The 57,244-nt window shown below is 62.9% G+C and carries 48 protein-coding genes (1 of these 48 cut by a window edge); 21 read left to right on the top strand and 27 right to left on the bottom strand.

What is annotated here, in order from left to right; translation table 11 throughout:
* From KUV86_RS16850 to KUV86_RS16835, 4 genes are all read right to left on the bottom strand, one after another.
* Positions 1 to 259 carry the 5' portion of a head completion/stabilization protein gene (locus KUV86_RS16850; RefSeq protein ID WP_222485781.1) on the bottom strand. It extends 212 nt beyond the left edge of the window, so the window shows 259 of its 471 coding nt (coding positions 1-259); the start codon lies at positions 257 to 259; the stop codon falls past the left edge of the window.
* A gap of 104 nt (positions 260 to 363) precedes the next feature.
* Positions 364 to 1,059, bottom strand: a complete 696-nt coding sequence (gene gpM, locus KUV86_RS16845; RefSeq protein WP_222485780.1) for a phage terminase small subunit — start codon at positions 1,057 to 1,059, stop codon at positions 364 to 366.
* A 12-nt stretch (positions 1,060 to 1,071) separates the two neighbouring features.
* Positions 1,072 to 2,088: a phage major capsid protein, P2 family gene (locus KUV86_RS16840; RefSeq protein ID WP_222485779.1), complete on the bottom strand. Its 1,017-nt coding sequence runs from the start codon at positions 2,086 to 2,088 to the stop codon at positions 1,072 to 1,074.
* A 15-nt stretch (positions 2,089 to 2,103) separates the two neighbouring features.
* Positions 2,104 to 2,943: a GPO family capsid scaffolding protein gene (locus tag KUV86_RS16835; protein WP_261397696.1), complete on the bottom strand. Its 840-nt coding sequence runs from the start codon at positions 2,941 to 2,943 to the stop codon at positions 2,104 to 2,106.
* A gap of 127 nt (positions 2,944 to 3,070) precedes the next feature.
* Here KUV86_RS16835 and KUV86_RS16830 point away from each other — a divergent pair, with 127 nt between their 5' ends.
* The 3 genes from KUV86_RS16830 to KUV86_RS16820 all read left to right on the top strand — a co-directional run bounded on the left by KUV86_RS16830 (position 3,071) and on the right by KUV86_RS16820 (position 6,828).
* A complete protein-coding gene (locus KUV86_RS16830) occupies positions 3,071 to 4,858 on the top strand; it encodes a terminase large subunit domain-containing protein (protein WP_222485777.1) in 1,788 nt (595 codons plus the stop codon).
* Entirely contained in the window at positions 4,855 to 5,934 is a 1,080-nt protein-coding gene (locus KUV86_RS16825) for a phage portal protein (RefSeq protein ID WP_222485775.1), read from the top strand. Before KUV86_RS16830 ends, KUV86_RS16825 begins: the two co-directional genes overlap by 4 nt.
* Before the next feature lie 138 nt (positions 5,935 to 6,072).
* Positions 6,073 to 6,828: a DNA adenine methylase gene (locus KUV86_RS16820; RefSeq protein ID WP_261397695.1), complete on the top strand. Its 756-nt coding sequence runs from the start codon at positions 6,073 to 6,075 to the stop codon at positions 6,826 to 6,828.
* A gap of 1,047 nt (positions 6,829 to 7,875) precedes the next feature.
* Here KUV86_RS16820 and ampC read toward each other — a convergent pair.
* From ampC to KUV86_RS16805, 3 genes are all read right to left on the bottom strand, one after another.
* Positions 7,876 to 9,042, bottom strand: coding sequence for a class C beta-lactamase (ampC, locus tag KUV86_RS16815; RefSeq protein WP_222485771.1), 1,167 nt, complete (start codon positions 9,040 to 9,042; stop codon positions 7,876 to 7,878).
* A 349-nt stretch (positions 9,043 to 9,391) separates the two neighbouring features.
* The gene (locus KUV86_RS16810; protein ID WP_206944323.1) at positions 9,392 to 10,090 is read right to left on the bottom strand and encodes a glutathione S-transferase C-terminal domain-containing protein; all 699 of its coding nucleotides are present in this window, start codon (positions 10,088 to 10,090) and stop codon (positions 9,392 to 9,394) included.
* A gap of 359 nt (positions 10,091 to 10,449) precedes the next feature.
* A complete protein-coding gene (locus KUV86_RS16805) occupies positions 10,450 to 11,358 on the bottom strand; it encodes a LysR family transcriptional regulator (RefSeq protein ID WP_222164354.1) in 909 nt (302 codons plus the stop codon).
* A 178-nt stretch (positions 11,359 to 11,536) separates the two neighbouring features.
* On the opposite strand from KUV86_RS16805, the gene KUV86_RS16800 reads away from it, so the two are divergent.
* Genes KUV86_RS16800 through KUV86_RS16785 form a run of 4 tightly spaced genes read left to right on the top strand, consistent with a single transcriptional unit; the run spans position 11,537 to position 18,939 of the window.
* Complete coding sequence (locus KUV86_RS16800) at positions 11,537 to 13,045, top strand: CoA-acylating methylmalonate-semialdehyde dehydrogenase (protein ID WP_222483676.1); 1,509 nt, start codon at positions 11,537 to 11,539, stop codon at positions 13,043 to 13,045.
* A 23-nt stretch (positions 13,046 to 13,068) separates the two neighbouring features.
* On the top strand, positions 13,069 to 14,739 hold the full coding sequence (locus KUV86_RS16795) for a GMC family oxidoreductase (protein WP_222485769.1): 1,671 nt from the start codon (positions 13,069 to 13,071) through the stop codon (positions 14,737 to 14,739).
* A 54-nt stretch (positions 14,740 to 14,793) separates the two neighbouring features.
* A complete protein-coding gene (locus KUV86_RS16790) occupies positions 14,794 to 16,368 on the top strand; it encodes a BCCT family transporter (RefSeq protein ID WP_222485767.1) in 1,575 nt (524 codons plus the stop codon).
* A 60-nt stretch (positions 16,369 to 16,428) separates the two neighbouring features.
* Positions 16,429 to 18,939: a CoA transferase gene (locus KUV86_RS16785; RefSeq protein WP_222485765.1), complete on the top strand. Its 2,511-nt coding sequence runs from the start codon at positions 16,429 to 16,431 to the stop codon at positions 18,937 to 18,939.
* 135 nt (positions 18,940 to 19,074) lie between these two features.
* Here the strand turns inward: KUV86_RS16785 and uxuA are convergent, their stop codons facing one another.
* The 6 genes from uxuA to KUV86_RS16755 form a co-directional block, all read right to left on the bottom strand.
* Positions 19,075 to 20,250 carry a mannonate dehydratase gene (gene uxuA, locus KUV86_RS16780; protein WP_222485763.1) on the bottom strand — a complete coding sequence of 392 codons (1,176 nt, stop codon included), beginning with the start codon at positions 20,248 to 20,250 and terminating at the stop codon, positions 19,075 to 19,077.
* Between the two features lie 25 nt (positions 20,251 to 20,275).
* Positions 20,276 to 21,733, bottom strand: coding sequence for a mannitol dehydrogenase family protein (locus tag KUV86_RS16775; protein ID WP_222485761.1), 1,458 nt, complete (start codon positions 21,731 to 21,733; stop codon positions 20,276 to 20,278).
* A 112-nt stretch (positions 21,734 to 21,845) separates the two neighbouring features.
* Entirely contained in the window at positions 21,846 to 23,135 is a 1,290-nt protein-coding gene (locus tag KUV86_RS16770; RefSeq protein ID WP_222485759.1) for a TRAP transporter large permease, read from the bottom strand.
* Positions 23,132 to 23,623: a TRAP transporter small permease gene (locus KUV86_RS16765; RefSeq protein WP_206944307.1), complete on the bottom strand. Its 492-nt coding sequence runs from the start codon at positions 23,621 to 23,623 to the stop codon at positions 23,132 to 23,134. The genes KUV86_RS16770 and KUV86_RS16765 overlap by 4 nt, the downstream gene beginning before the upstream one ends.
* Before the next feature lie 59 nt (positions 23,624 to 23,682).
* A complete protein-coding gene (locus KUV86_RS16760) occupies positions 23,683 to 24,651 on the bottom strand; it encodes a C4-dicarboxylate TRAP transporter substrate-binding protein (protein WP_222485757.1) in 969 nt (322 codons plus the stop codon).
* A gap of 135 nt (positions 24,652 to 24,786) precedes the next feature.
* Complete coding sequence (locus KUV86_RS16755) at positions 24,787 to 25,503, bottom strand: GntR family transcriptional regulator (protein ID WP_206944305.1); 717 nt, start codon at positions 25,501 to 25,503, stop codon at positions 24,787 to 24,789.
* 189 nt (positions 25,504 to 25,692) lie between these two features.
* Here KUV86_RS16755 and KUV86_RS16750 point away from each other — a divergent pair, with 189 nt between their 5' ends.
* Positions 25,693 to 26,967 (top strand): AGE family epimerase/isomerase, encoded by a 1,275-nt coding sequence (locus KUV86_RS16750; protein ID WP_222485755.1) that lies wholly within the window; start codon positions 25,693 to 25,695, stop codon positions 26,965 to 26,967.
* A gap of 170 nt (positions 26,968 to 27,137) precedes the next feature.
* Here KUV86_RS16750 and KUV86_RS16745 read toward each other — a convergent pair whose 3' ends face one another.
* From KUV86_RS16745 to KUV86_RS16730, 4 genes are all read right to left on the bottom strand, one after another.
* Complete coding sequence (locus KUV86_RS16745) at positions 27,138 to 28,511, bottom strand: hypothetical protein (protein WP_222485753.1); 1,374 nt, start codon at positions 28,509 to 28,511, stop codon at positions 27,138 to 27,140.
* A 765-nt stretch (positions 28,512 to 29,276) separates the two neighbouring features.
* Entirely contained in the window at positions 29,277 to 29,858 is a 582-nt protein-coding gene (locus KUV86_RS16740) for a manganese efflux pump MntP family protein (protein WP_206944302.1), read from the bottom strand.
* Positions 29,859 to 30,510: 652 nt separating this feature from the next.
* A complete protein-coding gene (locus KUV86_RS16735) occupies positions 30,511 to 30,738 on the bottom strand; it encodes a hypothetical protein (protein WP_222485751.1) in 228 nt (75 codons plus the stop codon).
* A gap of 227 nt (positions 30,739 to 30,965) precedes the next feature.
* A complete protein-coding gene (locus KUV86_RS16730) occupies positions 30,966 to 31,850 on the bottom strand; it encodes a LysR family transcriptional regulator (protein ID WP_222483697.1) in 885 nt (294 codons plus the stop codon).
* Positions 31,851 to 31,955: 105 nt separating this feature from the next.
* On the opposite strand from KUV86_RS16730, the gene KUV86_RS16725 reads away from it, so the two are divergent.
* The 3 genes from KUV86_RS16725 (at position 31,956) to KUV86_RS16715 (ending at position 35,842) form a co-directional block, all read left to right on the top strand.
* Positions 31,956 to 32,834 (top strand): hypothetical protein, encoded by an 879-nt coding sequence (locus tag KUV86_RS16725; protein ID WP_206944297.1) that lies wholly within the window; start codon positions 31,956 to 31,958, stop codon positions 32,832 to 32,834.
* A gap of 140 nt (positions 32,835 to 32,974) precedes the next feature.
* Positions 32,975 to 34,258, top strand: coding sequence for a M24 family metallopeptidase (locus KUV86_RS16720; RefSeq protein WP_206944295.1), 1,284 nt, complete (start codon positions 32,975 to 32,977; stop codon positions 34,256 to 34,258).
* 93 nt (positions 34,259 to 34,351) lie between these two features.
* On the top strand, positions 34,352 to 35,842 hold the full coding sequence (locus KUV86_RS16715) for a CoA-acylating methylmalonate-semialdehyde dehydrogenase (protein WP_222485749.1): 1,491 nt from the start codon (positions 34,352 to 34,354) through the stop codon (positions 35,840 to 35,842).
* 103 nt (positions 35,843 to 35,945) lie between these two features.
* On the opposite strand, the gene KUV86_RS16710 is transcribed toward KUV86_RS16715, so the two are convergent.
* Entirely contained in the window at positions 35,946 to 36,995 is a 1,050-nt protein-coding gene (locus KUV86_RS16710) for a DUF2235 domain-containing protein (protein ID WP_222485747.1), read from the bottom strand.
* Between the two features lie 305 nt (positions 36,996 to 37,300).
* Positions 37,301 to 38,545 (bottom strand): amino acid deaminase, encoded by a 1,245-nt coding sequence (locus KUV86_RS16705; protein WP_222485745.1) that lies wholly within the window; start codon positions 38,543 to 38,545, stop codon positions 37,301 to 37,303.
* 213 nt (positions 38,546 to 38,758) lie between these two features.
* Here KUV86_RS16705 and KUV86_RS16700 point away from each other — a divergent pair, with 213 nt between their 5' ends.
* The 4 genes from KUV86_RS16700 to KUV86_RS16685 all read left to right on the top strand — a co-directional run bounded on the left by KUV86_RS16700 (position 38,759) and on the right by KUV86_RS16685 (position 43,214).
* Positions 38,759 to 39,622 carry a MurR/RpiR family transcriptional regulator gene (locus KUV86_RS16700; RefSeq protein ID WP_222485743.1) on the top strand — a complete coding sequence of 288 codons (864 nt, stop codon included), beginning with the start codon at positions 38,759 to 38,761 and terminating at the stop codon, positions 39,620 to 39,622.
* A gap of 1 nt (position 39,623) precedes the next feature.
* Positions 39,624 to 41,084, top strand: a complete 1,461-nt coding sequence (locus KUV86_RS16695) for an N-acyl-D-amino-acid deacylase family protein (RefSeq protein WP_222485740.1) — start codon at positions 39,624 to 39,626, stop codon at positions 41,082 to 41,084.
* A gap of 68 nt (positions 41,085 to 41,152) precedes the next feature.
* On the top strand, positions 41,153 to 41,545 hold the full coding sequence (locus KUV86_RS16690) for a RidA family protein (protein ID WP_206944283.1): 393 nt from the start codon (positions 41,153 to 41,155) through the stop codon (positions 41,543 to 41,545).
* A 181-nt stretch (positions 41,546 to 41,726) separates the two neighbouring features.
* Positions 41,727 to 43,214: a sodium:solute symporter gene (locus tag KUV86_RS16685; protein ID WP_206944281.1), complete on the top strand. Its 1,488-nt coding sequence runs from the start codon at positions 41,727 to 41,729 to the stop codon at positions 43,212 to 43,214.
* Between the two features lie 100 nt (positions 43,215 to 43,314).
* Here KUV86_RS16685 and KUV86_RS16680 read toward each other — a convergent pair whose 3' ends face one another.
* Positions 43,315 to 43,923: a cytochrome b/b6 domain-containing protein gene (locus KUV86_RS16680; RefSeq protein ID WP_222485738.1), complete on the bottom strand. Its 609-nt coding sequence runs from the start codon at positions 43,921 to 43,923 to the stop codon at positions 43,315 to 43,317.
* Positions 43,924 to 44,047: 124 nt separating this feature from the next.
* Here KUV86_RS16680 and KUV86_RS16675 point away from each other — a divergent pair, with 124 nt between their 5' ends.
* Positions 44,048 to 44,437, top strand: coding sequence for an MAPEG family protein (locus tag KUV86_RS16675; protein WP_222485736.1), 390 nt, complete (start codon positions 44,048 to 44,050; stop codon positions 44,435 to 44,437).
* Positions 44,438 to 44,498: 61 nt separating this feature from the next.
* Here KUV86_RS16675 and KUV86_RS16670 read toward each other — a convergent pair whose 3' ends face one another.
* Positions 44,499 to 45,071, bottom strand: coding sequence for an NADPH-dependent FMN reductase (locus KUV86_RS16670; protein WP_261397694.1), 573 nt, complete (start codon positions 45,069 to 45,071; stop codon positions 44,499 to 44,501).
* 135 nt (positions 45,072 to 45,206) lie between these two features.
* Between KUV86_RS16670 and KUV86_RS16665 the strand changes: the two genes are divergently transcribed.
* Positions 45,207 to 45,524, top strand: coding sequence for a hypothetical protein (locus KUV86_RS16665; RefSeq protein WP_224852162.1), 318 nt, complete (start codon positions 45,207 to 45,209; stop codon positions 45,522 to 45,524).
* Positions 45,525 to 46,170: 646 nt separating this feature from the next.
* Here the strand turns inward: KUV86_RS16665 and KUV86_RS16660 are convergent.
* Both KUV86_RS16660 and KUV86_RS16655 read right to left on the bottom strand, forming a co-directional pair.
* Entirely contained in the window at positions 46,171 to 47,109 is a 939-nt protein-coding gene (locus tag KUV86_RS16660; RefSeq protein WP_206944272.1) for a pirin family protein, read from the bottom strand.
* Between the two features lie 393 nt (positions 47,110 to 47,502).
* Positions 47,503 to 48,987 carry an alanine/glycine:cation symporter family protein gene (locus tag KUV86_RS16655; protein ID WP_206944270.1) on the bottom strand — a complete coding sequence of 495 codons (1,485 nt, stop codon included), beginning with the start codon at positions 48,985 to 48,987 and terminating at the stop codon, positions 47,503 to 47,505.
* A gap of 369 nt (positions 48,988 to 49,356) precedes the next feature.
* Between KUV86_RS16655 and gloA the strand changes: the two genes are divergently transcribed.
* A complete protein-coding gene (gloA, locus tag KUV86_RS16650) occupies positions 49,357 to 49,899 on the top strand; it encodes a lactoylglutathione lyase (protein WP_222164368.1) in 543 nt (180 codons plus the stop codon).
* A gap of 217 nt (positions 49,900 to 50,116) precedes the next feature.
* On the opposite strand, the gene KUV86_RS16645 is transcribed toward gloA, so the two are convergent.
* The 3 genes from KUV86_RS16645 to KUV86_RS16635 form a co-directional block, all read right to left on the bottom strand.
* A complete protein-coding gene (locus KUV86_RS16645) occupies positions 50,117 to 51,022 on the bottom strand; it encodes a complex I NDUFA9 subunit family protein (RefSeq protein ID WP_222485732.1) in 906 nt (301 codons plus the stop codon).
* The gene (locus tag KUV86_RS16640; RefSeq protein ID WP_206944266.1) at positions 51,015 to 51,686 is read right to left on the bottom strand and encodes a DsbA family protein; all 672 of its coding nucleotides are present in this window, start codon (positions 51,684 to 51,686) and stop codon (positions 51,015 to 51,017) included. The genes KUV86_RS16645 and KUV86_RS16640 overlap by 8 nt, the downstream gene beginning before the upstream one ends.
* A gap of 231 nt (positions 51,687 to 51,917) precedes the next feature.
* Positions 51,918 to 52,403: an Lrp/AsnC family transcriptional regulator gene (locus KUV86_RS16635; RefSeq protein ID WP_224852161.1), complete on the bottom strand. Its 486-nt coding sequence runs from the start codon at positions 52,401 to 52,403 to the stop codon at positions 51,918 to 51,920.
* 163 nt (positions 52,404 to 52,566) lie between these two features.
* On the opposite strand from KUV86_RS16635, the gene KUV86_RS16630 reads away from it, so the two are divergent.
* Positions 52,567 to 53,490: a DMT family transporter gene (locus tag KUV86_RS16630; protein WP_222485730.1), complete on the top strand. Its 924-nt coding sequence runs from the start codon at positions 52,567 to 52,569 to the stop codon at positions 53,488 to 53,490.
* Between the two features lie 83 nt (positions 53,491 to 53,573).
* Here KUV86_RS16630 and KUV86_RS16625 read toward each other — a convergent pair whose 3' ends face one another.
* Positions 53,574 to 54,575, bottom strand: coding sequence for an NADP-dependent oxidoreductase (locus KUV86_RS16625; RefSeq protein WP_222485728.1), 1,002 nt, complete (start codon positions 54,573 to 54,575; stop codon positions 53,574 to 53,576).
* A 543-nt stretch (positions 54,576 to 55,118) separates the two neighbouring features.
* Between KUV86_RS16625 and KUV86_RS16620 the strand changes: the two genes are divergently transcribed.
* Both KUV86_RS16620 and KUV86_RS16615 read left to right on the top strand, forming a co-directional pair.
* Positions 55,119 to 55,919, top strand: a complete 801-nt coding sequence (locus KUV86_RS16620) for a FadR/GntR family transcriptional regulator (RefSeq protein WP_222485726.1) — start codon at positions 55,119 to 55,121, stop codon at positions 55,917 to 55,919.
* A gap of 7 nt (positions 55,920 to 55,926) precedes the next feature.
* Positions 55,927 to 56,967, top strand: a complete 1,041-nt coding sequence (locus KUV86_RS16615; RefSeq protein WP_206944258.1) for a TRAP transporter substrate-binding protein — start codon at positions 55,927 to 55,929, stop codon at positions 56,965 to 56,967.
* The last annotated feature ends 277 nt before the right edge of the window (positions 56,968 to 57,244 follow it).

Raw genomic sequence — 57,244 nt, 5'->3', positions numbered from 1 at the left:
CTTGCCAGATGGGGATCGGCACCTCGTCGATGCTGGCGTGGCCGGCGTCGACCTGGCGGGCCTGCCATTCGCGCAGGGTGCGGTTGACGGTGGCGATGGCCGCGAGTAGGGCACCCTCGATCCTTGCCGCGGTAATGGCGCCGTCCAGCCGATGGCGATCGCGGAAGTCGGCGGGCGCGATGTCGGGCCAGAATCCGTTGTTCTGCACCGGCTCCGCGGCGGGGGCGCTGGTGGTAGCGGTCGAAACGAAGCTGTTCATCCGGACTCCTGGTTGAAGGGGGTGGGCCGGGTTACGAGCGGGTCTGTTATCGGCCTGCTCTCACTCGGCGCCCCCTGACGTCGGCGTGCGACTCGGTGGCAGCGTCAGGCCCCGTTCTGGGGAGAGCCCTGATCGCCGGCGTTCTGTTGTTTGAACTCGCGCCCGATGCGTTCGAGATCCTTCTTCACCCCAACCTTGTCGTTCAGCGCCAGGGCGCGCTCCAGGCTGGACTGGGCCTCGACCAGCTGGCCGGCGGCTCGCTGGGCATAGCCCAGGGCCTTGAACAGCTTGGCGCGCACCTGGTCGTGCATGTCGGCCTGGCGGGTCATGTTCTCGGCGTCGATCAGCTGCTTGAGCAGCGCCAAGACATCGGCGTCTTCCTCATCGAGCTGCTTCAAGCCCTGGTCGGCGACTTCCTCGGCGATGATCGCCGCGGTGGAGCGCTCGAACTGGTCGGGCGGATTCAGATCGTGGGTGAGGGCGTAACGGGCAATGGTCACGGCGCCGGCGATATCTCCGGCATCGATGCGCCACAGCATGACGCGCATCAGCACGTCGTCCTGGGCGCCCTGGCCGGCCTCGAGCACGCCGTCGACGTAGTCGGCGTACTTGGGCAGGATCTCGCGCTTGATCTCGGCCTTGCGCTCCATCGATTGGGTCGACTTGAGGCGGCGGTAGTCCTCGAACAGGGCGGCCTGCATCAGCTCATAGGCAGGGCCCTGCATGGGGGTCTCACCAGCGTCTCCCGCCGCTTTCGCGGCGGAGACCCGTTGGAAGTGGCGGCGGGCGGGACTGGTCATCGTGGCTCCTTATCAGACGCTGAAGTCGCCCAGCTCGATGTTCTCGATCAGGCAGCCGGCGCCGAAGTCCTCGACCACATAGGCGTCGTTCGAGGATTCGAAGTTCTCGATGCGGTTGCGCTTGGGGTTCTCGCTGACATAGCGGCGGCGGGCGCCGTTCTGCCAGTAGATCGAGAGGTTATCCAGGGTGGTGATCAGGATGGCGTTGTCGGGGAAGAACGGCACCTGGAGGCCCTGCTGTCCGCCGATACGCTTCTGGCTGATGATCACGTCCATGGCCTGCTGTTCGGTGGGCGGCTGGGTCTGGTTGATCAACGGGAAGTACTTGTCGGCCATCAGCTTGCGGCCGACGATCGCGACCAGGTCGGTGGCGTTGCGAAACCACGGATCGATCAGCTCGTTGACCGCGTCGTAGACCACGGCGTCGAGGTTCTCGTAGTCGCCGCCCTTGCCCACCTTGAGGGTGCCGGCGGTGGCGCCTTCCTTGAGCACTCGGGCAGGGGCCTTGGTACGGTAGTGCTGGAGCCAGCCGATGTTGACGTCCTGCAGCATCGGGTTGGTGGCCGGATTGGTCTGGGCGGCGGCGGAGGTGCCGTTGAAGCCGATCATGATCCGGTCGAGGGCCTGCTGGCGGACGATGGCATCGCGCACCAGGGCCTGAAAGTTGGGAAACTTGGCCCAGGCGTCGAGCTTGCCGTAGCCGAGGTGAGTATCGAACTCGGTCAGGCGGCACTCGTAGCCGTTGGCGTCCAGCGTCGAGAGGTCGCGGGTCTCGCGATCGTTCTGGCTGACGTCGGTGCGCGCGGCGATCGGGCCGGAGACGCCGAGGGCGAGCTTCTCCCCCTTCAGCTCGTCGACGCCGATCATGTTGATGCGGCCCAGGAAGTCGCTGGACTCCTGGATGCGCTTCTCCAGGCGCTGCTGGACGCTGGGGTCGACGGCGAATTTCTGGGTGGCTTCCGGCACGCCGTTGAGCTTCGCCACCTGGGAGGCGAACTGGTTGAAGAGGATGCGGGTATCGTTGCGCATGAGCGGGTCGGTTCCTTAGCAGTCGGTGACGATGCCGCCGTCGTTGCCGGTGGCGCGGGAGCGGTGATGTTGGGTGGAGGGTTCGTTGTCGAGCCGGGTGTAGAGCTCGTCGAAGCGGCGCTGCAGCTCGCCATGGGCGGTCTTCAGTTCATTGAAGGCGTCGGCGGTGGGGCGCTTTTCGAGGTCGGATTCCAGCGCGGCGTGGCGCTTTACGAACAGCTCGAGGGTCTGTTCCAGGTCCTTGCTGAAGGCGTCGAATCCGGCCTTGGACTTGGCGTCGTGCTTCTTGAACAGGGCGGTGACGCGCTCGGTCAGGCTTGGCCCTTTCTCAGGCTCAGGCGCCGGATCTGAGAAATCCAGCTCGGTCTCGACGGCGGCGGTGAAGAGGTTGTCGATCTTCTGCTTGCGCGCGGCCAGCGGTGACGCCTGGCCCTGCTGGGCGGAGAACTGGAGCATTTCGGTGCCCAGGCTTGCGGGGCTGTCGGTGACGGCCAGGCCGACGAAGTAGGCCTCGCCCGTGCCGGCGAAGTCCGGGTCGACCTCGATGCTGGTGTAGACCTTCTGTCGCTCGCCGTTGATCTGCTTGAGCTTGTCGGTGGGGTCGATATCCGCGAACAGGCCCAACTTGCCGTCTTCGACTTCCTCGGCCTTGACCGCTTTCACATCGCCAAGGGCGGGGAAGGGCCCGTCATGGAACATGCCGCGCATGTGCTCCATCCACACACGGGCGCCGTATTTCTTGGGGTCATAGTTGCCGGCCATCTGCGTGATCCAGTCGCGCGAGATGATCCGGCCATCGGTGGTGGCGCCTTCGGTGGCGACGCGGAAGAAGGGCATGGGGTGTCCTCGGTTCATGGGCTCTCGGTACTGCCGTCAGGTTCCGCGCAGAGGCGTTGGGGCTCAACGCGTTGCCGGTGTCGCTGGGCCGACTTACACCGAGCCCCGCGAGGGCACCGTCGCGCGCGCGGGTACGCTGGGCGGCATGACGACACCGACGCCCGACCTGGACATCCTCGACGCTTCACGCCTCTCCGCCCGGCACCTGTACTGGACGGGGTGGCGCATCGCGCGTATCGCCGAGTTCCTGGACGTGCCCCGGGCCACCATCGACAGCTGGAAGAAGCGCGATGCCTGGGACGACGCCACTCCCACCCAGCGGATCGAGGGCGCGCTCGAGGCACGCATGGTCCAACTGATCTGGAAGGACCAGAAGGAGGGCAAGGACTTCAAGGAGATCGACCTGCTAGGGCGGCAGGTCGAGCGGCTGGCCCGGGTGCACAAGTACCAGGGCAGCGGGAAGGAGAGCGACCTCAATCCCAACATCGATCGGCGCAACGCCGGCCCGAAGCGGAAGCCCAAACAGAATGATGTGGGCGACGAGGGAGTGATCCGGATCGTCGAGGCCTTCGAGGCGTCACTGCTTGATTATCAGCGTGACTGGTACCGTGCCAAGGAAACGGAGACGATCCGCAACATTCTCAAGAGTCGGCAGATTGGCGCGACCTGGTACTTCGCTCGAGAAGCGATCGCTGATGCCGTGGAAACGGGCCGCAACAAGATCTTCATGTCGGCCAGTAAGGCCCAGGCCCATATCTTCAAGAATTACATCGTTCGCTTCGTGTTCGAGACGACAGGGGTGGAGCTCAGGGGCGATCCCATCATCCTTCCCAACGGCGCCGAGCTGCATTTCCTGGGTACAAACGCCAAGACGGCCCAGGGCTATCACGGTGACACTTACCTGGACGAATACTTCTGGATTCATGGCTTCGCGCAGTTCCAGACGGTGACGTCCGGGATGGCGATGCAGAAACAGTGGCGGGAGACCTACTTTTCTACGCCATCATCGGTCACCCATGAAGCCTATCCGTTCTGGACTGGAGACCACTTCAACGAGGGACGCCCCAAGGCCGACCATATCAAGCTCGACGTGTCACACAGTGCCCTGGCGGGCGGCCGACGCTGTGAAGATGATCACTGGAGACAGATCGTAACCGTCGAAGACGCGGTAGCGCGAGGTGGCGACATCCTTCTCGATATCGAAAAGCTCCGCCGAAAGTACAGCCCTGATGCCTTCAACAACTTGCTGATGTGCGAGTTCGTCGACGACACCCAGAGCGCCTTCCCGCTGGCCATGATGCAGCGGTGTATGGTCGATAGCTGGGACGTGTGGCGGGACATCAAGCCGTTCGCGCCGCGACCCTATGGCGAGCATCCGGTGTGGATCGGCTACGACCCGGCGGGTGATGGCGAAGATGGCGATGGGGCGGGCCTGGTCGTCGTGGCGCCGCCGCGATCTATGACCGGTAAGCACCGGATCCTCGAGCGACATCGCCTCAAGGGTAGCGACTACGAGGCCCAGGCCGAATTCATCCGCAGCGTGACCCACCGCTACAACGTGACTTTCATCGGCATCGACACCTCGGGACTCGGCGAGGCCGTCGCCCAGCTGGTCGCCAAGTTCTTTCCCACGGTCACCCGCTACCGCTACACCCCCGAGATCAAGGCGCGCCTGGTCATGCAGGCCCAGCAGATCATCAACAAGGGGCGGCTCGAATTCGACGCCGGCTGGGCGGATCTCGCCCAGTCGTTCATGGCGATCCGGCGCGGACTCACCGCATCGGGCCGCCAGATCACCTACACCGCAGGGCGCAACAACCTGACCGGCCATGCCGATCTGGCCTGGGCGACCATGCATGCCCTGCACAACGAACCCCTGGACGGGCCGGCGGAGCACGGCACCGGACGATCAATGATGGAGATGTTTGGATGAGCGAGCCGCTTGCAGAGAAGCCCCGGGTGCGCGTGCCGGCCTACCGCGCCGATGGCGGTGGCGACCAGGTCCCCACGCCGGCGAGGGCCGAGGCCTTCAGCTTCGGCGATCCGGTACCGGTCACCGATGGCTACGACTTCTTCTACACCGGGTGCTGGATGCTGGGCAGCGAGTGGTACGAGCCGCCGGTAGACTTCCCGGCGCTGGCCCAGACCTATCGCGCCACCGCCCATCACGGCAGTGCCATCCAAGTGAAGCGCAACATCCTGGTGCGCTCCTTCGTGCCGCACCCGTTGTTGAGCCGGCAGGCCTTCAGCGCGCTGGCCACCGACTATCTGGTGTTCGGCAACTGCTACCTCGAGCAGATCCGCGGGCGCCTCGGCAAGCTGCTGCAGCTGCGTCCGGCCCGGGCCAAGTACGTGCGTCGCGGGGCCGATCTCGACCGCTACTACTGGGTGCCCAACTGGGCCGATCGCAGCGAGTTCGCCCGGGGCAGTCTGATCCACCTGCTCGAGCCCGACATCAACCAGGAGGTCTATGGCGTGCCGGACTACCTGGGCGCCCTGCAGTCGATCTACCTCAACGAGAACGCCACCCTGTTCCGTCGCAAGTACTATCTCAACGGCAGCCATGCCGGCTTCATCATGTATGTCTCGGACGCGGCCCAGAACCAGGAGGATATCGACGCCATGCGCAGCGCCCTGAAAGAGAGCAAGGGCGTCGGCAACTTCCGCAACCTGTTCCTCTACAGCCCCAACGGCAAGAAAGACGGCATCCAGATCATCCCGATCTCGGAGGTGGCCGCCAAGGACGACTTCGCCTCGATCAAGAACATCACCCGCGACGATCAGCTAGCCGGCCACCGGATCCCGCCGCAGCTGATGGGCATCATTCCCAACAACACCGGCGGCTTCGGCGATATCGAGAAGGCGGCGAGGGTCTTCGTCGCCAACGAGCTCGAGCCGTTGCAAACCACCCTCAGCGAGATCAACGACTACCTGGGCGAGGAGGTCGTCAAGTTCCGCCCCTACTCATTGGACGCCGGCGGCGCGGCGCCGCTCGATCCCACCCGCTGATACGAAAAAGCGCCCGAGCCGTGAGGCTGCGGGCGCGAATCGCCGAGACCGTCCCTGATCTACAACGCCTTCCTGGCGCATCCAGCGACACCGACAGAATAGCAAATACTGGATAAATAAACAGGTGTCTGGATGACCATGAAACCGATCCTCCCATGGATGGGAGGCAAGCGCCGCCTCGCCAAGACCATTCTGCCGCTGTTCCGGCCTCACCGGACCTACGTCGAACCCTTCTGCGGAGGGGCGGCCATCTTCTTCATGAAGGAGCCGAGCCCCGTGGAGGTGATCAACGATGCCCACGGCGAACTGGTGAACCTCTATCGCATCGTCAAGCATCACCCCGATGAACTGGTGCGCCAGTTTCGCTGGAGTCTGGTGAGCCGTGAAGAGTACCTGACCCAGCGCGAGGTGGCTCCTCGCCACCTGACCGACGTGCAACGTGCGGCGCGGTTCTTCTACCTGCAGAAGCTCGCCTTCGGCGCCAAGGTCCACGGTCAGACCTTCGGGACCTCCGCCTGCAGCCCTCCCCGGCTCAACCTGATGCGTATCGAGGAGGATCTCAGCCAGGCACACCTTCGTCTGTCGCGTGCAGTAATCGAGCACCTGGACTGGGCGGAGTGTCTGACCCGCTACGACCGTCCCGAGACGCTGTTCTACCTCGATCCGCCGTACTGGGAGACCGCGGGTTACGGTACCGACTTCGGCATCGAGCAATACGAGCGCATGGCCGAGCTGGCTCGGACAGCGAAAGGGCAGGTCGTCATCAGCGTCAACGACGTGCCTAAGATGCGCGAGGTGTTCCAGGGGCTCGATCTACAGACGACGCAACTGCGGTACACGGTGGGCCGGAAGACGACGAGCCCGAAAGGGGAGCTGATCATCACCAACCGCTGAAACCTGTATCCAGCAGTCCCAGAAGCCGCCCTACGAGGCGGCTTTCTTGTGCCCTGGCGCTGCTCACCACCCCTGGCGCGCCGTCGACACCCCGCCCCGCCTGCGCGCTAAACCTGTCGTTTTTTATGCACCCATGCGTCACGGACGAGACCGCCCAGGCACTGGGCTCCCTCGCGCTGGAAAGGGTGATGGTTTTCATGCGGAATCATGCGAAATCAACGAGATGGAAGGGCGGCAGGGTATGAGCCTCCTCAGAGGGAGTGGGGGGTGCTCGGAAAAAGGTAACATCGGTCACCGGGTACCTCTGTCATGCCTATCTTTTTGTTTTGCATGAGAAATCTTGTAACCGTAAAAAGGTCGCAAAAGGTAACGCAAAAGGTAACGCTCTGGTAAGTGTTTGATTTATATGATTTGTTGAAATTGAAGATATCACCTCTCAAAAAGGTAACGCATCACCTTTTCATCACCTTTTTGTTACCTTTTGGACATCCGTTCGAATTGCTTTTAAATCATCAGGTTAAGCCAGTTTTTCGCAACCCGTTACCTTTGTTACCTTTTTCCGAGCCCCCCACGGATTCTGAGAGTCCCTCCGCCTATGATGCGTGCACGCGCGTCACGTCACGCTCTATCAGCACACTTCGCACTCGTCTGCAGAGTCGAGCATTCGCGGAGATATCAGCAAAGCAGCGATACAGTCATACGGACATGACAAAGCCGGCTCGCGCCGGCTCCGTTGAAAAGTGGGTCTATGTACCAGAAGTGTACCAGTTGGCTGGTAAGGCCCGTGGTTCAGGGCTTTGTTGTCCCATCCATCATCGGCGCTACAGAAAAGCGGCGGGCCTGGGCCAGGGGATCGTGGTCAGTCATGGGGTTCACGGGTCGGAGCTGAGAGGGCGCGTAGTGTACCAGCGTTGATGGGCTGGTTTCATCGTTGGCTGTCTGCGCAACATTCACCGCTAGCTTAGGCTGCTGGCGGAGGACCATCACGGGCGATGGTACTCCGCCTATCTGCTCTTATCGGGCATGGTGTGCCCTTTGGACTCTCGGTTACTGGTCCAGTGAGTTCAGGATCTGCCAGGCGGCTTCCACCCGTTCGCCGTTGGGGTAGCGCTTGTTGGCGAGGATAACGATGCCTTGTTCCCGGGAGGGGATAAAGGCGGCGTAGGCGCCAAAGCCGCCGGTGGAGCCGGTCTTGTGATACCAGCGCTGCGGCTCAGGCTCGCCAGAGGTTGCCAGCATGGTAGCGGCCTGGGGCTCGAGGGCCATCTCGGCGGTGGTGCCTGCCATCAGGGTCTCCAGTGTCGTTGGCAGGGCATAGCTTTCCCAGCCCAGGCCCTGCTGCATGTCACCGACGGCGGCGTAGCCGTGATGGGTGGTCAGCAGGGCTTTTGCCATGCGCTGGCCGTCCGGGGTGTTCTGGTTGCCTTGATAGGCATCGATGTTGGCCTGGATGAAGCGGGCCATGTCCAGCGCCGTGGTCTTGATGCCGTAGGCCTCGGCATCCAGCGGGCCTGGGTTGACGCGTACCGGCTCATCACCGTTGTAGCCTTGGGCGTAGTGGTGGGCCTGGTCGTCGGGCACCGTAAGCCAGGTGGCACTGAGGCCAAGTGTGGGCAGCACGCTGTCCTGCATCAGCTCAGCGAAGCTTGCTCCGTCGCTCTGGGCTGCAAGAAGGCCGAACAGGCCGATACTGGGGTTCGAATAAAGTCGCTGGGTGCCGGCGGCGAAGTCCGGCTGCCAGTTCACGAAGTAGTCGTGAATGGTGTCGTCGTCGACGCCCGAGGGAAACTGCAGCGGGAAGCCACCGGCGGTGTAGGTGGCAAGTTCTGCCATGCTGACGTCGCCGACCGGTCGGCCGCTGAAACGGGGCTCGATGCTGGCGGCGGTGTCATCCAGCGCGAAGCCGCCGTTCTCGTGCACCCAGGCACCCAGCGCCGCGGTAAAGGTCTTGCTGAGTGAGCCAACCTCGAACAGCGTGTCGTTGGTAAGCTCGGCGGTGGTGTCGGTGCCGGATTCCTGCGTCGCGACGCCGTAGTGGCTGAGACACACCTCGCCTGCATCGATCACCGCTACCGACATGCCGGGAATCCCATGCCGGTCCATCAACGCCTGTGCTGTCTTGTCGAGCTGAGCGTTCTGGCAAGCTGGCGGACTTGCGTAAGCGAAGGACGACAGCAGTAGAGCGCATAGGGGGGGCAGGTGACGCAACGTCATGACAAGCTCCAGATGAGCCGGCATTAGCTGCCGGGGTAGTGAGAAGGGGGCGATAGTGTACAGCTGGCGGCCCGGTCGGAGCCGCTCAACGGGATTATCGGCTTATTGTGCTGTACACGTCATCTCTCACCCGCTCGCACCAACCCTCATTGTCTCTTACGTTTCCATATCTCACTTTAGGGCTTGTTTCTTGGTCCCTCTTTACCCCTTCTCTTTGTCCTCTCTCTTTGCCACCCTCGCTTTTCCTCCTTTCTTCCCTTCGCGCTATGGCCCTGACGGTATAAAAGGCCGCTTGTAGTTTGAGCCCGCCGAGTCGTAGTTGGAGAACTATGTTGCCGGCGGAAAGGCTTTAGCTGGGGACCGTCAGGCCGCGTTGCACTGCTGGACGCTCGAGGAAGGCGCTGAGTCCCCGCTTGACCTGGAGGAAGTCGTCGTAGCCGACCAGCTCGCCGGCACCGTAACGCTCAACCAGGTTGCGCACCCATGGGAAGATCGCGATATCCGCTATCGAGTAGTCATCCCCCAGCACCCATTGGCGGTCTTCCAGCTGCTTGTCGAGCACACCGAGCAGCCGTCGGGCCTCGTCGAGGTAGCGCTGCAAGGGTCGCTTGTCCTCGAACTCCTTACCGCCGAAGAAATGGAAGAAACCGACCTGGCCAAACATGGGACCGACGCCGCCAACCTGAAACATCAGCCATTGAAGGGCCTGATAGTACGCCTGGGGGGACTGTGGCAGCAGTTGCCCGCTCTTGTCGGCGAGATAGAGCAGAATGGTTCCTGACTCGAACAGCGTGAGTGGCTTGCCCTCCGGCCCGTCCGGGTCGAGGATCGCCGGAATCTTGTTATTGGGACTGAGAGAGAGAAACTCCGGAGAGTGCTGGTCCTTGCTGTCGAAGTTGATTCGGTGAGCCTCGTAGGCCAGCCCGATTTCTTCCAGCATGATCGATATCTTGACGCCATTGGGCGTCGGCAGGGAGTAGAGCTGGAGGCGATCCGGGTGACTGGGGGGCCATTTCTGGGTAATCGGAAAGCGAGACAGGTCAGTCATGGGGCGTTCCTTCGTCCAGGCGGAAGAGTGCTTGATGGTATCACCGCTGGCAGCCGGTTAGGCGCCGGGTCTGCGCCCAAAGAAGCACGCCACATCCCCTTGCAAGGGCGCGTGGTTCGGCGTCGCTGGCAAGGCGCGTCCCTGGGCGCCTTAAGCTAGGCGCGTCCTCGGGCGCCTTAAGTTAGGCGCGTCCTCGGGCGCCTTAAACTAGGCGCGTCCTCGGGCGCCTTAAAACTAGCCGCGTCCCTGGGCGCCTTAAGCTAGGCGCGTCCTCGGGCGCCTTAAACTAGCCGCGGGCCTGGGCGCCTTAAGCTGGCCTCGTCACTGATCTCTGTGTAGGTGCTTCCAGCCGGCGGTGGTTAGTGGGGCCGACTGGGCCAGACCTGTTCAAGGGTTTCCAGCGCCGCTTGCAGTGGAGCGTCAGCGGTACGCTCTCGCCGCCAGATGAAACAGAGCGCACAGTCCAGCGCCACTCCCTCGACGATGGTCAGGCCGCTGCGTTGGCGCTCGGCCAGGGCTAGCGAATCACGGGCCAGGCTTAGTCCCACTCCGGCGCGTACCAGATCGAGCATGCAGGCTTCCTGGTCGACCTGGGCGACCCGCCTGGGCGTCACGCCGCTTTGCTGCATGGCGCGCTTGAGCAGGCGATGGTGCACTGAATCTGCCGGTGTGACGATCCAGGGCAGGCTGGCCAGGACGGGCCATGCGGTGTCCGCAACCCGTGACTCCCAGCCAGATGGGGCCACCACATGATAGCGAAAGTGCGTCAGTTCAACGTGTGCCAGCGCCGGTGAGGTGCTGCTGGCACCGACCCCTGGTGGCGCCAGGTAGAAGGCCGCGTCCAGCTCCCCTCGCTCGACCCGTGACAGGGCGACACCACTCATGCCATGACGCAGCTCAGTTTCGAGTTGCGGCGCGCGCTCGACCAGTACCTTGAGGAAGCTGCCCAGGCGGATGAACTCAGGATCGATGATGGTGCCGATTCTCAGCAGACCGCGCACCGTCGTGTGCAGTGAGCGGGCCATCTGATCGAACACCCGGGCGCTCTCCAGCGCCTTCTCGGCGGTGGGCAGCAGTGCCTGACCGTCCGCGGTCAGCTCCAGTCCCTGGGGGCGGCGGTGGAACAGCGTCAGACCCAGCGTTGCCTGCAGCTGCTTCAACTTTAGGCTAATCGCCGGCTGGGTGAGGTGCAGTGCCTCGGCGGCCCGAGAGACGCTGCCGAGGCGCGCTACCGTGACGAATGCTCGCAGTGTGGGGTAGTCCTGCATGGCGCCTTCCTTTGATCGAGCGTGATATTTGAAAACTTTATATCTGGGTTCCAAATAACTCAATTGCTCCGATCCCCATCAGCGATAGGCTGTACAGCGACAAGACGAGCAGGCTGGACACCTTTTTGCAGACGCCCAGGCTCGATTTACTTAAACAATGCTTATAAAGGAGTACCCCATGACCTCGACGATTCCTCACTTTATCGGCGGCCAGAGAGACGAAGGTGCATCCCTGGGCCATCAGGACGTCTACAACCCGGCGACCGGCCAGGTCAGCGGGCGCGTGGCGTTGGCTTCCGCCAACGAGATCGACAAGGCGGTGGAGGTGGCCAAGGCGGCCTTCCCGAGCTGGGCCGACACCCCGCCCATCCGTCGCGCCCGGGTGATGTTCCGCTTCCTCGAATTGCTCAACGCCAACAAGGATGCCCTGGCCGAGGCAATCACCCGTGAGCACGGCAAGGTCTTCACCGACGCCCAGGGCGAGGTGGCACGGGGTATCGACATCGTCGAGTTCGCCTGTGGTATCCCGCAGCTGCTCAAGGGCGACTTCACCGACCAGGTCAGCACCGGCATCGACAACTGGACCCTGCGTCAGCCGCTTGGCGTGGTCGCCGGCATTACGCCGTTCAACTTCCCGGCCATGGTGCCGATGTGGATGTTCCCGGTCGCCATCGCCGCCGGCAACAGCTTTATCCTCAAGCCCAGCCCCACCGATCCCAGTGCCTCGCTGATGATGGCGGACCTGCTCAAGCAGGCCGGGCTGCCCGACGGCGTGTTCAACGTGGTCCAGGGCGGCAAGGAAACGGTGGACGCGCTGATCGATCATCCTGACGTCAAGGCGCTGTCCTTCGTCGGTTCCACCCCCATCGCCAACCTGATCTATCAGCGTGGTGCTGCCCTCGGCAAGCGTGTGCAGGCCCTTGGTGGCGCCAAGAACCATATGGTGGTGATGCCCGACGCTGATCTCGACAAGGCGGTGGATGCGCTGATCGGTGCGGCCTATGGCTCCGCCGGCGAGCGTTGCATGGCCATCAGTGTGGCGGTGCTGGTCGGTGATGTGGCCGACGATGTGGTGGCGCGGGTCGCCGAGCGGGCACGCAACCTCAAGGTCAAGGACGGCATGCAGCTGGACGCCGAGATGGGACCCATCGTCACCGCCCAGGCCCACCAGCGGATTACCGGCTATATCGACAAGGGCGTCGAGGAGGGTGCCGAGCTGGTAGTTGATGGCCGTGACTTCGACGCCAGCCATACCGGTGAAGGCTGCAGCGAGGGCTTCTGGATGGGCGGCACCCTGTTCGATCACGTGACGCCAGAGATGACGATCTACCGGGAAGAGATCTTCGGCCCGGTGCTGGCCTGCGTGCGCGTGCCGGACGTGGCCACCGCCATCGAGCTGATCAACGACCATGAGTTCGGCAACGGCGTCAGCTGCTTCACCGAGAGCGGCAAGGTGGCCCGCGAGTTCGGCCGTCGCATCCAGGTGGGCATGGTCGGTATCAATGTTCCGATCCCGGTGCCCATGGCGTGGCATGGCTTCGGTGGCTGGAAGCGTTCGCTGTTTGGCGACATGCATGCCTACGGCGAAGAGGGCGTGCGCTTCTACACCAAGCAGAAGTCGATCATGCAGCGCTGGTCCGACTCCATCGAGGCGGGCGCGGAGTTCGTGATGCCGACCGCCAAATAATGCCCTGAACCGAGGGATTCGCGATGACAACCGCACAACAATACGACAGCGAGTTTGACTATATCGTGGTCGGAGCAGGCACCGCCGGATGCCTGCTGGCCAATCGCTTGAGCGCCGACCCGAACAACCGGGTGCTGCTGATCGAGGCCGGTGGTCGCGACAACTACCACTGGATCCACGTACCGGTGGGCTACCTGTACTGCATCGACAACCCGCGCACAGACTGGCGCTTTCGCACCGATCCAGACGCGGGCCTCAACGGGCGCTCGCTGCTGTACCCGCGCGGCAAGACGCTCGGTGGCTGCTCGAGCATCAACGGCATGATCTACATGCGCGGCCAGGCCCGGGACTACAACCACTGGGCCGACGTCACCGGCGACGAGCAGTGGCGCTGGGAGCACTGCCTGCCGGCTTTCATCCAGCACGAGGATCACTATCGCCTGGACGAGGGCGCCGACGCCGACGCCGCCCACCGGGACTTTCACGGTCACGGTGGCGAGTGGCGCATCGAGAAGCAGCGGTTGAACTGGCAGGTGCTGGATGACTTCGCTGAGGCGGCGGTCCAGGCGGGGATTCCACGTACCCAGGACTTCAACCGTGGCAGCAACGAAGGCGTCGATTACTTCGAGGTCAATCAGCGCTCCGGCTGGCGCTGGAACACTGCCAAGGCGTTTCTGCGTCCGGCGCTCAAGCGGCCGAACCTGACCCTGTGGCACTCCACCCAGGTCAACCGGCTGATCGTCGCGGGCGGCGAGACTGACGGCGAGAAGCGCTGTGAAGGGGTCGAGGTCAAGCGCGAGGGCACCACCCAGGTGGCCAGGGCGCGCCGTGAGGTGGTGCTGTCCGCCGGCGCCATCGGCTCCCCCCAGATCCTGCAGCTCTCCGGCATCGGGCCTGGTGAGCTGCTCAAGCAGCACGGCATCGACGTCGTCCACGAACTGCCGGGGGTCGGCGAGAACCTGCAGGACCACCTGCAGATTCGCTCGGTGTATCGGGTCAAGGGCGCCAAGACCCTCAACACCATGGCCAGTACCCTGTGGGGCAAGGCCGGTATCGGGGTGGAGTACCTGCTCAAGCGCACCGGCCCGATGAGCATGGCACCGTCGCAGCTTGGCATCTTCACCCGCAGCAGCGACGAGCATGAGCACCCCAACATCCAGTACCACGTCCAGCCCCTGAGTCTGGAGGCCTTCGGTCAGCCGTTGCATCCCTATCCGGCGGTGACGGCCAGCGTCTGCAACCTGAATCCGACCAGTCGCGGCAGCGTCAGGATCCAGAGCGCCGACCCGGCCCAGGCGCCGTCCATCGCCCCCAACTACCTGAGCACCGACGAGGACCGGCGGGTGGCGGCGGACTCGCTGCGCGTGACCCGCAGGATCGCCGAGCAGCAGGCCTTCGCCAAGTACGAACCGGAAGAGGTCAAGCCCGGCATCCAGTACCAGACCGATGAGGAGTTGTGGCGGCTCGCCGGAGACATCGGCACCACCATCTTTCACCCGGTCGGCACTACCCGGATGGGACAGTCCGACGATCCCATGGCGGTGGTCGACTCGCGCTTGCGGGTGAGGGGAGTCCAGGGGCTGCGGGTGGCGGACGCCGGTGTCATGCCGACCATCACCAGCGGCAATACCAACTCACCGACCTTGATGATCGCCGAGCGAGCGGCAGGCTGGATGCTCGAGGCCGGAGGCTGACACCGGCGTTCTGCGCAGCCAGCGTCACAACAACAAACGATAAAGGTATCCCTGATGAACGCGCCAGAGTCTCACTCCGATCAACACGCCGACCGGCTCGATCTGCGGGTCTTCGTGCCCGCCGTGCTGGTCATCGCGGGTCTAATGCTGCCTATCATTTTATTTCCAGAGTCGGGAGCCGCACTGGTCAATGCGGCCTTCGCCTTCGCCACCGGGCGCTTCGGCTGGCTGTATCTGCTTGCCGGCATCGCCGTGGTGGTCTTTCTGGTGGGACTGGCCATCAGCCGCTACGGCAACGTGCGACTCGGCGGCCCCGATGACAAGCCCGAGTTCTCCTACTTCAGCTGGGTGGCGATGATCTTTGCCGGGGGCATCGGCATTGCCATCGTCAACTGGGCCTGGGTCGAACCCATCTACTACTTTACTGGCCCACCTTTTGGCGTCGAACCACGTTCCCAGGAGGCGGCAGAATGGGCCTTGACCTACGGCCAGTTCCACTGGGGCTTCACGCCCTGGGCCTTCTATTGCCTGCCGGCCATCCCGATCGCCTACTCGATGTTCGTCCACAACCGTCCCGGCGTCAGGCTGTCCGTGGCCGCGCGGGGGGTGATGGGCCGTCATGCCGATGGCTGGTGGGGCGCGCTACTGGATGCGGTGGTGGTTTTCGGTATCGTCGGTGGTGTCGGTACCTCGCTGGGGCTTGCGGTTCCCCTGGTATCGCAGCTGCTGAGCGGCCTGCTCGGGGTGTCGGCGTCATTCATGCTGGATATCGCGGTGCTGCTGATCTGGACGGCTATCTTCTCCGCCAGCGTGTGGTTCGGCCTGGCCAAGGGCATCAAGATCCTGTCGGACATCAACGTGCTGCTGGCGGGAGTTCTGCTGGTGTTCACCCTGGTGGTGGGTGACTCCCTATTCATGGTGGAAGGCTGGGTCAACAGCCTCGGCAAGATGGTTTCCAATTTCGTGCCCATGAGCATGTGGACCGACCCGGTGGGGGATTCGAGCTTCTGGCGCGACTGGACGGTGTTCTACTGGGCCTGGTGGATTGCCTACGCCCCGATGATGGGCCTGTTCGTCGCCCGCATCTCGCGCGGTCGCACCATCCGAGAGCTGATCATCGCCGAAATGGTGTTCGGTTCCCTGGGATGCTGGGTGTTCTTTGCTGTGTGGGGCGGCTACGCGCTGGACCTGCAGATCTCCGGCGCCCTGGATGTGGCGGCCATTCTGTCGGCTGGGGGCATCCCCGCTGCCGTCGAGGCGATCCTCGGTACCCTGCCGATGTCCGGCCTGATTACCACCTTGTTTGTGCTGCTGTGCTTCATCTTCCTGGCGACGACCCTGGATAGCTCTGCCTATGTGCTGGCATCGGTGACCTCGCGCAAGTTGTCCGGCTATCAGGAGCCGCAGCGCAAGATCCGCCTGATCTGGGCGTTTCTAATCGCCGGCGTCGGAGTGGCGCTGATTCAACTTGGCGGGCTCAAGCCGGTACAGACCTCCACCATTGTGGTAGCGCTGCCGATGATCCCCGTGCTGGCGATCCTGGCCTGGTCTCTGGTGCGCTGGCTGCGCCAGGACTTCGCCAAGAAGGTCCTTGAACCCCACCTGGTCATCGAAGACGGCAAACACTGACGTCACCGAGGGGGCTTAGGCCTCCTCCCGTTGCCACCCTTGCTCTACAGGAAGACCCCGATGTCACCGAATCCTCATTCCCAACTGCCGCTCAAGGACGTCAAGGTCATCGACTTCGGTCAGTACATGGCCGGCCCTGCGGTGGCGATGATCCTAGCCGACCTTGGCGCCACGGTCATTCACGTGGACCCGCCCGCGGGGCCCATGTGGGAGTCACCGGCCAACGCCACCTTGCAGCGCAACAAGCTGATCGTGACGATCGATCTCAAGACCGCCGAGGGCCTCGAACAGGCGCTGACGCTGATCGAAGAGGCCGACATCGTGATCGAGAGTTTCCGGCCCGGTGTCATGCAGCGCCTGGGCATCGACTTCGCTGCGCTGCGCGAAGAGCGCCCGGAGCTGATCACCCTGTCGATGCCGGGATTTGCCTCCAACGACGAACTGCGCCGTGACTGGCGGGCCTTCGAGAGCGTCATCGCCGCCCACTCGGGGGTGTTTACCGACATGGGGCTGAACCGGGTATTGATGGGCATCAACCCGTCCTTCTCGCCGCTGCCGCTGGGCTCGGCCTACGGCACCATGCTGGCGGCTACCGCCGTCACCCTGGCGCTGCAGGCGCGTGAGCGTACCGGTCTCGGCGACGAGATCGAAGTCCCCATCGCCTGCGCCCTGATGGAAGGCCTCTGCTACAACTCCATCAAGATCGAGGGCCTGCCGGAACGCTACAAGACCCAGCGCGAGAAGGAGATCGAGCGTCGCCGCATCGAAGGCGCGCCGATGAACCTGGACTACGACGAACTGCAGGAGCTGCTCGACCCCTTCTATCGCAGCTACAAGTGCAAGGACGGGCGCATGTTCTACGTGGTCTGTCCGAGTCACAAGGAGCACGCCAAGCGCTGCCTCAAGGTGCTTGGTCTCTACGATGAGCTGGTGGAGGAGGGGCTGGTGGAAGAGCCCGACACCTATGCGCCCACCAGCCAGTGGCAGAGTGACGTGTCGCTTGGCGTCTACCCACTGCCTAAGCGTTGGGCGGATCATATCGCCGCGCGCATGAAGGAGGTCTTCCTGACCCGCACCTCCAAGGAGTGGGAAAAGATCTTCGGCCGAGGCAAGTTCCCCGGCGCACCGCAGCGCTGGCTGCAGGAGTGGATCCACGACGACCACGCCGAGACCGCCGGGCTGATGATCGAAGTGGACGATCCCGAATTCGGCCTGATGACCCAACCCGGCCCGATGGTCTGGCTGCACGACAGCGGCCATGAAATGCTTACCCCGACGCCGCGCCGCTGGGTATCGTTCGACCAGGCGCTGGCGGTGCTGCATCGCATCGAGACCAAGCTGCCTCGGGTACGTGCCCGTAACGCCAAGGACGGCTGGCTCGAAGGCGTCAAGGTGCTGGATCTGTGCAACGTCATCGCCGGTCCCCACTCGGTGGCCTTTCTGGCACGCTTCGGTGCCAACATCATCAAGGTGGACCCCGCCAAGCCCTTCTACGACTGCTGGAACACGGTCATCTTCGGCCTGTCGCATATGCGTTCCAAGCGCTCCATGCTGACCGATATTCAGGTGCCTCGGGGGCGTGACATCCTCGACGAGCTGATCCGCCAGAGCGACGTGGTGGTGTGGAATGCCACCGACAAGCAGGTGGAGCGGATGGGGCTGACCGAGGCAGACATGCAGCGCATCAATCCCGAGGCGATCTTCTGCCAGCTCGACTGCTTCAGCGGGGTCAAGCCGGGTCCCCGGACCAACTACCTGGGCTACGATGACCTGGTGCAGGCCACCACCGGCATCATGCTGCGCTTCGGGGGCAGCATGGATACGCCGGAAGAGCACGCCCACGTCGGCACCATCGACGTGATGTGCGGCTTCGGTGCCTCGCTTGGTGTCGCCACTGCTCTGTACCAGAAGCTGCGCACCCGCCGGGTCAGCCGGGTCAAGACCTCGCTGTCGGCGCTCAGCGGCCTGGCCCAGATGCCGTTCTGCTACGACTACGAGCGGCGCGGCCTGTTCGACGAGCCCTCTGGTCGTGAACTCAACGGCTACGACGATCTGTCGCGCTTCTATTTCACCGCCGACGGGGTAGTGCTGATCAGCGCCTACGAGCGGGACCTGCACAAGTTCGCCCTGGTACCGGGGATCGAAGGGGTGGTCGATGTGGCTCCGGAGGAGCGAGCGGCCTATCTGGCACCTCGCTTTATCAATGCGGTGGCCACCGACTGGGTGGAGCGGCTGCAGAAGGCCGGCATCGCTGCGGCGGTGTGCGAGAACATCGAGGCCCTGCGCTCCTACAATTCGCGGCGCTGGGACAATACCCCGGGCATCGATCGTGGCAGCTATTCCTTCACCGTCTACGACGAGCACCCCAGCGGTCATGTCATTACGCAGCTTGACCCCTATGCCATCCGTCCCAAGCGAGGGCGCATCTATCCGCTGGCGCCGTCGGAGAAATACGGCAGCTCGAGCCGTGAGGTACTGGAGGAGTTGGGGCACAGCCCCGAGGAGATCGAGCGGTTGATCACCGAAGGCGTCGTGTCGGAGAGCTGGAGCGAGGAGTATCTGCCGACCTGAGAGGATGTCTGCTCAGGGTATTGTCTTGAGCCCACCAGACGGGGAAGGGCTCCCCGTCCAGTGGTTTGCGTCGTGGCGGGGTGCACCCTCTAGGCTTGGCATCTACGCCGTCACCTCCCATGGGCTACCTGAGCGTCAAGTGAGCTGACGCACGGCGGTCTCGACGCCACGCAGCTCTGCCAATCCGCGCAGTCTACCGTAGAGCGGGTAGCCAGGGGCGGTGGCGCGGTGCTGATCGTCGAGGATGTGATGGCCGTGGTCGGGACGTAGCGGCAGCCGGCGGCCGCCGTCGCGCTCGCGGCGGCGTTCCTCGGCCACCAGCGCCTTGATCACCGCGACCATGTCGACGTCACCGTTCAGATGCGGCGCCTCGTGGAAGGAGCGAGGGTCGGGGGACTCGCGCCGGGTCGAGCGCAGGTGCACAAAGTGAATCCTGGGACCGAAGCGTTTGACCATGTAGGCCAGGTCATTGGCGGCGAGCACGCCGTAGGAGCCGGTGCACAATGTCAGACCATTGGCCGGGCTGTCGACGGCCCCGAGGATCCACTCGGCGTCCGCCGCCGTCGAGACCACACGGGGCAGACCCAGCAGTGGTCGAGGCGGGTCATCGGGGTGGATCGCCATGTGGATGCCGAGTTCTTCGGCGACCGGGATGACGGCTTTCAGAAAATAGCCGAGATTCTCGCGCAGGCGCTCGGCGTCGATCTCTTCGTATCCAGCAAGTACCTCGCGAAAGCGCTCCAGGGTGTAATGCTCCTCGGCGCCGGGTAGGCCTGCGATGAGGGTGTCGACCAGGGACTGGCGGGCCTCGGCGTCCAGGCTATCGAGATAGCTCCTTGCGGCAGTCTTCTCGTCGTCACTGTACTCGTCTTCGGCGCCAGGTCTGGCGAGCAGGTAGAGGTCAAAGGCGGCGAAGGCTGTCTGGTCAAAGCGCAGCGCCAGGGCGCCATCCGGCATCGCCCAACGCAAGTCGGTGCGGGTCCAGTCGAGCACCGGCATGAAGTTGTAGCACACCGTATCGATGCCGCAGGCTGCCAGATTGCGCAAGGTGTCGCAGTAGCGGGTGATCAGAGCGTTGCGCTCCGGCAGTCCTTTCTTGATCGCTTCATGCACCGGCACGCTCTCCACCACCGACCATTCGAGTCCTGCGTCCTCGATCATCTGCTTGCGCTCGGCGATGGCCTGCCGGGACCAGACCTGGTCGTTGGGCACCTCGTGCAGCGCAGTGACAATGCCGGTTGCGCCGGTCTGGCGAATCTCCTCGAGTCGGATCGGGTCATTTGGGCCGAACCAGCGCCAGGTGTGTTGCATGAAAATCTCCTTTTCTCGAGTCCGGCTAGAGGGTGCTCAGTGACGCCGCAAGCCCGGTAGTGATCAGTCGGCGGTAACCATCGGTGACAGCATCGACAACATCCTGCTGTGCAGTAAGGGCCACAGGGATGATGTCTTCCTGTGCCAGAAAGGCTGCCACCAGCGCTTCAGGGGCATCGCCGTGACGTTCATGTAGCGCGAGGAAGCGCGATGCCAGCGGATCGCTCACCTCATGTTGACGGCCGTCGAGCGAGACGCCGGAGGTGTAGCGTATCCAGGCGGCCAGTCCCAGTGCGGTACAGGGCACCTCGTGGCCGTCCTGCAGCCGCGCGACGGCGCCTTGTAGCCAGCGTTGGGGCAGCTTCTGGCTGCCGTCCATGGCGATCTGCGCCAGTCGGTGGCGCAGGCTGTCATTGGCGAATCTGGCCAGCAGATCGTCGGCATAGCGTTCGAGATCGACCCCATCTGGCATGTGCAGCGTTGGCGCCGCCTCCTGCATCATGTAGCGACGCAGCAGGGTGCGGAATTCGGGGCGGCTGACCGCTTCAAAGACCGTCTCGATGCCATCGATGGCACCCAGGTAGGCCAGCAGCGAGTGGCTGCCGTTGAGCATGCGTAGCTTCATGGTCTCGAAGGGGGCCACATCGGCGACCATCTCGACCCCCTCGGCTTCCCAGGCGGGCCTACCCTGGGGAAAATCATCCTCGATGACCCACTGAGAAAAGGCCTCGCAGACCACCGCGTTGGGATCATCGACACCCAGCTCGCCCAGCCGGGCGAAGTCGGTCTCGGTCATCGCGGGTACGATGCGGTCGACCATGCTGCAGGGAAAGGCCCCCCGATGGCTGATCCAGTCGGCCAGTTCGCTATCGCGCTGGGCGGCGAGCTGTACGACGGCGTTGCGGGTGCGGCGACCGTTTTCCGGCATATTATCGCAGGACAGCACGGTGAAGGGGGACAGACCGGCGGCGCGGCGACGGGCCAGCGCCTCGACCAGGATACCCGGGGCGGTTTGCGGCGCGTCTGGCGAGGCAATGTCGGCCTCTATCATCGGGTCTTCGACGAGCAAATTGCCGCTGGTCGGGCTGAGAAAGTAGCCCTTCTCGGTCACCGTCAGCGTCACAATGCGTACCTTGGAGGACGCCAGTCGCGTCAGCAGCGCTTCCAGATCGCGGCCCTGCTGGCCTGTGCTATCGCGGCCGGTGAACAGCGTCTCTTGCATCACGCCGATCTCTCTGAGCGTGACGTTGTTGCTATCGGTAAATTCGGCCACATGGTAGCGGTGGCCAGCGGCACGCAGCCCATCGACCAGGCCGACGCTGGAGCGCAGGTTGGCGCTGCACAGCCCCCAGGCGGTGTCACCGCTGCGCTCGAGATGGCGCGCCAGATAGACCGCCTGGTGGGCCCGGTGGAAGGCGCCGAGCCCCAGGTGGACGATACCGATGTCGCAGGCGATGTGCGGCGCTTCAACGAAGTGGGTCATCTTGTTGTGTACCTCAGTCCCGGAGATAGGCCCGGAGCAAAGCCCGTGGGCTCGGTCGATGGGGTGATGCGGGTGATTGATACGTCCGCTGAGTTGGTTTCTTGTGCATCCGCTACCCCATCAGATAGTCGGGCAGGAAGAGCACGATCTGCGGGAAGAAGATGATGGCCAGCACCACTGCGAACACGGCAAGGGCAAAGGGCAGCATTTCCCGGGTGTAGGCAATGAACGAGCAGCGCAGGATGCCGCACACGGTGTACATCGACACCCCGACGGGTGGCGTCATGCCGCCGAAGGTCACCAGCGTCATCATCAGCAGGCCAAAGTGCACCGGGTCGATGCCGGCGGCCTTGATCACCGGAACCAGGATGGGCGCCAGCAGCATGACGACCACCGTCGCCTCCAGCAGCATGCCCAGGACGATCAGCAATAGCGACAGCACCAGCAGCAGGGTGGTGGGGCTTTCGAACACCCCGAGGGTGACCTCGGTGATGGTCTGCGGCACCCGCTCGAAGGACACCACGTAGCTGATGGCGCCGGAGAACATGATGATCAGCATGATCATGCCGACGTCGCGGACACCGGCACGGAAGGCATCGATGATCGACGACAGGGTCAGCTCCCGGTGGATGAAGCAGCCCACCACGATGGCATAGACGATGGCGAAGGCGCCGGCCTCGGACGGGGTGAACAGGCCATAGCGGATGCCCACCAGCAGCCAAACGGGAAACAGCAGCGCCCAGATGCTGCTCCTGGTCGCCTGCCAGACTTCGGCCAGCGACGGTGACTTCTCGAGTTCAGGCACATAGCCGCGCCGGTGCGACATCACGCTGGTGGCGATCATCAGCGCTACCAGCAACAGGATGCCCGGCACCACACCAGCGATGAATAGCCGGCCGATGGACACCTCTCCGAGGAAGCCGTAAATGATCAGGCCGATACTCGGCGGAATGGTGGCGGTGATCAGGCCGCCGATGGACAAAAGGGCAGCGGTAAAGCCAGGCGAATAGCCCCGCGCGATCAGGTTGCCGCCCAGCACCCGGGACTGCATCGCCGCATCAGCCACTGCCGAGCCGGAAATGCCGCCCATCATGGCGCTCAGGGCCAGGCTCGACTGGGCCAGACCGCCGGTCATCCAGCCGGTCAGCAGGGTGGCCAGGCGCAGCAGGCGTGGGGTGATGCCGCTGGCGTTCATCAGGTGCCCGATCAGGATGAACAGCGGCACCGCCAGCAGCGGAAAGGACTGACTGGCCGAGACGATCCGCTGTACCGCCGTACTGGTCGGCAGGAAGGTCTCGGGCAACAGGAAATAGGTAAAACCGGCCATGCCGATGGCGAAGGCGACCGGCATGCCGATGGCCATCAGTACCAGGCCGAGAATCAGAATGGCGAGTGTCGTCACAGAAGTTGCTCCTGCTGGTCGCTGTCGGGCTCCAGCGCCTGAACAATGCCCACCGAGGCAAGCCGCCTGATCAGCGAGACGATCATCAGTACGGCACCTACGGGCAATGCCAGCGTCACATAGCCGTAGCTGATCCCGGCAAAGCCGAGGGGACGCTGCCAGTTGGAAAACGCCAACGAGAAGCCATAGCGTGCCAGGCAAGCCAGAAAGACGATCATCAGGCCCACCGTCACCAGATTCGCCAGCCACTGGCCCGACCGGGGCAGCCGGGTCAGCAGGGCATCGACCCGGATCTGGCCTCCCTTCTTCAGGGTGATATCTGCACCAAACATGCAGGCCCAGATAAAGAACAGCTGGGCCAGTTCAGCGCCGCCGAGCATGGGGTTGCCCATGGCCCGGGTGGTGGCGCTGAACAGGATGCTGGCCGCGGTGAGAAACAGCAGCACGACGGCCAGCCACTCCTCGAAAGTGTCATAGAGCTTCCACATGTGGCCTCCCCAGCCGCTGCCGAAGTCGGCAGCGGTGGACGCTTGGTATCGAAGGGGGGTTACTCGCCGGCGCTGAGCACAGGCGCGAGTTGCTCGCGCAATTCGGTCCAGCCCATGTCGTCGTAGACCGCCTGCATTTGGCTGCTGAACCGTTCGGTATCGACCTCGGCGAACTCGACGCCGGCCTCTTCCATTTCCTTGCGCACATCGGCCTGGGCGTCGACCGTCATCTGGGTGGCCTCGTCGCCGGCCTTCTTGAGCTCTTCGTCGAGCATGGTGCGCAGTTCGTCGGGTAGCTCCTGATACCAGCGCTCGGAGACCAGCAGGCCCGTCATCAGGTGGATGTGATTGGTCAGGGTGACGTTACTGGTCACTTCCTGAAGCCGCAGGCCGTGGGCGCCGGTCAACTGGGCCTCGGCGCCGTCGATGGTGCCGAGCTGGATGGCCGAGTAGATTTCCGACCAGGGCAGCGGAACCGGGGTCGCACCCATGCCCTCGATGGTCTTGATCCAGCCCGGGGAGTTGATGGTGCGGACGCGCACACCTTCCAGGTCCTCGGGACCTTCGATCGGCATCTGGGTGAACATCTGGCGGGTGCCCTGGAACCAGTTGTAGTTCATCAGGCGCATGCCGGTGTTTTCCGCCAGCAGCTCGACCCACTCGAGGTAGGGCTCGGAAGAGGTGATGCGGTCGTAGTCCTCGTGGCTATCGACCAGGTAGGGCGCAGCCAGGATCCCGAGCTCGGGTTGAAACTCGGACAGGCGGCCTGCGTCCGTCAGTACCGCGATGTTGGCGCCGTTGCGGATCTGCTCGATCATGTCGTTGTCGGCGCCGAGTTGGCTGCTGGAGAAGATGTTCAGGGTGACTTCGCCCTCGCTTCTTTGTTCGATTCGTTCGGCGGCGTTTTCCATCGCCTTGACCATGGGGTCCTGGCTGCTCTGGGCGGTGGACAGGTTCAGTTCGTAGGCCGCCAGCGCCTGGGTGCTGCTGAGGACGGCAGCGGCGAGAATGACAGACTTCTTGAGCATGTGGCGTCTCCTTGTTGCTTGTTGTTGTCGCTTCTGGTGTTGTCGTTGCTGTTGTTTCCGGGGGAGTGGCCCGGCAGGCCGCAGGACAGAGGCCGAGTGGCCCTTGCCCATGAGAGGCGTCTGCCGGGTCGATAACTAGCTGCTGTGGGTGTCCTCGAAGATCGACGAGAAACGCTGCACCATCTGGGGCAGGGAGATGAGAATCTCACTCTGATGCACCAGCATGGCCTGGCGGGCTTCGTCCTCATTTCTTCGTTCGATGGCATCGACGATATCGGCGTGTTGCTGAACCAGCTTCTCGAAGGGAGTGGTGTCGGGCACACTCAGGTAGCGCACCCGGTCGAGCTGAGCCTTGACCTCTTCGATGACGCGCCAGGCGGTTTCGTGTCCGGCACCAAGTGCGAGCACGCGGTGAAAGTCCTCGTCGAGAATGAAGAATTGGTCATACTGTCCGCTGCTGGCGCAGCGTACCTGGCGCTCGATCAGGTCTCGCAGCTCATAGATCACCTTGTCGGTGAGCCCTTGCTTGGCGGCGGAGACGCTGACCGCTGTTTCCACTGCCTCTCTGACGAAGCGTGCTTCGCGCACCGATTTCTGCGAGATGCCCACAACGTAAGTGCCGCGCTGTGGGCGAACGTCGACCAGGCCTGCTTCAGACAGGCGAATGAAGGCTTCGCGCACTGGCTGACGGCTGACGGAGAAGGCATCGGAGATCTCCTTCTCGGACAGCGCCTGCCCAGGGGCGAATTGCATCCGGATGATGGCGAGTCGTAGCACACGATAAAGTCGCTGACGCACCGATCCACCAGCAGCATCCTGTTCCCAGAGTTCAGCGATTGCGGGGGTCAGCATGGGGGCTCCTACCTGTCGTTTAGCGTTTCAGCCCTGTCGCTTCTGAGGCGTCCGGCCTTTGAGCTTTGGTCTGATATGACTTGTATGGTAGTCATACTAGGATAGCGAGAACGCGATGTCAGGCCTGGACGTATAGCACTTTGGTCTCATCTCGACACGCCGCCTTTATTCGTCACCCTGGAGGACGCCATGCCACACCCCACTTACATTGCTGCACCGGATGACTGTCTGTTGCGCACGGATGAACATCGACGCTGGCTCGCCAAGACTGGGATGCGATTGCTCGAATTCGGCGCTGCCGCCGAACACCCGCAGGGAGGCTACGGCTGGCTCGATGTCACAGGTAAGCTGGATGCCTCGCGGCCGGTAACGACCCTGCAAACGGCTCGACTCACCCATGTGTTTTCACTTGCCCACCGCCTTGGCGTGCCCTTCGCCCGTGCCAAGGTGGAGCGCGGCATTGCTGGGCTCTGGCAGCTCGCTGACGAGCAATATGGAGGCTGGTACCAGGGACAGCTGGTGCCCGGTGCACCGACTATCAAGCACGCCTACACCCACGCCTTCGTCGCCCTGGCCGCGTCGTCGGCGCACATGGCGATGGGCAGTGATGACACCCGCGAGCTGCTGGATCGGGCCATCGACGTCATCGATCGCCACTTCTGGTCGGACAGCATGGGGTTGTGTCTGGAAAGCTATGAGCGAGATTGGACGGCGCTTGACGACTATCTCGGTGCCAACAGCAACATGCACTCGGTGGAGGCCTATCTGGCGCTATGTGACGCTACCGGAGAGACACGCTGGCTTGATCGTGCCGTGGCCATTGCCGAGCGTTTTATTCACACCCATGCCCGCGAGCACGACTACCTGGTCCCCGAGCACTTCGATCGCCAGATGACGGTGCTCTACGACTTTCACAAGGACCTGCCCGCCGACCAGTTTCGGCCCTTCGGGCTGACGCCCGGTCACTCGTTGGAATGGTCGCGCCTGTTGCTCAATCTCGAAGCGTCGTGCCTCAGGCACGGACGGCCCGCGCCGGCCTGGTTGCTGCAAGACGCTGAAGGGCTGTTTGCCGCCGCCGCCAAGTACGGCTGGCAGGCCGATAGACAGCCGGGCTTTGTCTACACGCTGGACTGGGACAAGCGACCGGTGATCACCGCCCGCCGCCACTGGGTCACCAGCGAGGCGGTCGGAGCGGCGCATGCGTTGCTGGTGCGCACCGGGCGTCAGCAGTACGCCGACTGGTACGCCACCTGGTGGGCCTACATCGATCGCCACATCATCGATCACCAGCGGGGTGGCTGGATTCACGAACTCGACGAGAGCAGCCAGCCCCGTGCGCGCTACTGGCCAGAGGGCAAGCCGGACATCTACCACGCCTTCCAGGCGACCCTGCTGCCCTTGCTGCCGCTGGCGCCGACGCCGGCTACCGCTGTGAGTGACTCGCCTTGGAGAGGGCTGATATAGGCTGTGCCAATCTCCAGGAGTCTGGCCTGCATAGAGCGTCAGCGGGCTACGCTTAAACGATGTTGGTCGCCCCGTCGTCGCTGCCGCAAGCTCTAGCATCAGTGCTCGTCAGACCGGACGGAACCTGGTGTTTGGGACGCGGGGGACTCGGCTAGAGGGAGCAATGCGTCTCAGGGCATCTGGTCAGCGCGGGAGCCGAGTAGGGTGCGGCTGCCGAAAGCGCGAGGGGACTGGTTCTCATCAAGCTGTTCGCCAGTAAAGTGGGTACCGGCAGTGCTATTGCTCCCTGTCGAGCTCCCGAGTCCAAGTATTGGCACTACCATGACCCAGTCGAGCCCAGCGGCGATGGGGGCAAGGCCCATGCCGTCACCCAGTGACAGCACGGCATCACTGAGTTCATCGACCGGACGAGCCGCCATGGGCGCCTGAATCACGGTGTTCGTCAGACGTTCAACGCCTGCCATGTGGGCGTCGGTGATCGGCGCCAGGCTACCGCCCGCGCGCTGAGCCAGCTGCCAGGTGCTGGCGTCGGCCCAGGCCAGGCCTTCGGCGACGGTGCTGACGGTTGGCAGAACCGTCTGGCCGGTGGAGCTTAGCCGGCCGTCGAGCTGACCTAACAGCGTGACGCCGTCGCTGAGTGAGCTGGACAGGGGTAGGCCGTCCAGGCGTCTCGACACGTCACGGCTCTCGTCGACGAGACCTTGGATACCGTGAAGCGTGGTCTGCGTCTCGTCGATGATCGCGGTCAGGCTGGTCGCCAGCTCACCCAGCTGCTGTGCGGGGGCAAGCGTGTCCGTGACGCTATCCTGTAGTCGCTGACTGGGCCGCGACAGCTGGCCCCCAATATCACGGTTCACGCCCGTCAGCTCGACCGCCAGGGTATTGCTCAGGGTAGTGCGTCCCAGCAGCGCGGTAGCCGCAAGCGTACTTTTGTCGTCACTGCCGACGCTGTCCACCAGGCCGATGACGGCTTGCTCATCCAGCCTGGGAATACCGCTATGACGCGACACGCTGCGGGCTGCGACGCCGGCGAGACCGTTATCATTGTGCTGTCCTCCCAGGACGATACCTGCCAGGCTGACCCATTCGCCGGTGCGGCTCAGCACGCTGCCACTTCCCTCCTTTAGGGCGTCTCCTCCTGCCACGAGCAGGTCTGCTGCCAGTCCGGGCAGCAACAGCGAGTCGGTAGTGATCAGTAAAGGCTCCAGTCCGGCCTGTAGCACGTCTGCCACCTGGGCGGTGAGTGAGCGCTCCAGACGTCCTTGCTGTTCGGCGAGATAGAGGTCCTGTTCCCCGAATCCCAAGGCATGCCCGATACGTTGGCCGTAGCGATCCAGTGACAGTACGCGGGTGATCCGGTCATCAAAGCGGTGCAGCAGGGGAAGTGACGCCAGGGTATCCACCGCGCTGTCGATAACATCAAGTGAGCTTTCCAGATAGTCAGCCGAGCTATGCACAGCCTGCTGCGCCCCCATGCTGAGGTGATCGACACCAACGGAGTTGGCGACATCGACTCCCTGGGAGACCAGGCTGGCGCTGGCCATACGAGCGACGGACTGGCTGACCAGCGTCGAAGAGGCGTGAGCCGATGATGACAGGGCAGGCGATGCTAAGGATGGTGATGCCAGGGCCGAGGGAGACAGGGCCGAGGGAGACAGGGCCGAGGGTGACAGCGATGCAGATACAACCTGCACGGACTCTGACGCGCTGGCCTGTGCAGGGGGCACCGAAGGATAGTAAGCCTGTTGCGGTTGTCGGTCAGGCGACGAGCCGGCGCAGCCTGACAGCAGGCCTGCCGACAGAATAACCGGAAGGGGAGAAAGTCGTGGGATAGCCTTGCGGATCCACCGTTGGGGTATCAGCAAGGCCTTGATCTGTCGTATTGGGTGAAATAGCACAGACTCAGACCTAGCGGTATCTCACAGCAGAGTATCGAGAAACCGCGCCTTGGCGTGCGCAACCTGTGCTGATTTGGCTTCTTTGTGGAAGAGGGCGGGGCTAGTGAGGGGCGAGCGCGTGGCTAGTGAGGGGCAAGCTCGGGACTAGTGAGGGGCAAGCTCGGGACGAGTGAGTGATTAGTGAGAGACGAGTGGGAGACTAGTTAGGTACTGCAGGATCACTGAGCCAGCGAAAACCAAGGCAGTTAGGCCACGGCCAAAACCCTTCCAGGCACCCGGCGCTCTGTTGTGACCAGGGCTATGACATTCGCTTTGACGGATGGCCGGTGCAGCCTCAGCTAAAAACAGCGAATTGGCGAAGCAGGCATTTATGCAGGGTGTCCCTTGCCGCTGTTTCAGCCAAGCGGGACGTTATCCCAGTAAGTGGTGGTGCAGGGTCGTTGCACCGATGCCGATCAGTACCAGACCGCCGATAATTTCTGCTCGTGGGCCAACGGCCTTGCCGAGCTTGCGACCTAACAGCATGCCCAAGGTCGCCATCAGCGTTGTGGCCGCGCCTATCGTCAATGCGGTGATCCAGATATTGGCTTCCATAAAGGCCAGGCCGACACCGACGGCCATGGCGTCGAGGCTGGTGGTGACGGCGGTCGCGATGATCAGCCACCAGCGGGTACGGTCAGTGGTGGCGCCGCAGTCGCAGCTGGCACAGTCCTTTGCCCTGGGCATCAAGCCGCTCTGGATCATCTTTCCACCGAGGGCCAGCAGCAGGAAGAAGATGATCCAATGATCCCAGTCACGAATGGTCTCATGAGCGCTGGAACCGAGCATCCAGCCGATAATCGGGGTGGTGGCCTCCACCAGGCCGAACATCAACCCTGTCTGCAGGGCCACGATAAAACGCAGCCGTCGCACGCAGGCCCCTTTGCTGACAGACGCGGCGAAGGCATCTGACGACAGGGAGAAAGCCAGCAGCAGGGTGGAGGTCGGATTCATGGTGACTCTTTAATAGCAGTGACTGTGGTAAATGATGGCAACGTTATCGTGCTTTTTATGGGCAGAATGGCAGCTGTGTGATGGCGGCCATGACCGTTGTTAAAACTCCAGTATCGTAGCGCTTTTCGTGCCTATGGCCTCTGCTGATGTCTGCGATGACGCGTTGTGAGTCATGCTCGCTGACGAAAGCCACTTGAGAAGCGCCCGTTGGATAAGCCTTTTGGGATAGCCCGTTGAGAAAGCCCGATGGCACAAGCCCGTCCAACAACGTCATCGAAAAAAATGACTCAGACACGCGCCTTTCGGCTATCACTGCCATAGCGACATTGCATGGGATATTAGCGTCTTGTTGACAGGATGCAACTCTTTACCAAGGCTGCAAGATTAAGCTAAAACAAAGACCTATAGCTTCGGCTATACGTTATAGGAAAGGCAGGGAAGGGGCGGAATAGTCCCATGGTCAGGTGGTCAGAAGTAGCAGAATGCGGCGAAGAAAGGAACGCAAGGGGCGGCAGGTGAAGCCGGCCGAAGAGGGTGGTAGCGACGCTCATGTGCAGAAGGTGATTCAGTAGTATGCGCAAAGATGTTTTCTATACGGGTGGCAGTATTGCTTGCACGAGTGACATGCATCTGGGCAGCGCTTGTCTGCCTGCTAGTCCTTTAACGCATCTTCCAACATCTTGACGATGACCAGCCCAGGCTTTGCGGGCAGATGGTCGCCGGCGTAGTGACGTATGCTGGTGACACTGTCTCTCAGCTTTCTATGGCGATCCTTCAGCCGGGCAAGCTCCTCAGCCATTTCGCCCCGGTCACCCTGCGCTGGAGAGGCCTCTGTGGAGGGTTGGCCGCCGCTGGCGGTATCGTTGCGACTTGCAGTCACTGTTAACTCCCGACCGTTTTTCAGGTCAAGTGAAAGGTGCGCGCGAAGGCGAGCACACCTGCTGAGGGCACTGTGACATGGTCCATGTCGCTTCGACATAGTGATCAGGAGGTAGCTTGCCTGAAGAAGCGAGGTAACGGCGCTGGCATCCCCCTCGTGGTCGGATGGATGGCAGGCCGCAGGCGGCACATGGTGGCCGCCGTGACGCCTTGTTTGTCGCTGGCGGTCTATGGCGCCGGATCGTGGAACTCGGGCACGGCGACGGCATCGTTATGCGTCACGATTTCCTCCAGCTGCTGGCAAAAGGTACTGAAGGCGTCGCTGGCGTGACCCGGACGGCGATGCATCTCAATTTCAACCTGGCCGAGAGCCGGCAGACCGTGGGCGTCATCCAGAATCCGGCAGCCCTCGGGAACGCTGCGGGGCGTCTTGACGGTCACGGCCAGGCCTGCTTGAACGGGCAGGTTGATGCCAGTCGGTGATTGGCTCGAGTAGCGCAACTCCCAGGCGCGTTCCTGCTTGCCCAGGGCCGCCAGGGCATGGGCTCTGAAGATGCACCCTTCAGGGTTGAGGGCGAGCGGCAGGCGCCGGCCGCGGGTAGGGTCTGCTCCTTGGGCGGCAACCCACACCATCGGCTCCCACCCAAGCAGCTGGCCGGACTGGGTAGGGCCATGGCGAATCGAGAGCACCACGTCCAATAGCCCCTGCTGGAAGCTATCCACCAGGCCAGCACTGATGCCGCAGATGACCTCGATACGTGTGCTGGGATAAGCCTCTGCAAAGCGTGGCAGCAGCTCCGGCAGGTAGGCGCTGGCCTGTTCTTCCGAGGTACCAAAGCGAATCTTTTCACCCTGCTGATGATCTCCCAGCGCGGCTTTGGCCTCATCTTCCAGGGTCAGCATGTGTCGGGCATAGGGCAGCAGGCGCTCCCCGTCCGCCGTCAGCAGTACGCTGCGACTGGTGCGCTCGAACAGCGACTTGTGCATCTGGTCCTCCAGTCGCTTGATCTGCAGGCTGACGGCGGACTGGGTGCGATGCAGCACTCGTCCTGCGGCGCTGAAGCCTTGGCACTCGGCCACGGTGACGAAGGCGCGGAGCAGGTCTGTGTCCATGATTAATGAGCCTTTGAAATAAGTAGTATCTCAACCATTCATTTCTATTATGGAGAGCCGCTCCCTATCCTGTCCAGCAACACACCAGACAGGCAGGAGCTTCTCATGCAGGCCACCGATGCGCCCACCACGTCCTCGCTGGACGGTCTGATCGACCTTGAGCACTACCCGATTCATGACCTGGACGGCGAGTCCGGCCGGGCGCTGATCCAGCGCTGTCACGCTCAGCTGGCCGACGACGGCTGCGTGGTGCTCAAGAACTTCGTGCCGGCCGATGCGCTGGCGCGGCTGGAGCGCGAGACCGAAAGGCTCTCACCGGATGCTCACTACAATCAGACCGAAACGAATCCCTACAACAACGCCGGGGATCCCGAGCGGCCCGCGTCGCATCCGCTTAATCGCTTCGACGATCGCACCAACGGCTTTGTCGCCGGTGACCGCATCGGTGAAGACACGATCATTCGTCAGGTCTACCAGCATCCGGACTTCCAGCGCTTTATCGCCACCGTGGTGGGCATGGAGGAGATTCATCAGTATGCCGACCCGCTGGCGGACCTGGTGGTCAATGTGCTGAGAGAGGGCTGCCAGCATCCGTGGCATTACGACACCAACGAATTCATCGTCACCATGATGACTCGCCAGTCCCACGGCGGTGGGCGCTTCGAGTACGCCCCCGGCATTCGTAGTCCTGAAGGCGAGAGCTTCGAAGAGGTCGAAAAGGTGCTGGATGGCGATCGCTCGCGTCTCAAGGCGCTGGATCTGCAGCCGGGTGACCTGCAGGTCTTCTTTGGCCGCTACTCTCTGCATCGCGTGACGCCGGTGGAAGGCCAGAAAGAGCGCCACACCGTGATCTTCGCCTACGCCAAGGAGCCGGGTTTCATCGGCCGCCCAGAGCGCGCCCAACGTATTTTCGGCCGTATGGCGCCGATTCACGAGACCCTCCTGAAGGAAGGCATGAATCGTACCGATTCCCTGGCGGATTAAGCGTGGAGTGCGGCGGCCGGGTTCTAGCTGAGCGTCTCAGAGCCCTGTCCCAGAGAGCCCCGTCCCAGAGAGCCCGTCCATAGAGCTCCGGACAGGCCGCACCCAGCGTGATTTTCTGCCCGTTTGAACAGGACCCTGACATGAGCATCGTCGACTTCGACAACCTTACCGACAACGAACCGGATCACATTCCCGTAGTGCCATCAGCGCCGATGGCCAACGGCGATAGCATCCCAACGGCGTTTGACCCGAAACAGCTGCGCGCCGGGCGCCTGGCGCGGCTGCGCGCGACGATGGCGGAGCAAGGCTACGCCGCCATGGTACTGTTCGACCCCAACAACCAGCGCTATGCCACCGGGTCGCGCAACATGTTCGGCTACTTCCTGCGCAACTCGACCCGCTACATCTATGTGCCCCTGGAAGGGCCGGTGATCCTGTTCGAATACCCGGGCAGCGCCCACGTCTCTACCTGGCTCGAGACCATCGATGAATCGCGCACGTCCAAGGTGGTGTGGTCCGCCGTCAATCAGCGCGACAACCTCTCTTCGGACCCCTTCGGTGTGGAGATCGCCGAGCTGATCGAAGAGCACGGGCGCGGCAACCGCAAGATCGGGCTGGATCGCTGTGCGCTCAACCTGGCCCGTTCGCTCGAGGCCCAGGGGCTAGAGGTCTTCGACTGCATGCAGGATACCCTGCACTGTCGGCGCATCAAGACCCCGGAAGAGATCGCCTGTCTGGCCCAGTCCATGGCCGGCAGCGAGGCGGCAGTCGCTGAGGTTGAAGCCGCGATCAAGCCCGGCATCACCGAGAACGAACTGTTCGCGGTCATGTACGGCAACGTTATCCGCCAGGGCGGCGAATTCATCGAGACCCGTCTGCTGTCCTCCGGCCCACGCACCAACCCCTGGTTCAATGAGGCCAGTGACCGGGTCATCCGTCCGGGCGAGCTGGTGGCGCTGGACACCGATACCATCGGTTGTCACGGCTACTATTCGGACTTTTCGCGTACCTTCCACGTCGGCCCGAATCGCCCCAGCGCCTACCAGAAGGAGCTGTATCGGATGGCCTACGACCAGGTGCACCACAATATGGGCATCCTGAAGCCAGGTATAAGCTATCGCGAGATCGCCGAGCAGGCCTGGAAGATCCCCGAGCGTTTCTTGGACCGTCGCTACCCCTCCATCATTCACGGCGTCGGCATGCACGGTGAAACGCCGCTGGTCGCCCACCATATGGACTTTGATCGCTTCTCCAAGGATGGCGTACTTGAGCCAGGCATGGTGGTGTCCGTGGAGAGCTACATCGGCGAGGTGGGCGCCGCCGACGGGGTCAAGCTGGAAGAAGAGGTGCTGATCACCGACACCGGCGTCGAAAAGCTGTCCCGCTATCCCTTCGACGAGGCGCTGCTCGATCGGCAGTTCTGAGCCGCACCATCTGCGAACCATGCTGCGCCGGGCCCCCTATGAGATGGCCGCCCGGCGCTGACGCCTTGTAAGAAAGTCATATCGAGAGTTTTGATGAAAGACGTGAATCATTGGATCGGCGGTGAGTCACAGCCGTCACAGCGCCATCTGGATGTCATCAACCCGGCCACCGCCGAGCCGGTCGGCCGTGTCGCCCTGGGCGACGCTGCCACCGTCGAGCGTGCCATCGAGGCGGCCCGCCGCGCCCAGCCTGCCTGGCGCGACACCCCGCCGGCCAAGCGCGCCCAGGTGATGTATCGCTTCAAGATGCTGCTGGAGCGCGACGCCGACGAGATCTGCGCGCTGGTCAGCGAAGAGCACGGCAAGGTGCTGGAAGACGCCATGGGCGAGCTCAAGCGCGGTATCGAGAACGTCGAGTACGCCTGCGGCGTGCCGGAGCTGCTGAAGGGGGAATATTCCCACAACGCGGGACCGGCCATCGACACCTGGTCGAATCATCAGCCGCTGGGTATCGTGGCAGGCATCACGCCGTTCAACTTCCCGGCCATGGTGCCGCTGTGGATGTATCCGATGGCGCTGGCCTGCGGCAACGCCTTTATCCTCAAGCCTTCTGAGCAGGTGCCGTCGGCGGCGCTCAAGATGGCCGAGCTGCTGGCCGAAGCCGGACTGCCCAATGGTCTGTTCAGCGTGGTGCATGGCGACCGGGAGGTGGTCGAAGCGCTGATTGATACCCCGGATGTCAAGGCGGTGTCCTTCGTCGGCTCGACCCCTGTGGCCAAGGCCATCTATCAGCGTGGCGCCGAGAACGGCAAGCGCGTGCAGGCGCTCGGGGGTGCCAAGAACCACGCCGTGGTGCTGCCCGATGCCGACCTGGATAACGCGGCCAGTACCTTGATCGGGGCCGCTTACGGCAGCGCTGGCGAGCGCTGCATGGCGATCAGCGTGGCGGTGTGTGTCGGCGATGACACCGCCGATAGGTTGGTGCAACGGCTGTCCCAGCAAGCCCGTGAGCTCAAGATCGGTGCTGGCACCGAGCCTGGCCTCGACATGGGAGCCCTGGTCAATGCGGGCCATCGCGACAAGGTGGCGGGCTATATCCAGCAGGGTGTCGACGAGGGCGCCGAACTGATCGTGGATGGCCGTGAGCATCCGCTGGTGGCCGCTTCACCGGGGTACTTTCTCGGCGCTAGCCTGCTCGACCGGGTAACGCCGGAGATGAGCGTCTATCGTGACGAGATCTTCGGACCGGTGCTGTGTGTTGTCCGCGTGGCAAGCTTCGATGAGGCCATTGCGCTGATCAACGCTCATCAGTACGGCAACGGTACTTGTGTGTTTACCCGGGATGGTGAGGCAGGGCGGCGCTTCGCCGATGCCATCGAGGTGGGCATGGTCGGCATCAATGTGCCGCTGCCGGTACCGGTAGCCTTTCACAGCTTTGGCGGATGGAAAGAGTCGCTGTTTGGTGACCTTCACGCCTACGGCCCCGACGCGGTGCGCTTCTACACCCGGCGCAAGGCGATTTCGCAGCGCTGGCCCAGCCAGCGCCAGAAGGAGCAGGCTCAGTTCAACTTCCCCTCGCACTGAGCTCTCGCCTAACGAGCCCCAGGTCGCGGGCTCGTGAGCCAAGCGCCCATCCCATCCGGTGGGCGCTTGGCGTTTCAGAGATGCCCTGCTGGCTGACGTCGATTCAAGGGGAACGTGAGCGGTGCGACAGGCTGGGGTGGAAGGCATTGCGTGGCCGGTAGTGTGGCAGCACCGTCTGGCGCTCGGCGACGCTGGCATGCAGGCACTCGTTACCGAAGCGAGCAAAGCCGACAGGCCTCAGGTAGCGCAGCGGGGATACCAATTGGTAGAGGTGTGACAGAAACAGGGCGTAGGAGTCGACGATGTCATCGTCACGGGGCGGCGCTCCCAACAGCGGTCGGCTGTGTGGCGCCAGTGTCAGGCCATGGAGTGCAGCACGCGTCATCATCCAGTCAAGGCTGATATCAGAGAGTGCGCGCTGCTCGACGCCACCCCCTACATTCGAGTGGGCGCCTGGAAACCAGGCCTGTTCCAGCGTGGCGGTCGTGGTCTGCGGCGACCACAGGGTCGGCGCGAAGGCCTCGCGATGTTCGTCGATGGCCAGCGCCTGATAGGCATGACGGACCAAAGGGCTCAGCCTGGTATCGTGAAACTCGAACAGTCGTCGGTTGAAGTTGGCAAAGCTCCTCAGGGGAATGCCGAGACTGCCCACCGTGTCCCACACCCCGATCATGTGAATGTCTGGCATCCAGGTATAGCGTGAGGCAAAGCGCTTGGCTTCGGCGGAGTGCGGCCCCCGTCGGCGATCGCGATAGAGCCTGTACGCCCTGCACGCCAGCTGACGGTGGGCGGGCCTCAACAGCCCTGTGGTGTGAAGCAGCCCACTAAGGCTGCGTGCCGTGTAGGCGCCCCTGCTGAAGCCGAAGAGAAACAGTCGGTCGCCCGGTCGCAGAAGGTCGATGAGTTCGACATAGGCGTCGAGCAGAATGTCGGAAAGACCTAGCCCCGTGGCTCCCGACACCAGTCGCTCGTACCAGCGGCGACCGCTACCCACGCCCCGGTAGTAGCGAGTTATCGTGCCGCCCTCGGCCATGGGGTTCTCGAGCACCGCCTGGTACAGGCGACTCACGTTGGTATTGGTATCCCCATCCTGCAGGTCCGTGTCTGGCACCTGCCAGGTGCCATCGAAAAACAACGCCACGTTCTTGGCCATCGACCTTCCTTGCTCTCGCTGGCGGCGCCCGGAAAACGCCCGGTCATCGCTGTCAGTGTACGTGCAGGTGGCGGCGTCGACCTTGCGCCAGGACCAGCAGGCGGGCGAACGGGCCTAGATTGAACGGTTGGGCATAGGAGAAACGGCTGGGCATAGGAGAAACGGCTGGGCATAGGAGAAGGGAAGGTCAGGCGTTGTTGCACCGCACGAGGGGGATATGAAGGGAGAGGAACAGATGGTGCCAGCGAGAAAGCGACGGCGGCCGTGTGGCCGCCGTCGCTACTTGGTCGCCGGATGCGCGCTGGTCAGAAACGCGTTTCCCAGGTCTCCACCACTTCCAGCTGGTCATCGACGAGATGCAGCTGACGCCACTTGTCGAAGGTCATGCAAGGATGCGACGCGCCGAAGGCTAGGACGTCACCGATGCGCACGTCAGCAGCGTCGGCCGGGAGTTCGATAAAGGTATGCTGGTCCATCTGCTTGATGACCTTCCAGCCGTCTACCGACAGCGTCTGGTCGGTAGGCCCGCCTTCCCGGTAGCGGCGCAGCGCTTCCGGGACCAGGTCGAAGCCGATATCGCGCTTGCCCATGGCCACGATAGCCATGCCTGGCTCCGGCAGGGACTGCACCTGGGCAAACACCTCTAGTGCGGGCTCGAGGCCCTGATGAAGGTCCTTGCGGCGGGACAGAACGCCGGCCTGGGCCTCCCGGTAAATACCGTGGTCATGGACGACGTAGCAGCCCGGACGCAACACCGGGGTGAACTTGCCGTCCAACCCGCCGTCACGGAACTCTTCGGCGATCAGGTCATACCAGGCAGACCCTGAGGCGGTGACGATGGGCAGATCGCGCTCGATCAATCCTTCACTCGCCAGTTGCTTGACGTTGGCGATGAGCCGCTTGGCGTAGCGTCGAATCCCGGCGATGGGATCGTCACCGTGCACGACCCCTTCATAGCCTTCCAGACCGGCCAGAGCGATGCCGGGCAAGGCCTTGGCCCTGCGTGCCAGCTCGACTACCTCGGCATCGTCACGCAGGCCGCACCTTCCCCCTTCGACACCTACCTCAATCAGGATATTCAGGGTGATGCCAGCGTCACCAAAAAAAGTGCCTAATTGATCCAGGTTCTCCGCACTGTCGACGGTCACGAAGAGTTCGGCGCCTGCGCGGATCAGGTCGGCGGCGATGGCCATGTTCGCCTGGCCCACCATCTGGTTGGCCACCAGCAGCCGATTGACCCCCTCGGCAAAGGCGGCGCGGCACTGTGGCAGTGTGGCAAGGGTGATGCCCCAGGCACCGGCATCGAGCTGACGACGAAACAGCTCAGGCGTCATCGTGGTCTTGCCGTGGGGCGCAAGCTCAGCCCCGTGTTGGCGGGCAAACTGCTGCATCCAGTCCAGGTTATGTGCCAGCGGGCGCTGATGAATGACCGCAGCGGGCAGGCTGACATCCGCCAGCAATCCACGACCGGTTTCCAGCGTGCCCTTGTGGGACCCCTTGGTATCCAGTGCCGCGGCGGAGTGCGCAGATGAGTGAGACGACAGTGACATGAGGATTCTCCTGAGAGCTGAGCGAAGGTCATGTTACGCCGGGCGTGGCCATTGGCAACCGATGAAAATTGACCTGACTACGACCTTTGTAGGAAATTTTCATAAAACTATGGATTGATGTTAGAAACTAACATAGCGTAATGACAACACCGATAGCGAGCCCTTTCGATGGGCTTATTGACCTGCCATCGCGGTAACGGCTAGGAGCCTGTCATGAGTCAGCAGATCGACATCCTGTCCCGAATCACTGCCCTTGTCGGGTCGCTGAGCGACTCGGAGCGCAAGGTGGCGGAGTTGATCTTCGAGGATATCGACTTCGTGGCCGAGGCCAGCATCACCGACATCGCCAGACGCTCTGGTGTCAGTGATGCCACCGTGACGCGCTTTGCGCGATCCGTGGGCTGCGACAACGTGCGCGATCTCAAGCTGCGCCTGAATCGAGCGCTGGCGGCAGGTCGCCGTTTCATCGAGGACGCCGACCCGGCGCGGGGCCCTGCTGCGATATACGACGTTGCCACCCAGACGCTGGCGATCAATCGCGAGCTGTTGCTCGAGGCGGACATTGCCGGCGCGGTGGAGCGACTGGACCAGGCACGTCAGATCCTGGCCTTCGGCTGCGGCGGAGGCTCAAGCGTGATGTGCCAGGAGCTGCAGTTTCGGCTGATGCGCCTCGGCTACCCGGTCAGTGCCTATCCTCATGGCCTGGTCCCGCGCATGGTCGCCGCCACCTTGGATCCCGATGATGTGGTGGTCGTGCTGTCGGTGTCTGGTTATACCCCGGAGATGGTCGAGTCGGCTCAGATTGCCAGTCAATACGGAGCCCAGGTCATCGCCCTAACCGCTGTTGGTTCGCCCCTGGCCGCAGCGGCTGATGTTGTGTTGCCTATCGCCACCCGAGAAACCGATTTCATTCTTCACCCTTCGGCGTCGCGCTACGCACTGATGGCCGCGATTGACGTACTGGCGCTGGAACTGGCCATGCGTCATCGCGACCAGGCGCGTGCCAAGCTGCGGCGATTGAAGATTGCACTGGATGACCATCGTGGCGGCGACAATCGTCAGCCACTGGGAGACTGATATGCAGCATGACCTCTTGATCCGTGGCGCCACCCTGCTGGACGGCACTGGCGCCGACCCTTTCATCGCCGATGTGGCCATCAAGGGCGACCGCATCGTGGCGCTGGGGCAGTTGGCGGGACACGAGGCTCTCGACGTCATCGAGGCGCAAGGTCTGACCCTCACGCCTGGGTTTATCGACGTTCACACCCACGATGACACCAATGTGGTGCGCACCCCTGACATGCTGCCCAAGCTAAGCCAGGGGGTGACCACCGTGGTGGTGGGCAATTGTGGCATCAGTGCCTCTCCGGTCCAGCTGGCAGGTAGCGACGTGCCGGACCCCATGAACCTGCTGGGTGAGGCCGACGACTTCGTCTATCCCACCTTTGCCGCCTATGCCCAGGCCGTCGAACAGGCGGCGCCGGCCATCAATGTCGCCGCGCTGGTGGGGCACACCAGCCTGCGCTCTCAAGTCATGCAGGACCTCGAGCGACCCGCCAGCGAGGAAGAGATTGCTGCCATGCGCGCATCTCTCGAGCAAGCCCTTGCCGAAGGAGCGATCGGGATGAGCACCGGGCTTGCCTATCGCAACGCCCGCCAGGCGCCGAGTGCCGAAGTGGCGGCATTGGTGCGTGCGGTCAGCGCTGCAGGGGGCATCTATACCACCCATCTGCGTGACGAGTTCGCCGGTCAGGCCGAGGCCATGGACGAAGCCTTCGCCACCGCTCGTGACGCCAGCGCACCCTTGGTGATCTCTCACTTGAAGTGTGCCGGCGCCGGTAACTGGGGGCAGGCACCAAGGGCGCTGTCTCAGCTGACCGATGCGGCCACCCAGCAGCGGGTGCACTGCGATTGCTACCCCTATACCGCGGGTTCGTCGACGCTGGACCTGGGCCAGGTCACGGATGAAATCGAGATCACCATTACCTGGTCGAAACCGCATCCCGAGCAGGCGCGCCGGCCACTGGCGGCGATTGCCGCCGACTGGGAGGTGTCACTGCTGGAGGCGGCCAAGCGGCTGCAGCCGGCGGGAGCGGTCTACCACAACATGTGTGAAGAGGATATGCGCCAGGTACTGGCGCACCCGCTGACCATGGTCGGCTCGGATGGCCTGCCCAATGATCCTCATCCCCACCCGCGTCTGTGGGGCGCCTTTCCCCGCGTCCTCGCCCATTACAGCCGGGACTTGGCGTTGATGGCGCCCGCCGAGGCGGTGCGCAAGATGACCGGGCTCTCCGCTGCCACCTTTGGCCTTGAAGATCGCGGAGTGATTCGCCAGGGAGCGTTCGCTGACCTGGTGTTGCTGGACCTGGAACGATTGGACGACAGCGCTACCTATGACCAACCCAAGACGCCCGCACAAGGCATTCTGCGGGTGTGGGTCAATGGCCACACGGCCTATACCGAGGGCAGGGCCTCGAACGAACGTAACGGACGCATGTTGCGTCGAAGCGTGCGCCTGGAGGCGACGCCACTGTAGCGAGCGCTTCGCCAAGGAACGCTCAACATATCAAGAGTTTGCATCTGTACCTGACAGGAGAGTGAAAGATGAGCATCAAGCGTTATGGCGCCGAGGGAGGCGTAGGCACCGGTGGACAGAAACTGCCGTTCTCCCGGGCCGTCGAGGCGGGGGGCTGGCTCAAGGTGTCTGGCCAGACACCCATGACCGACGGTGAAGTGGTGGAAGGCGGCATCATCGAGCAGAGCCGACTGGCCTTCGAGAATGCACTGACCATCGCTCGTGAGGCGGGGTACGACATCGAACACGTGGTGCACGTGACCGCGGTGCTGACCGATGCCCGCTACTTCCAGTCGTTCAACAAGGTCTTTGCGGAGTACTTCAAGGATCACCCGCCGGCACGTATCTGCAGCGTTCAGGACCTGGTGGTGGACTGCAAGGTCGAGGTCGACCTGACGTGCTATCGCGCTGACCGGGCCTGAATAAGGAAGGTGATCAGGGGATAACCAGGGGCGAGCGGCAACTCGTCCTGGGCAGGATGCCCGCATCGCAGTGAAGGAGGGCGCCGGGTCCCGGCAAGGACCCGACGCCAGGCTCAGCAAACGCTTACGTTCACTGTCTCGATCGCGGCAACGACCGAGACGACAAGTATAAGAGGTCTGTATGAACAGTCATCTTTTCCTTGCTACCTTTTGTATCTACATCGTCCTGATGATTGGCTTTGGCTGGTGGATGTCGCGCAATGATCGCGGTTCCGGCGATGATTTTCTTCTTGGCGGGCGCAGTGTCCCGCTGTTTCTGACCATCGGCACCACCGTCGCCACCATGGTGGGTACCGGCTCCAGTATGGGAGCCGTAGGCTTTGGCTACGCCAACGGATGGGGCGGGGCGCTGTATGGCCTCGGCGGCTCCATCGGCGTGCTGCTGTTGGCGCTGTGTTTCTCCGGGGTGCGGCGCTACCGCTTCATGACCATGAGTGAAGAGCTGTCGTTCTATGTGGGTGCCAACCGTCTGGTGCGCAATGTGGTGGCCCTGTTCATCTACATCGCCTGTATCGGCTGGCTGGGTGCCCATATCCTTGGCGGCGGTCTGTATCTTGCCTGGATGGCTGACATCCCGGTGTGGCAGGCCAAGCTCATCGTGGCCCTGGGGTTTGGCGTCTACTGTGTCATCGGTGGCTATATGGCGGTGGTGTGGACCGACACCGTCCAGGCGATCGTGCTGTTCGTCGGCTTCTTCCTGATGGCGGCGGTGGCCGTGGTAGAGGTAGGGGGCTTCGCCGAGATGACCGCCTCGATGGATGCCGCTGCCACTAGCTTCCTGGCGATCGAAAAGGTTGGCCTGGTACCGGCGCTGTCACTGGTGGCGGTTATCGCGGTAGGGGTGCTGTCGACTCCGTCCTTCCGTCAGCGGATCTACTCCGGCGCTTCCGTGGGTTCGGTGCGTCGCTCCTTCCTGGTCACCGGCTGCCTGTACATGTTGTTTTCCATCGTCCCGGCGATTATCGGCATGTCGACCTATGCGCTGAACCCAGGCCTTGAAAACAGTAACTTTGCGTTCCCTTACCTGGCCACCGAAGTGCTGCCGCTGTGGCTGGGCCTGCTGCTGCTCGTCGCGGGCCTCTCGGCCACCATGTCCAGCGCCAGCAGCGATGCCATCGCCGGTGTCACCACCTTGATTCGTGACCTCTATGTGCTGGTCAAGGGTCGTGCTCCTTCGGCCAACAGCGTGGTCTGGCTGTCCCGTGTCGGTCTGGTGTTCACGATCGGCCTGGCGCTGGCCTTCGCCCTGACCTCCGATAACGTGATCGCCTACATCACCAAGATGGTGGCTACGGTACTGGCGGGCATGTTCGTCTGCGGGATTCTGGGACGCTTCTGGTCTCGCTATACCTGGCAGGGGGCGATCGCTTCCCTGGCAACTGCCTCGATAACGTCACTGGTGGTGATCAGCCACAGTGGCTGGAACCTGTACTGGGGCAACCCGAGTATCCCGGCAGTGGGAATGGCAATCCTGGTGGGTATCGTGGTGAGTCTGTTTACCCCAGCATCCGAGCTGACCGAGGATCAGGCGCTGGAGCTGATCACCCAGGAACGTGAGCGTATGGAAGCCGTCCCCGAGGTGCCACTGCGCAAGGGGGCCAAGGCCTGATCGAGTGAGGCACCTACGTTGATGCCAAAACCCCGCGTCATGCATGTGACGCGGGGTTTTATTCATCGACCATCTTGCACAGGGCCCCGCCCCGATAACCCTAGGGTGACTTGAGCGTCCACATGTTCCTGAGGACATAATCCTTGAGTACCCAGTGATGGAAAAGGGCGCCCGCGATATGGCCGGCCAGCAATACCGGCAGCAGCAGATCGGCGCCCCATTCCTTGTGAAAACGCGCGAAAGGATCCATCAGGCTTATCAGTGGTTGGGCCAGCAGGTCCGATAGCCAGTCAGCCACTGGCAGGCGTTGAAACGAAGGCAGTGTCCACTGGCCCAGCACCTTGAGGTCAAAGCCGGTGCCGACATAGGCCGCGACTGGCAGCGCCAGCAGTAACGCGAGCAGGCCTCGGTGAGCGAGGCGAGTCACCCGGGGCAGGCCCTGGGGGGCAGGTCGAGGCAGCCATAGGTGCGTCATCAGCAGGCCCAGCGACAGCGCTACGCTTAACAGTCCCAGATTGATGTGGGCCACCAGCAGATACCAGTTGGCGGCTTCCAGTTGGGTGGTCGCCCACTTGCGCCCGTAGGCGCTCAGGTAAAGAAGGCCGATGGTCAGTGCCAGCAAGGCGTGCAGGGCACGACTGGTCAGGGCGTGGCGGGCAGGGTGGACATCGGGTACGTGGGGGACGTCGCGGTCTCGGCTTGCGGGCATGGAGGAAACCTCTTGGGCTCGGTAAGCCAGGCATCAGGCAAGTACCGCCATGCTGACCCCTGTCCCTTCGCCTGTCAGCCATTGCCTGTGCCATGCTGAGGAAGACTCGCCCTTGGAGCCTGCCATGTCGATCTTTCTCGTCACCCTGTTTATCGCTTCCCTGCTGCCGATCCTGCTGGCCTGGATCGGTGCCGCCTGGCGCGTGCGCCAGTTCGGCCATCTCGATAACCGCCATCCGCGGGCCCAGCAGGCCGTCATGGAAGGGATTGGCGCGCGCCTGCATGCGGCCCAGTCCAACGCCTGGGAGGCATTGATCGTCTATCTGAGCACGGCCGTGGTCGCCATGGGCGCTGGCGCCGATCTGAACAGCCTCGACATGCCTGCGCTGGTCTTTCTTGCCTCGCGCCTGCTGCATCCCATCGCCTATGCCCTCGACTGGCAATGGATTCGCTCTGGTGTGTTTGCCATCGGCATGCTGGCATGCCTTGTCATCATGATCGGGGCGCTGTGGTAGCCGCCCCGATACGTGCTTCCTGCCTGGGTCGCCGTCGGTGGTCAGGCGGCCCTCACTGGCGCTATGCCAAACTATCCACCAGTCGCTGACAGATACCGTCCAGGGCCTTGGCCTTGCCTTCGTCTGCCAGACTACCGTCTTCATGGAAGGCCTCACCGGCACCGCCGACGGCGAGCTGGTCGGGCAGGACGGTCACGCCAATGTTGCTCAGCAGCTGGCGCAGCAGAGGCAGGGCACGCAGTCCGCCGAGCCCGCCGGGTGAGGCGCCCACGATGGCGGCCACCTTGTGCTGATAGGGTTCTAGCGCGCCCAGGTCTCCATCAGGCCGAGACACCCAGTCGATGGTGTTCTTCAACAGAGGCGTGATGAAGCCATTGTATTCAGGAGAGGCGATGGCAAGGCCCTGGTGGTCCATGAACATGCGCTTCAGGCGGCTGGCGTGCTCTGGCAGTCCCTCTTGCTCCTCCAGATCACCGTCGTAGAGCGGCATGGGAAAATCTGCCAGGTCAACAAAGGTGGCGTCGCCCCCACAGGCATCGATACGCTGTGCCATCAGTTTTGCCAGACGCTTGTTATAGGAGTTCTTGCGAGCGCTGCCCGCGAAGACCAGGATACGTGGACGTTGGTGGCTCATGACGTGTTCCTCCATGTCAGGTTGATGCGCTAGGGCAGTCGTCAGGGCGTTGAGATGGGGTGCAAGCACAGACGCGAACCCGCTGCTCCGTCATCATGCAATGTACACTACGTTGAAGGCACACGGAGGCTGCCCATGAAGTATCCCAAGACCCCGGATGGTCGTTACTTTGTCGCCAAGAATCGGTTGTGGCGCTGCACCGATCCAAGCCTTGATGAGGCGTTTCGACAGCGCCACGTCAAGGCGTTGATGGCAGCTCGTCGAGCGGTGAAGGATGCCAGGCAGAGTGAGGACGAGGCTGCCTTGAAGGCTGCCCGGGCACAGGTTCAGGCCGCCAAGGAGGCACTCGGCGAGCGCGGCCCCGTGTGGTGGGACGATGGAGCCGAGGATGAATCCGGCAAGGCGCCGCACAACAGCAGCTACGCCGACTGGTGGGCGAGTCGCAGCCCCTGACACGGCAGATCATTGCCATGGCAATGGCAGGGCTTCCCTTCGTTTGTCCACGGAAAGTGCAGGGCTTCCATTAGCTGGTCCATGGCAATGGCGGGGCTTCCAGGCGCGGGCCCTGCCACTGAGGTATGGTGCCAAAGCGGGGGCTTTCGGCTTCCCAGTCCCGCTGGGCCTCGATAATCGCTTTGCGCGAGTGCGCAGTGATGAAAGGACCACATGATGGTTCCTCTGGGTCCTCGCTCTTTCCCGCAGCTGGTTCTGGGTCTCAGCTGGTCCAGGGCAATGGCGGGGCTTCCAGGCGCGGTCCCTGCCACTGAGGTATGGTGCCAAAGCGGGGACTTTCGGCCTCCCAGTCCCGCTGGGCCTCAATAATCGCTTTGCGCGAGTGCGCAGTGATGAAAGGACCACATGATGGTTCCTCTGGGTCCTCGCTCTTTCCCGCAGCTGGTTCTGGGTCTCAGCTGGTCCAGGGCAATGGCGGGGCTTCCAGGCGCGGTCCCTGCCACTGAGGTATGGTGCCAAAGCGGGGACTTTCGGCCTCCCAGTCCCGCTGGGCCTCAATAATCGCTTTGCGCGAGTGCGCAGTGATGAAAGGACCACATGATGGTTCCTCTGGGTCCTCGCTCTTTCCCGCAGCTGGTTCTGGGTCTCAGCTGGTCCAGGGCAATGGCGGGGCTTCCAGGCGCGGTCCCTGCCACTGAGGTATGGTGCCAAAGCGGGGGCTTTCGGCCTCCCAGTCCCGCTGGGCTTCGATAATCGCTTTGCGCGAGTGCGCGACAAAGTTCCACCACATGACAATCTCATCCTCGAGCGGCTCGCCGCCAATCAACAGCATGCGGCTGCCAGGCGACAGGGTGACGTCGACAGCGTTGCGGCCGCGCCCCAGGTAGGCCAGCTCATCCACCTTGAAGGATTCTCCGTCCAGGGTCAGGTCACCCTCCAGCACCAGCACCCCGTATTCGAATGCTGCCTGAAGCGGCAGTGTCAGCTGGGCGGAGCGCTCGGCCTGAAGATCAACGCCCACCAGCGGAGAGAAGCTCAGGGTGGGTGCGTCATGCCCACCGTAGTGGCCAACCAGAAGAGTGAAGTGAACATCCTCCTGGGACCAGCGGGGCAGGTCGGCGTAGTGGTCGAAGCGAGGCGCCGTGTCAGCGTGTTCAAGAGGCAGCGCGATCCACAGTTGGGCGGCATGCAGCTCGTCACTGTCCTCGAGGCTCTCTTCGGTATGGCTGATGCCATGGCCCGCGGTCATCAGATTGACCTCGCCAGGCCGGATGACCTGATCACTGCCTAGGCTGTCGCGATGATGTACCTCACCTGACAGCATCCAGGTGAAGGTCTGCAAGCTGGTATGGGGATGAGGGCCGACTCGCATGCCCTCACCCTCGCGCAGGATACTGGGGCCCGCGTGATCGAGAAAACACCAGGCGCCGATGGTGCGTCGGTGTCGAGTAGGCAGCACGCGATGGATTGGCAGCCCACCGACAGCGGCCTCTCGCGAGCCAATACGCTGAATCTGATAACGTCCGTCGATGACCGGACAATCCCGTGAGGACGAAGGGCGGCGGGGTGTTTCGTGCAGACTCATGGGCGGCTCCCGGGGCAAGTGGGGTGACAGACCTCTGGTGAGGGCGGACCAGCGAGGCCGACTGGCGGGTTAGTGGAGCCGGTGGTGCTGGGATAGACGCTATCAAAAGCCTAGTGTGCCCATTCGGTAGCGACAAGCCATTTACTCTCCTTAGAAAGGCTTTGATCTGCAGGAGCTGGGTTTGCAGGAACTTGATCTGCAGGAGCTGGGTCTGCAGGAACACGGTGCCCCGCTGGCGCTGCCACGGCGATGGCCAGCAGACGCTGATGGTTAAAGCGTGCGGCTAGAGTCAGCACGACCATTCGCGCAAGGGCTGGTACGCCATCAGGGACTGCAACGACAACGCCACGGCGAACCGTGGCGTTGAGGGTCAAGCGGGGGCATTCATCAGGATCAAGCGTCGGTCCTGGTGGTGCCTTCGGTCTGGCCGGATGTTCCAGGCCAGGCGCTGCGGTCGACCTTGCCCTTGAGCTTCGGGAACTGGTCGGGGTCGAAGGTGGGCTCTTTGCCCGCCTTGAGCTGTCGCTCGTAGTCACGGAACAGCGCGAAGGCCAGGGGCGACAGCAGCAGGATCGCAATCAGGTTGATCAGTGCCATCATGCCCATGGACAGATCGGCAAAGCCCCAGATGGTCTTCAGCTGCGCCACCGAGCCAATCATGATCATGGCCAGCACCGCCAGCCGATAGATGAATACCGCGCCGGCAGAACGGCGCTTGCCGGCCAGGTATTCGATGTTGGACTCGCCGTAGGAGTAGTTGGCGATCAGTGACGTGAAGGCGAACAGGAGAATGGCGATCGCCACGAACATGCCGCCCCAGCTACCTACGTGCTCGGTCAGCGCCGTCTGGGTCAACTGGATGCCGTTGGGGGCATCGCCACTTTGCAGGGCCGGCTCTGCCAGAATGATCACTGCTGCTGTCGCGGTGCAGATTACCAGCGTGTCGAAGAATACCCCCAGCATCTGGATAAAGCCCTGAGCCGCTGGATGGTTGGGTCGTGTGCTGGCGGTCGCTGCCACGTTGGGGGCGGAGCCCATGCCGGCCTCGTTGGAGAACAGGCCGCGCTTGATGCCTTGCATCATGGCCTGGGCCACGGCGTAGCCCACGGCACCGCCTGCGGCTTCTTCAAGACCAAAGGCGCTATTGAAGATCAGGGCGATGGCGCCAGGAAGCTCCTCGATGTTCAACGCCACGACCACCAGCGCCAGAATCAGGTACAGCACCGCCATGACCGGCACGATCAGCTCTGCCACCTTGGCGATGGAGCGCAGGCCACCGAAGATGATCGGCGCTACCGCCACCAGCAGGGCAACGCCCACCACCCAGGTCGGAATCGAGAAGGCCTGCTCCATGGCTTGGGCAATAGAGTTGGCCTGGACACTGTTGAAGGCGAGACCAAAGGCGATGATCAGACAGATGGAGAAGGCAACCGCCATCCAGCGTTGGCCGAGGCCTCGCTCGATGTACCGGGCAGGGCCGCCACGGAAGGTCTTGTCGCCGTGGTCGACCTTATAGGCCTGAGCCAGGGCAGACTCGACAAAGCTGGTAGCCATGCCCACCAGAGCGGTCATCCACATCCAGAAGATGGCGCCGGGGCCGCCCAGGTAGATGGCCACGGCGACACCCGCCAGGTTGCCGGTGCCCACACGGGCGGCAAGGCTGGTCGACAGCGCCTGAAACGAGGAAATGCCTTCGCCGCCGTCACGTGATCCCTTGAGCAGGGAGAACATATGGCCGAAGAAGCGAAATTGAATACCGCGGGTCATCACGGTGAAATAGAGGCCGGCGCCGATCAGAAGGTAGACCAGCAGCTTGCCCCAGATCAGGCCGTTTCCAGCGGAAACGACGCTGTTGAACCAGGTGGCGATGGAGTCCATGTCAAAGCGTTCCATTGGTAGGAATTCGGTGGCCATTTTTCACGAAATGGTAGGGATGACAAGGCGTGTGGCGAAAAGATTGAGTTATCGCGTTGATTTGTGGATATGTTATTAGACTTTGGTAGTATTTTTGCGCCTGATGCAGCACTTGGCGCGTTAGTAGACAGGTCGCTGGCCTGTCGAGCGCATGCTCAGAGACAAAAGTGCTGCGCACCGCGCACGCTGGAGGATGTCGTGCGCTAAGGATGATTACCCTTAGTCAGGCCTGTTGATGGGTCATCGTTGGCGTGGCGCCAACATCTGAACGCATCGATGGTGAATACGTCGAAACTGTTGATGCATTCCTCGAGCTCACTGAAGGAGATACCCATGAAGGATACCCCCCAAGGCGAACAGCATCCGGGCGTTGAAGCGGCACCGGCGGCCACCCGTGGGTTTCGTCTTAACCACAGCATGTTGAGGGTCAAGGACCCGCAAGTATCGCTCGCCTTTTATTCCCGCGTGTTTGGCATGAGCGTGCTGAGGCGCCTGGATTTCGAGGAGATGCAGTTCTCGCTGTATTTCCTCGCTAACCTGGATGCCCAGGATGAGGTGCCTGAAGATGTGGCGGCTCGCACTACCTGGACCTTCCAGCAGCGCGGGTTGCTGGAGTTCACGCACAACTGGGGCACTGAGGAGCAGGAAGGACGTATCTACCACGATGGCAACGCCGAACCGCAGGGGTTTGGTCACATCTGTTTTGCAGTGCCGGATCTGCACGCCGCGGTGGCCTGGTTTGATGACAATGACGTCGAATTCATCAAGCGCCCCGAACAGGGCAAGATGAAGGACGTGGTCTTCGTCAAGGATCCGGACGGTTACTGGATCGAGGTGGTCCAGCCAGACCTGATGTCACAGGTGGGCAAAGGCTGAAGGCGCTTGGCCCGTATCACGGGCTAAGGAAACACTGCATAAAGGCCTGCGCCGCCGATTCATTCGCCGATTCATTGCGTGATGCGCTGCTCGAACTCTCAGCGATACCGCATAGGCTCCGGGTTCCGCGCTGCGGGCGCCTGGTGCCTCATGCCACTCGACTGATGTAGTCAGCACTTCTCTATCGGGACGAGCCAGCCGAGGTATTGACGCTCACCTAGCGCGGCAGGCAGTGCACCAGGCTGTCACGCAGGCTGCGCGGATGAAGGCCCAGGTCGTCGAAGGTACCTACACCGCGTGACACCAAGTTGTCCTGCTGGATCAGCCACAGCATGTCACGGGTGAGCGGGGCAGACGGCAGGGCCTTCATGGTCGTGGCCAGGGCATGCCATAGCCACATCGGCGTCGTCAGCAGGGTGGGGTCCCTATCCAGATAGCGGGCGATTAGCGTGACGAGGTCGCGATAGCGCACGGCGTCAGGTCCGCCCAGCTCATACAGCGCACGCGGCAGATCCGGACGGGTGGCCAGGCGTCCCAGCGCACTGCCGAGATCGCCCACGTGAAGGGGCTGCAGGCGCACCTCTCCGGTGCCGAAGAGCGGGACGACCGGCAGCCGAACCAGGCGCGCCAGCGTGGCCGTCAGACCGGCCTGTGGGCCATACAGCACACTGGGCCTGACGATGACAGCCCGTGGGACCTCTTCCATCACCGCCTGCTCGCCCAGGGCCCGGGCGCGTACATAAGGCGAGGGTGAGTCTGTCCGCGCTCCGATACCGGAAATCAACAGATAGCGTTCGACGCCGGCGGCCCTGGCCGCTCTGGCCAGCGCTGCGGCGCCTTCTACGTGGACCTTCTCGAAGTCCCCGCGGCGACGTTCCTGGTAGAGGCTGACGGCATTGATCACCGCGCTGGCGCCCTCCAGTACCGGCGCCAGACTGTCGGGGTCTTGCAGGTCTGCTGCCATGGCCTGCACCGGGTCGCCGGGTTCGACCATGTCGGGTAGCCGGGGACGCCTCGCCACCACCCTCACCGCGTGTCCACTGAAATAGAGTTCACGCACAGCGGCAGCCCCGACAAACCCTGTTCCTCCGAGGACGACAACGGGGCGTGTTCTATCACTCATGGCCAGCGCCACTGTCGTTGCGCTGGAGTGCGTCACGCAGCCGCTCCACCGCCAGAAACAGCTGCCGCCTTGGCTGAGCCCCCGACAGAATGCCGGCATGCTCGCCATCGATCAGGAAGCGCAGGGCAGGCACGCCGGCGATCCCCAGTGCTTGTCCTTCCTCACGAGACTCGCGGACGGCTTGACGATCTTCTTCATTGGCAAGGCTTGCCACCAGCGCGTCACCATCGAGTCCCTGGTGACGAACGAGGTCTGCCAGTGCGGCAGGGTCGGAGAGATCCAGGCTGCGTTCGAAAAAGCCACTGAACAAGGCCTTCCTTAACGAGGCTACCTGCTGTGCCGAGGCGTGTCGTTCAGCCCAGGCCAGGGTCTCGAGCGCAAGGCGTGAGCGAGGCTGGATATCCGGCTGGCGCATGCTGAGTCCACGTTCGCGCGCCATGGGCAGCACGGCGTCACGCCACAGTTCGTTCAAGTAGTCGCCATGGGGATCCAAGGCCGGCTCAGGCTCTGGACGCAGTTCGAATGGACGCCAGTGGATGTGGATGTCATCGCCGAACCGTTGCTCCAAGGCCTCAAGCTCCGGCAGCTCCAGATAGCAAAATGGGCAGCGCAGGTCGCTGAAGACCTCGAGCGTCAGGCGTGGGGGAGTGGGCGATGTCGGCATTCAACTCTCCTGAGTGGCAATACGTGGGACCGGATGGCGACGGAGTCGCCTCTAGCTTGACGACTGATGACGTCGAAGTGAAGCGCCGGCGACAGGCAGGCTCGATGCTGACGAAGGTGCCCAGGCCCTGCTCCCGTGCGCGGCGATGCCGGGCGAATGCGGCCGTGGCCCGGACCCAGCTCGAGAGTCGCCAGTGCAAAGCCTTTTGAGCAAAGCCCCTGGAGTCAGGCGCTAGGCGTCGTCGGACGGGCGAGCGTCGCGAAGATCCAGGGCGCCGGCGCGCTTGACGGCCCGGATGGCAAAGCTCGAGTCCACGGTATTGACCATGGGCAGGGTCTGCAGCTGTCGCACCCAGCGTTCGTAACCTTTCAAGTCGGCGCTGACAATCTGCAGCAGATAGTCGAAGGCACCGGACACGGTGTGGCACTCGATGACTTCGGGCATCTCTGCCACGGCGGCTTCGAAGGCTTCCACCAGGGCATCTTGATGGCGGCTGAGCTTGACGTGGACGAACACCGTCAGCCCCAGCCCCAGGCGTTCGCGGTCCAGCTCGGCGCGGTAGCGCTGGATCAGCCGCTGTTGCTCCAGCCGGCGGATGCGCCTGGCGCAGGGGGATGGGGACAGACCCACTCGCTCGGCCAGCTCGTGGCTGGTGAGTCGCGCATCCTGCTGCAGCAGAGCGAGTAGATGGCGATCGATGCGGTCCAGTTTTTTCAAGGAATTGGCTCAAACTTGCCATGAATATCGAAATATTGGCACGTACTGCCAATGCGGGTCCAGCGGCGGAGTGTCTTTGCCTGCATTCCCCCGAGCATTGTCGGCAGACTGGCCTTAGCAGGGTGCTTGTACCGCTACCCCACAACCCTCTCGGAGTACTGTCATGTCGTCTTCTCTGACCCAGGTGGCGCCGCTTGTCGCCTCTCCCCGGCGCGCCCTGTCGGGAGTCGCCGCTGCGCTGGGCGCGGTGCTGATCTGGTCCTGTTACTTTCTGTCGCTGCGCCAAGGGGCACTGTCACCACTGGGAACCCTCGACCTGACCCTGTTTCGCTACGCCGTGCCTGGCCTTGTGTTGCTGCCGTTGGCGCTGCGTCGGCGACAGCGTCTGTTGGCGGTCAACCCGGTGTGGCTGGTCGGCATGATGGCAGGCGCCGGCATTCCCTTCTTTCTGTTGGGGGCGGTAGGGATGGGACTGGCGCCGGTGGCCCACGGCAGTACCCTGATACCCGGGGCGGCGCCGCTGTTCGTCAGTACCCTGGCGGTGTGGGTCTTCGCCCAGCCGTTGTCGCGGGGGCGTGCCGCCGGTTTGGTCGCCATCGCAATGGGCATTGCCTGTCTGCTGGCGTCCTCGGGCCAGGGCCCGCAGTCCCTGCTGCTGGGGCAAGGCATGTTCTTGCTGTCCAGCGTGATGTGGGCGGTGTTCACCCTCAGCGTGCGTCAGAGTGGCCTGTCGGCGCTCGAGGCTACGGCGGTGGTCACGGTGCCCAGTGGATCGATCATTGCGCTGACGGTGGTCGGGCTCGAGGTGAGCGGGGTGGGGGGCTTGACGCTACACCTGGTGTCAGCCCAGGAGTGGCTGGGGCAGTTGGTGGTCCAGGGCATCCTGGTGGGGCTGGGATCTGGCCTGCTGATGGGCATCGCGATTCGACGGCTGGGCGCTGAGGCGACCTCGGCACTAGGGTCGCTGACCCCGGTGGTTGCCACGGCGCTGGCCTGGTGGGCGCTGGACGAGACGATCGGTGGGATCACCGCGGTGGGGATGTTGATGGTGGTGTTCGGCGTGATGATCGCCAGCCGTGGCCGTTGATGGCAGGCGTGTCATTGGCGTCAGCGCTGAACCAGAGACACCGCCCGTAGGCGGTGTCTGCGTCAATTGACTTCAGCGCTTCCTTAGCTCAAGCGCACCAGCATCTTGCCGCTGTTGGCGCCCTTGAACAGATCGAGGAAGGCCTCCGGGGTCGCTTCCAGCCCTTCACGCACGGTTTCCTGATAGTCGATATCGCCAGCGGCGACCTGGGGACCCACCTCGGCGAGAAAGGCCGGATAGTTGTCCCAGTGCTCGAACACGATAAAGCCCTGCATGCTCGCGCGACGAATCAGGATCATGGCCAGGTTGGCGGGACCAGGAGCCGGCCCTTCATCATTGTAGCGAGAGATCATGCCGCAGACGGCAATGCGTGCGCCGACGTTGAGATTGTTCAGGGCTGCCTCGAGGCAGACGCCGCCGACGTTCTCGTAGTACACATCGAAGCCGCCTGGGCAGGCCTTGGCCAGGTCATCGCTGAGTGTGGCAGCGTCCTTGTCGCGGTAGTCAACCGCGACAATGCCCTGGGACTCGAGCCAATCGCGTTTCTTCTGGCTGCCGGCAAGTCCGACAACGGTGCCGCCCTTGGCCTTGGCCAGTTGTACCGCCAGTGAGCCCACGGCGCCGCTGGCTGCGCTGACCAGGACGTTGTCGCCTTCCTGCATATGCGCAATCGCATTGAGGCCTGTCCAGGCGGTCATGCCAGGCATGCCGAGAACGCCAAGGTAGGCTTGCTCGGGGACGTCAAGATCGGGAAGGGCGGTGACGGTGTCCGCTGATAGCTGTGCTACATCACGCCAGCCGTCCATGTGGGTGACCCGATCACCCACCTTGAAGCGGTCATCGCGGGATTCGATGATTTCACCTACCGCGGCGCCCTCGAGGGGGGCATCGAGGGCGAAGGGATCGATGTACGTCTTGACGCCGCTCATGCGGCCTCGCATGTAGGGGTCAACTGACAGCCAATGATTGCGAATGCGTACCTCGCCATCCTGCAGCGCCGGCAGTTCCTGCTGATTCAGAACAAAGACGTCCGGGCTGGGAGTGCCAGTAGGGTATTCGCTAATGCTGTAGTAGTTGGATTGCATCGATGCCTCCTTTGCTATGGGTAATCGCGTCCTGTCTCGTTCGCTAGATAAGGTGTCGCTGTTGGCCCTGCCTGCCGGGACATTGCGTCCTGTAGCCAGGGGGGGCATTGCCCAGTGGATCGGACGACACCTCAGACACCGCTGAGGACACGCCTTTGCTGAGGACGCGGCGTGGCCAATGGACTCAGCGCCTTGCTTGTGCGTCCAGAATAGACCAGTCGGTCGGAGTCGTAAAGAACTGCGTAGAAGGTAGGAAAAAGCCTCAGGTCATTGAGATCTACTCTGTGCGACTGTGCTGAACGGAAGAGGTTCCTTGAGCAGGGGCGAGCGCGCTACTTGAGCAGGGGCGGGCGCGCTACTTGAGCAGGGGCGGGCGCGCTACTTGAGCAGGGGCGGGCGCGCTAAAAAGCGATCGTTATCGAACTAAAGTCTAAAGGCATCGATGTGCATTTTTAGCGAAGCTATGTCCGACATAACTCCACCAAGCGTCAGACACATGGAATAGCAGGTCTGACTCTGCATTCCCTTGTTCGGATGACCCTCATGGCAGCAGCCTCAACTCCCTTGCGTCGCGCGCGCCCGGACATCGCAGATGCCCTGGCCGAGGCGATCTTTGCCGGTGAGTACATGCCGGGCGAGTTCCTGCCCAGAGAAGTGGACCTGTGCGAGCGTTTCGCGGTGAGTCGTTCGACGGTGAGAAGTGCCCTGCAGGTACTGGTCGCCGCTGGCATGATCACTCGAATTTCTGGTCAAGGGTCGCGGGTGCAGCCCCTTGGAGGCTGGCACCTGCTCGATCCCAGGGTCAGCGGCTGGCTGGCGCGTTTCGCCCATCCTAATCCGGTGATCCAGCGCGAGGTGTTTGCCTTTCGCGTAGCCGTCGAGCCTTTCGTCGCCCGACTGGCCGCCGAGCACGCCACCGCCGCCGACCTGCTGGCCATCGAAACCGCCTATCAAGGCATGATCGAAGCGCTGGCCAGCGATGATCTACGCTTTCAGGGCAAGACCCACGACGAGTACGACGTGGCGTTTCACGAGGCCATCTTCACCGCATCGCATAACTTGGTGTGGGCGCAGATCAGCCACGTTCTCAAGCCTGCCATTGCGCTGCTGGTGGAGCGATCCAACCACAGCGCGGACAGGCTCAATGACAGCATGGATCGTCATCGCAAGGTGATGGAGGCGATTCGGCTGAGACAGCCCCGCGAAGCGGCCCGTGCGGCGCTCGCGGTACTGGAGCGCACTGGGCAGGACCTTGGACTGGAAGAGGTCGCCAAGGCCTCATCGACGCTCGAGACAACCTTTGACGCTCCCGAACTATCTGCAACATGCCGACAAGAAGGATGAGATTCCCATGATGGCAAGCACCAAGCTCAAGACCCCTAGCGCCAAGCTCAAGCTGTTGAGTGCAGCGATTCTGGCATCCATGGCCGCTTCTGCTCAGGCTGCCGAGTATGAGTGGACCTTCCAGACCTCCGAAACGGCCGGCGAGCCTCAGTTCGAGATGAAGAAGGCCTGGGCCGACAACGTTTCGACCATGTCCAATGGCCGCATCGCCATCGAAATTCTGCCGGTCAATGCCGTGGTTCAGGCCAACCAGACCCTGCAGGCGGTGCAGTCCGGCATCCTTCAGGGACACCTGACCGATCCCAGCTACTTCACGGGTCAGAACCCGGCCTTCGGCATGATCGGCAACCTGGTGGGCGCCTGGAGCGACCCCTATGACTTCCTCGACTACATGAACAATGCCGGTGGCGAGGAGCTCTACAACAAGCTGGTCGAACCCTATGGTCTGCACCTGATCGGCGCTGCTGCCACCGGGCTGGAGTCACTGCCTTCGACCAAGCCGGTGCGCTCCATCGAGGACATGCAGGGCCTCAAGCTGCGCGCTCCGGAAGGCATGGTGTACAACATCTTTGAAGCCGCTGGTGCCACACCGGTCAATCTGCCGGGCTCTGAGGTCTATACCGGTCTCGAGAAGGGTGTGATCGACGCTGCTGACTACACCGTGTTTGCCACCAACCAGGCACAGGGTCTGCACGAGTTTGCTCCTTACCCGCTGTATCCGGGCTTCCACTCCCTGCCGATGGTCGCGGTCTCACTGAACAAGGATGTCTGGGACAGCCTGCCGGACGACCTCAAGACCATCCTCGAGACGTCCGTTGATGCCCTGGCGTATGAGATGGTCGCCGAGCTCAAGACGCGTGACCTCGAAGCCGTGCGCGAAGCGCGCCAGAACCCGGATATCGAGATCATCGACCTGCCGGCGGAAGAGCGCGTAGCGTTCCGTAACATCGCCAAGCAGGAGTGGGAGAACTGGGCCGAGAAGAACGAGATTACCCAGGAATTCTACGAGTCCGTGGTGGCCTACCTGGAAAACCACAACCTGCTGTAAGCCCAAGGTCTCAGGGTAACGCGTCAGCCGTGCTGACTGTCGCCTGGTGTGCAGCGACACGGCATATCGCATAAGGGTGTACCGCGTTACCTGCCAGTGCCTGAACGTTCAGGGCGGTGCCACGGCACCGCCCCCTCATTTCCGGATCGTGCCCTGGCGCGATCCTCAAGCCGTCGAGGAAGTCCCATGACAGACCTGCCGGGACAGGACGCCGACAAGGCGCCCGAACGCGCACCCGACGTGGTGCGCAGCCGCTTTGACCAGGGCGTGGTCAAGG

It is taken from the genome of Halomonas sp. DP8Y7-3, from assembly GCF_019801675.1.
In the GTDB taxonomy this organism is placed as follows: Bacteria; Pseudomonadota; Gammaproteobacteria; order Pseudomonadales; family Halomonadaceae; genus Halomonas; species Halomonas litopenaei_A.
The sequence above is the reverse complement of the archived record's forward strand: the minus strand, read 5'-3'. Positions and strand labels throughout refer to the sequence as shown.

Excerpts from the sequence above, each read along its gene's own strand:
- gpM (WP_222485780.1), bottom strand. The coding sequence starts at position 1,059 with ATGACCAGTCCCGCCCGCCGCCACTTCCAACGGGTCTCCGCCGCGAAA.
- KUV86_RS16840 (WP_222485779.1), bottom strand. The coding sequence starts at position 2,088 with ATGCGCAACGATACCCGCATCCTCTTCAACCAGTTCGCCTCCCAGGTG.
- KUV86_RS16835 (WP_261397696.1), bottom strand. The coding sequence starts at position 2,943 with ATGAACCGAGGACACCCCATGCCCTTCTTCCGCGTCGCCACCGAAGGC.
- KUV86_RS16830 (WP_222485777.1), top strand. The coding sequence starts at position 3,071 with ATGACGACACCGACGCCCGACCTGGACATCCTCGACGCTTCACGCCTC.
- KUV86_RS16825 (WP_222485775.1), top strand. The coding sequence starts at position 4,855 with ATGAGCGAGCCGCTTGCAGAGAAGCCCCGGGTGCGCGTGCCGGCCTAC.
- KUV86_RS16820 (WP_261397695.1), top strand. The coding sequence starts at position 6,073 with ATGAAACCGATCCTCCCATGGATGGGAGGCAAGCGCCGCCTCGCCAAG.
- ampC (WP_222485771.1), bottom strand. The coding sequence starts at position 9,042 with ATGACGTTGCGTCACCTGCCCCCCCTATGCGCTCTACTGCTGTCGTCC.
- KUV86_RS16810 (WP_206944323.1), bottom strand. The coding sequence starts at position 10,090 with ATGACTGACCTGTCTCGCTTTCCGATTACCCAGAAATGGCCCCCCAGT.
- KUV86_RS16805 (WP_222164354.1), bottom strand. The coding sequence starts at position 11,358 with ATGCAGGACTACCCCACACTGCGAGCATTCGTCACGGTAGCGCGCCTC.
- KUV86_RS16800 (WP_222483676.1), top strand. The coding sequence starts at position 11,537 with ATGACCTCGACGATTCCTCACTTTATCGGCGGCCAGAGAGACGAAGGT.
- KUV86_RS16795 (WP_222485769.1), top strand. The coding sequence starts at position 13,069 with ATGACAACCGCACAACAATACGACAGCGAGTTTGACTATATCGTGGTC.
- KUV86_RS16790 (WP_222485767.1), top strand. The coding sequence starts at position 14,794 with ATGAACGCGCCAGAGTCTCACTCCGATCAACACGCCGACCGGCTCGAT.
- KUV86_RS16785 (WP_222485765.1), top strand. The coding sequence starts at position 16,429 with ATGTCACCGAATCCTCATTCCCAACTGCCGCTCAAGGACGTCAAGGTC.
- uxuA (WP_222485763.1), bottom strand. The coding sequence starts at position 20,250 with ATGCAACACACCTGGCGCTGGTTCGGCCCAAATGACCCGATCCGACTC.
- KUV86_RS16775 (WP_222485761.1), bottom strand. The coding sequence starts at position 21,733 with ATGACCCACTTCGTTGAAGCGCCGCACATCGCCTGCGACATCGGTATC.
- KUV86_RS16765 (WP_206944307.1), bottom strand. The coding sequence starts at position 23,623 with ATGTGGAAGCTCTATGACACTTTCGAGGAGTGGCTGGCCGTCGTGCTG.
- KUV86_RS16760 (WP_222485757.1), bottom strand. The coding sequence starts at position 24,651 with ATGCTCAAGAAGTCTGTCATTCTCGCCGCTGCCGTCCTCAGCAGCACC.
- KUV86_RS16755 (WP_206944305.1), bottom strand. The coding sequence starts at position 25,503 with ATGCTGACCCCCGCAATCGCTGAACTCTGGGAACAGGATGCTGCTGGT.
- KUV86_RS16750 (WP_222485755.1), top strand. The coding sequence starts at position 25,693 with ATGCCACACCCCACTTACATTGCTGCACCGGATGACTGTCTGTTGCGC.
- KUV86_RS16745 (WP_222485753.1), bottom strand. The coding sequence starts at position 28,511 with ATGGCCAGCGCCAGCCTGGTCTCCCAGGGAGTCGATGTCGCCAACTCC.
- KUV86_RS16740 (WP_206944302.1), bottom strand. The coding sequence starts at position 29,858 with ATGAATCCGACCTCCACCCTGCTGCTGGCTTTCTCCCTGTCGTCAGAT.
- KUV86_RS16730 (WP_222483697.1), bottom strand. The coding sequence starts at position 31,850 with ATGGACACAGACCTGCTCCGCGCCTTCGTCACCGTGGCCGAGTGCCAA.
- KUV86_RS16725 (WP_206944297.1), top strand. The coding sequence starts at position 31,956 with ATGCAGGCCACCGATGCGCCCACCACGTCCTCGCTGGACGGTCTGATC.
- KUV86_RS16720 (WP_206944295.1), top strand. The coding sequence starts at position 32,975 with ATGAGCATCGTCGACTTCGACAACCTTACCGACAACGAACCGGATCAC.
- KUV86_RS16715 (WP_222485749.1), top strand. The coding sequence starts at position 34,352 with ATGAAAGACGTGAATCATTGGATCGGCGGTGAGTCACAGCCGTCACAG.
- KUV86_RS16710 (WP_222485747.1), bottom strand. The coding sequence starts at position 36,995 with ATGGCCAAGAACGTGGCGTTGTTTTTCGATGGCACCTGGCAGGTGCCA.
- KUV86_RS16705 (WP_222485745.1), bottom strand. The coding sequence starts at position 38,545 with ATGTCACTGTCGTCTCACTCATCTGCGCACTCCGCCGCGGCACTGGAT.
- KUV86_RS16700 (WP_222485743.1), top strand. The coding sequence starts at position 38,759 with ATGAGTCAGCAGATCGACATCCTGTCCCGAATCACTGCCCTTGTCGGG.
- KUV86_RS16695 (WP_222485740.1), top strand. The coding sequence starts at position 39,624 with ATGCAGCATGACCTCTTGATCCGTGGCGCCACCCTGCTGGACGGCACT.
- KUV86_RS16690 (WP_206944283.1), top strand. The coding sequence starts at position 41,153 with ATGAGCATCAAGCGTTATGGCGCCGAGGGAGGCGTAGGCACCGGTGGA.
- KUV86_RS16685 (WP_206944281.1), top strand. The coding sequence starts at position 41,727 with ATGAACAGTCATCTTTTCCTTGCTACCTTTTGTATCTACATCGTCCTG.
- KUV86_RS16680 (WP_222485738.1), bottom strand. The coding sequence starts at position 43,923 with ATGCCCGCAAGCCGAGACCGCGACGTCCCCCACGTACCCGATGTCCAC.
- KUV86_RS16675 (WP_222485736.1), top strand. The coding sequence starts at position 44,048 with ATGTCGATCTTTCTCGTCACCCTGTTTATCGCTTCCCTGCTGCCGATC.
- KUV86_RS16670 (WP_261397694.1), bottom strand. The coding sequence starts at position 45,071 with ATGAGCCACCAACGTCCACGTATCCTGGTCTTCGCGGGCAGCGCTCGC.
- KUV86_RS16665 (WP_224852162.1), top strand. The coding sequence starts at position 45,207 with ATGAAGTATCCCAAGACCCCGGATGGTCGTTACTTTGTCGCCAAGAAT.
- KUV86_RS16660 (WP_206944272.1), bottom strand. The coding sequence starts at position 47,109 with ATGAGTCTGCACGAAACACCCCGCCGCCCTTCGTCCTCACGGGATTGT.
- KUV86_RS16655 (WP_206944270.1), bottom strand. The coding sequence starts at position 48,987 with ATGGACTCCATCGCCACCTGGTTCAACAGCGTCGTTTCCGCTGGAAAC.
- gloA (WP_222164368.1), top strand. The coding sequence starts at position 49,357 with ATGAAGGATACCCCCCAAGGCGAACAGCATCCGGGCGTTGAAGCGGCA.
- KUV86_RS16645 (WP_222485732.1), bottom strand. The coding sequence starts at position 51,022 with ATGAGTGATAGAACACGCCCCGTTGTCGTCCTCGGAGGAACAGGGTTT.
- KUV86_RS16640 (WP_206944266.1), bottom strand. The coding sequence starts at position 51,686 with ATGCCGACATCGCCCACTCCCCCACGCCTGACGCTCGAGGTCTTCAGC.
- KUV86_RS16630 (WP_222485730.1), top strand. The coding sequence starts at position 52,567 with ATGTCGTCTTCTCTGACCCAGGTGGCGCCGCTTGTCGCCTCTCCCCGG.
- KUV86_RS16625 (WP_222485728.1), bottom strand. The coding sequence starts at position 54,575 with ATGCAATCCAACTACTACAGCATTAGCGAATACCCTACTGGCACTCCC.
- KUV86_RS16620 (WP_222485726.1), top strand. The coding sequence starts at position 55,119 with ATGGCAGCAGCCTCAACTCCCTTGCGTCGCGCGCGCCCGGACATCGCA.
- KUV86_RS16615 (WP_206944258.1), top strand. The coding sequence starts at position 55,927 with ATGATGGCAAGCACCAAGCTCAAGACCCCTAGCGCCAAGCTCAAGCTG.